Below are 55,428 nucleotides of genomic sequence, written 5' to 3'. Positions count from 1 at the left end.
ACACCCCGCCGGCCTCCCGGGTGATCTCCCGGACGAGCAGCAGGCCCCGGCCGCCGGTCTGGCCGAAGTCGGCCTCCAGCGCCTTGGGGCGGTAGGGGTGGTTGTCCTCGACGGCCACCCGTACCCACGCGCGGCCCACGGCCACCTCGACGGCGACCTCCGGGGAGAGCAGGGCGGCGTGCCGGACGGAGTTCGTCACCAGCTCGGAGACGATCAGCAGCAGGGAGTGGACCAGGTCCTGGTGGGCCGGCACCCCCTGCCGGCCGAGGAGGTCGCGGACCGCGCGGCGGGCCTGCGGAACGGATTCTTCAACCGCGGGCGCGGTGAACCTCCACACTCCCTCGTAAGCGAGAGGGTCCGCCGGAGCCTCCGGCTCACCTCCCCTGGCCTGCGGGACACTCCCGCTGTCGTCCATCTTCACGCCCCCGTCTTCACGCTCGATCGTCTCCACGGTTCAAGAGTGGACAACAGCCAGGTCCGGACCGCGTGGCTGACCAGAAGTCAGCGTCAATCGTGCACTTTCCGACCACTGGCGTATGACAGCGTCAGTTGTTCGACCGTTCCTGATCCACCGGCGCGCTGTTCCCGGCCGCCGTCCTGGCGGCCCCGCCCGTCCCGTCCGGCCCGCTGGTCGGGTCCCGCACCTGGTCCGCGCCCGCCCGGCCGAGGATCCGGCGGGCGGCCAGGCCGAGGGCGAGCAGTTCGACCCGCGCACCACCAGGGCACCGGCCAGTCGGCACAAGCCGCCGGTGAGGAGGCACCGATCACAGGTTCGGCCGGCCCGGATAGCATCCGGCGCATGGACGCAGCCCTCCTTCACACGGTGGCCGACGGGGTCGCCACCGTCGTCATCTCGCACCCGGCGAAGCGCAACGCCATGACCGCCGCCATGTGGCGGGCGCTGCCCGGGTTGCTGTCCGAGCTGGCGGACGACGTGTCCGTACGGGTGGTCGTGCTGACCGGGGCCGGGCCGACCTTCTGCGCGGGGGCGGACATCACGTCGTTGACCGGTGACGAGGACCCGCAGGCGCTGTCGGTGGCGGCGGAGGATGCCTTGGCGGCCTTCCCCAAGCCGACGATCGCCGCGATCCGCGGGTACTGCGTGGGCGGCGGGAGCCAACTGGCGGCGGCGTGCGACCTGCGCTTCGCGGAGGCGGGGGCGGAGTTCGGGGTGACCCCGGCGAAGCTGGGCATCGTCTACCCGGCGTCCTCGACACGGCGGTTGGCCGCGCTGGTCGGGCCGGCGACCGCCAAGTACCTGCTCTTCTCGGCGGAGTTGATCGATGCGGAGCACGCCTTGCGCGCGGGGTTCCTGAACGAGCTGCTGCCGGTCGGGGAACTCGACAAGCGGGTCGCGGAGTTCGCCCGGGCGCTGACCTCCCGCTCGCGGCTGACGCAGGCCGCGGCGAAGGAGTTCGCGGACGGCCGGACCGACCGGGACGCGTACTGGGCCGCCCAGGCCGCCGGGAGCGGCGACACCGCGGAGGGCGTCGCCGCGTTCCTGGAGCGGCGCGCGCCCGTGTTTACCTGGACTCCTCCGACGCACTGACGGCGCGCAGCCGCGCGACGAGTTCGGCGGGGGCCTTGGCGGGGGACCCGGCGTCGTAGGGCGGCTGCGGGTCGTACTCGGTCATCAGTTGCACGGCGCGGGCCACGTCGTCGCCGGCGGCGCGGCCGAGGAGCGTGAGGCCCATGTCGATGCCGGCCGACACTCCGGCCGCGGTGACGTACTTGCCGTCGAAGACCACGCGCTCGCCGGTCGGCTCGGCCCCGAAGGCGCGGAGCCGGTCCAGGAACAGCCAGTGGCTGGTGGCGCGGCGCCCGTCGAGCAGGCCGGCGGCGCCGAGCAGGAGCGAGCCGGTGCAGACGGAGGTGGTCCAGGTCGTGGTGGCGTCCACGGACCGCAGCCAGTCGAGGACGACGGGGTTGGCCATCTCGATCTCGGGGTGCGGGCCGCCGGGCACGATGACGATGTCGGGCCGGGTGACCTCGTCGAGCCCCTTGTCGGCGACGAGTGCGAGGCTCCCGGCGTCGGTCCGCACGGGCCCCGGCCGCTGGGAGACGAAGACGACCTCGGCGCCGGGGAGCCGTCCCAGGGTGTCGTAGGGACCGACGGCGTCGAGCGAGGTGAAGCGGTCGTAGAGCAGTACGGCGATCTGCATGGTTCCTCCGCAGTGGTGGTGGTTCTGGTGGTGGTGGTTTCTGGTGGTGGTCGCCCGGGTGGCTACGGGTGCGCCGGTGGGGCCCGGGGTCGGCGGCGCCGCCGGGTGCTCGGGGTTGGGGCAAAGCCTGCTGGTCGGGCGGAGCCCGGGGCGGGCGACGCGGCCGTGGGTCGGGCGGGGCCGGAGGACGGCGCCCGGCTCGGGCGCGGCCGGAGTCACGGCCGAGCCGGACGCCGCCCGCCGACCCCGGGTCCGCCGGTTGGCCGGGCCGGCCCAGCCCGTCGGACCGCGCCGCCGGAGTGCTCGTCGTCAGGGCAAGGGCCTGCTGGTCGGGGCGGAAGCCCGGGGCGGCAGGCATCCGGCGGCCTTTCGCGGGGAGCCGTTGGGCGGACGTGGCTGGTGGCGGCGCCCAGGGTGGGCGGCGGAAGGCTCGGGCGACGCGCCCGGCGGCTGGGGCGCGGGGCGCTTCCGGGCGCGCGGCCCGGGGGGGCGGAGGTCGGGGGCCGGGCGCGCGGCCCGAGGGGTCGCGGGTCGGGTCAGGGGCGGGCGGAGCCCGGTGACCCCGGCCCGGGGCGGGCGGAGCCCCGGTGACCCCGGCCCGGGTGCTCGGGGCCGGGCGAAGTCTGCCGGTGGGGCGGAGGCACGGGCGGGGGTCGGGCGGGGTCAGGGGCCGAAGCGGCGGCGGTATTCGGTCGGGGGTTGGCCGAGGGTGCGGAGGAAGGCGCGGCGGAGGGCCTCCGGGGTGCGGTAGCCGGAGGCGCGGGCGACCCCGGCCACGCCCTCGCCGCCCTCCTCCAGCAGCCGCCGCGCATGCTCCACCCGCACCCGCTCGACGTACCGCCCCGGCGTCACCCCCGTCTCCGCCCGGAACGCCCGCGCGAAGTGGCGCGGCGACAGCGCGGCCCGCGCCGCGAGCGCCTCCACGCCCAGGTCCTCGCCCGGGTGCTCGGTGATCCACTGCTGTACGTCCCGCAGCGGTTCCCGCCGCGCCGTCTGCGCCGCCAGCTGAGCGCTGAACTGCGCCTGGTTCCCCGGCCTGTGCAGGAACACCACCAGGTGCCGGGCGATCAGCAGCGCCGCCTCCCGCCCGACGTCCTCCTCCACCAACGCCAGGGCCAGGTCGATGCCGGCCGTGACCCCGGCCGAGGTCGCCACCCGCCCGTCCCGCACGTAGATCGGGTCGGGGTCGACCGTGACGGTCGGGTAGTCCCGCGCCATCCGCTCGCAGGCGTCCCAGTGCGTCGTGGCCCGGCGGCCGTCCAGGAGCCCCGCCTCCGCCAGGAGCAGTCCGCCCGTGCACACGGACACCACCCGCTCCGCGCGCCCCCCGTAAGCGCGGAGCCAGTCGGTGAGCCTCGGTTCGAAGGAGCCCGTGTACCGGCCGCCCGGCACCAGCAGGGTCGTCCCCGGCCCGGGCCGGGCGCTCTCCAGGTCACCGTCGGGGACCAGCGTCAATCCGCTGCCGGTGCGTACGGGAACGCCTCCTGGGGAGACCGTCCTGATCCGGTACCCGGGGTGCTCCGGGAACCGGCCGACCCCGGCGAACACCTCCACCGGGCCGGTCACATCCAGGCTCTGGACCCCGTCGTAGAGGAGGACGAGCACGTTTCGCGACGACATGCGTCCATCCTGTGACGCCGCCGCGATGGCCGCAATGACGTGCTTCCCACCTATCCGGCCACCGTCGGGGCGCCGCCGGCCGCGCGGATAGGATCGACAGATCATGACTGCCACTCTCGTCGCCAAGAACCTCACCGCCGCGCACGGTGAGCGCACGCTCTTCGCCGATCTCGACCTCGTCGTCGCGCCCGGCGACGTCATCGGACTCGTCGGCGTCAACGGCGCCGGGAAGTCCACCCTGCTGCGCCTGCTCGCCGGGCTGGACACCCCGGAGACCGGTGAGCTGCGCCTCTCCCCGCCCGGCGCCGCCGTCGGGCACCTCCCGCAGGAGCCCGAGCGCCGCCCCGGGGAGTCGGTCCGTGCGTTCCTCGCCCGCCGTACCGGCGTCGCGGCGGCGCAGGCCGAGCTCGACGCGGCCACGCAGGGCCTCGTCGACGGCACCCCCGGCGCCGACGACGCCTACGGAGAGGCCCTCGACCGCTGGCTGAACCTCGGCGGCGCGGACCTCGACGAGCGGGCCCAGGAGGTCGCCGACGACCTCGGTCTGTCCGTCGGCCTCGACCTTCCGATGACGGCCCTCTCCGGCGGTCAGGCGGCCCGCGCCGGCCTCGCCTCCCTCCTCCTGTCCCGGTACGACGTGTTCCTGCTGGACGAGCCGACCAACGACCTCGACCTCGACGGTCTGGAGCGGCTGGAGCGGTTCGTGCAGGGACTGCGCGCGGGCACGGTCGTCATCAGCCACGACCGCGAGTTCCTGGCGCGCACCGTGACCAAGGTCCTCGAACTCGACCTGGCGCAGCAGGAGATCAACCTCTACGGCGGCGGCTACGAGGCGTACCTGGAGGAGCGCGAGCGGTCCCGGGCGCACGCCCGCGAGGAGTACGACGAGTACGCGGACAAGCGCTCCGCGCTGGAAGGCCGGGCCGCGATGCAGCGCGGCTGGATGGACAAGGGCGTCAAGAACGCCCGTCGCAAGGCCACCGACAACGACAAGATCGGCAAGAAGTTCCGCAGCGAGGCGAGCGAGAAGCAGGCCGCCAAGGCCCGCCAGACGCAGCGCGCCATCGAGCGGCTCGACGTGGTCGACGAGCCCCGCAAGGAGTGGGAGCTGCGGATGGAGATCGCGGCGGCCCCGCGTTCGGGTTCGGTGGTGGCCACGCTGCGCGAGGCGTCCGTCACCCGGGGGGACTTCCGCTTCGGCCCGGCCAGTCTGCAGATCGACTGGGCGGACCGGGTCGCGATCACCGGTGCCAACGGGGCGGGTAAGTCCACCCTGTTGGCCGTGCTGCTCGGCCGCCTCGCGCCCGCTTCCGGTGCGGCCACCCTCGGTTCGGGCGTATTGGTCGGCGAGGTTGACCAGGCGCGGGGGCTGTTCCTCGGGGACGAGCCGCTGCTGGAGGCGTTCTGCGCCGCCGTTCCGGACACCGAGCCCGCCGAGGTACGCACGTTGTTGGCCAAGTTCGGGCTCAAGGCGGCCCACGTGTTGCGCCCGGCGGCCACCCTCTCGCCCGGCGAGCGCACCCGCGCGGCGCTGGCGCTGCTCCAGGGCCGCGGGGTCAACCTGCTGGTGCTGGACGAGCCCACCAACCACCTCGACCTGCCGGCGATCGAGCAGTTGGAGTCGGCGCTGGACGCGTACGAGGGCACGTTGCTGCTGGTCACCCACGACCGCCGGATGCTCGACGCCGTGCACGTGACCCGCCGCCTGGATGTCGCGGACGGCAAGGTCACGGAGCTCTAGAGGATCTCCGGCGCCCGCCGGGTGCGGGCCATCCGGCGGGCCACGAAGTCGCGCGGCAGGTGGCGGGCCGCGAGGGCGTACGCCTGGTAGCGGCGGCTGGTGATGCTGACGGGGCGGCGCCGGGCCAGGTCCTTGAGGGCTTTGGCCACCACCGCTTCGGGCTCCAGCCACACCGCGTCGCGCAGGGCGCTGACGTCCATGCCGGCCCGCCGCTGGAACTCGGTCCGGGTGAATCCGGGTGTCACCGCCAGCACGCGCACCCCGTACGGCTCCATGTCGATCCGTACGGATTCGCTGAAAGCGGTGACCCACGCCTTGGCGGCCCCGTAGGTCCCGGTCGGCAGCAGGCCGGCGACCGATGAGACGTTGAGCACGGCGCCCCGGCGGCGTTCGCGCAGGCCGGGCAGCACCGCGTGGGTGAGCCGCAGCGGGACCTTGACGAGCAGGTCGAGCATCCGCTCCTCGTCGTCGACCGGGCTGTACGGGAAGGGCGCGGGCAGTCCGAAGCCGGCGTTGTTGACCAGGACGTCGACGGGCCGCGCCGGGTCGGCGAGCCGCCCGGCGACCTTCTCGCACTGCGCGGGATCGAGCAGGTCCGCGGGCAGCACCTCGCAGGACGTCCCGAGGGCGCGGCCGAGTTCGTCGGCGAGGGCGGTGAGCCGCTCCTCGTCGCGGGCGACGAGGACGAGGTCGCAGCCCTTGGCGGCGAGGCCCCGGGCGAAGGCCGCGCCGAGGCCGGCACTGGCCCCGGTGATCAAGGCGGTGGTCACGAGGGTGTCACTCCTTCGGTGGTACGGGCGGGCGGCCGTGCTACGCCGGCCGCGCCGTGAACGCGGTGGTCGAGGGCGAGCCGTACGCCTCCGCGACGTGCACCAGGAAGCGGGCCTCCTCGTCCAGGTCGCCGCCTTCCGCGGAGGTCTGGAGCGCGGCGGGCAGCTCCAGGTCGGACGCCTCCCCCGCCTGTCGGACGGGCAGCCCGGCCAGTTTGGCCTGCCGGGCCTCCTTGAGCAGGCAGGCCAGTGCGGCCGCGGACCGCCGTTGCTCGGGCACCCCGGTTCCGGTGACGTGGCTGCGCGCCGACTCCGCGAGGCCCGGGGCGACGTACTCCCCCAGGATCAGGATCGCGTCGCGCGTCTCGATCACCTTGCGGTACACCAGCAGGTTGCGCGGCAGGGGCGGCCAGAGCAGTTCGACGACCCGCCCGGCGCGCGGCTTCGACAGGACGACGTGCGGTACGGCTTGGACCAGGTCTTGCCACAGCGGCCACAGGCGCCACGCGGTGGCGATGTCGGCCGTCGTACGGCGCAGGGTGAACAGGGTCGGGACGACGATCGCGGCGGCCCGCAGCAGCCCGTGCAGGTTCATCATCAGCGGCAGGGCGGGCATGGCCCAGGTACTGCCGAAGAGGGCCTTGAGCAGGTACACGAACCAGAACACCCCGGCGAGGGCGGTGCCGAGGCCGAACAGCCGCAGCCCGAAGGCCAGTCCGCGGCTTTCGGTGCGCCGGCTGTAGCGGGCGCACACGTACACGCAGGTGGTGTTGGCGACGAGGTGGGCCGAGATCAGCACCAGCCAGTAGGCGAGGGAGGGCACCGGTTCGCCCACGGGCGGCATGGTGTGCGTCCCGTGGGCGGGCGCGAGGGTGTCCAGCACGATCAGCGTCGTCAGCCAGAGCACCGTGCCGGTCCAGGAGGCCAGTTGGAGCCGGCGGCCCCGGGTCGCGGCGGCCACGAAGTAGAGCACGGCGCCGGCCGAGAGGACACCGATGAGGTTGCGGACCAGGCCGATCGCGTGCGCGTAGCCGGCGTCGCGGCTGGTCGCGTAGGCGACGACATCGGGCAGGTTCAGGGTCATCGCGGCGGCGGCGGTCGCCACCGCCAGCCACAGGCCGCGCTGTTGCGGGGAGCGCAGGGCGCCGGGTGCGCGCAGCAGGACCGCGATCCACAGGCACACCACGCTCGGGACGGCGAGCCAGTCGCCGAACGCCGTCAGGTCAGCCGCCATCGTGGGCGCCCCGTCCGTATCCCATCGCGGACTCCAGCCGGGCGAGGGCGCCGCGCGGGGCGGTCCGTATCTTCGCGCCGTTCCCGGCGGTCCGCATACGGATCATGCTCGCGAGCATCTCCGCCTCCTGCTCCTGACGGGTGGTGTAGTTGGTGCGTCCGAGGACGACGGGCGCCTTGCCGTCGGTCTCCTCACCCTCCAGCGAGTGGTGGCCGAACAGGATGTGGCCGATCTCGTGGAGCACGATGTGCTCGCGGTGCAGGGGGGTGGTCTGGGCCTCGTAGAAGACGTAGTCCACGCCGGCGGTGCCGACCCACAGTCCGCAGACGCCCGATTCGGCGGCCTCCTTGGGCAGCGGGTGGAGCCGGATGGGGCGTCCGCGCTGTTCGGCGATGTCCGTGCACAGGTGCTCGAGCGAGAACGGGCGGGTCAGGTCCAGATGGCCGAGAATCATCTCGCACCGTTTACGCAGGTTGAGATTCCGATAGGGCATGTGTTCCCTCTTCGGACCCTTTCTCGGGCAGCGTCGATAGGCGTGCGTGGGCATGGGTTACATCCTGTGCCTTGAGGCGGCCTTCGGAGTGCGGGCCCGAAGGGGAATGCGGACGCCCGTCCGCGTCAGGACGAACGGGCGTTCCACCCATGCCTACAGATCTTGTACGGGAGTTGGCAAGGCCGGGCGACCGGCCGGGGAACCTATTCGGCCAACCCGTACGGGACCACGCGCCCGGTCGCCCGGCGCGCGGCCTACCGCTTGCGGCGCTCCTCCTTGCCGGTGAGGCCGGCCCGGCGCAGGGCGTCCGCCATCGCGCTGTTGGCCGGGGCCGGGGCGTTGCCGCCACCCTGGCCGCCGGTCCGGCCCTGGGCGCCGCCACCGGTCCTGCCCTGGCGGTTCTGGGCGCCCTGAGTGCCTTGGCCGCCCTGCCCGCCCTGCCCGCCCTGCCCGCCTTGGCCCCCGGCGCCCCGCCGGTCGCCCTGGCCGCGCTGTTGCGGGGGACGGCCGCCGCCGCGCCGCTCCTCGCGCTGCCTCGGGGCGCCGGGGGCGCGGTCGCCCGTCGCCTCGTCGTCGATCCGCAGCGTCAGGGAGATCCGCTTGCGCGGGATGTCCACGTCCATGACCTTCACCCGGACGATGTCGCCGGGCTTGACCACGTCGCGCGGGTCCTTGACGAAGGTCTTCGACAGGGCGGAGACGTGCGCGAGGCCGTCCTGGTGGACGCCGATGTCGATGAAGGCGCCGAAGGCGGCGACGTTGGTGACCACGCCTTCGAGGATCATGCCGGGCGCGAGGTCGCCGATCTTCTCCACGCCCTCCTTGAAGGTGGCCGTCTTGAAGGCGGGGCGCGGGTCGCGGCCCGGCTTCTCCAACTCGCGCAGGATGTCGGTGACCGTCGGCAGGCCGAAGGCGTCGGTGACGAACTGCTCCGGCCGCAGCGAGCGCAGTACGCCGCCGTTGCCGATCAGGGCCGCCACCTCGCTGCCGACCGTCTTGGCCATGCCCCGCACCACCGGGTACGCCTCGGGGTGCACGCTGGAGGCGTCCAGCGGGTCGTCCCCGTCGCGGATCCGCAGGAAGCCGGCGCACTGCTCGTACGCCTTGGGACCGAGCCGGGCCACGTCCTTAAGCCCCTTGCGGCTGCGGAAGGGGCCGTTGGCGTCGCGGTGGGCGACGATGTTCTCGGCGAGGCCGCCGCTGATGCCCGAGACCCGCGAAAGCAGCGGTGCGGAGGCGGTGTTGACGTCGACGCCGACGCCGTTCACACAGTCTTCGACGACCGCGTCCAGCGAGCGGGAGAGCTTCACCTCGGACAGGTCGTGCTGGTACTGGCCCACCCCGATGGACTTGGGGTCGATCTTCACCAACTCGGCCAGCGGGTCCTGGAGGCGGCGGGCGATGGATACCGCGCCGCGCAACGAGACGTCCATGCCCGGCAGTTCCTGCGAGGCGAAGGCCGAGGCCGAGTACACCGAGGCGCCCGCCTCCGAGACCATCACCTTGGTCAGCCCGAGCTCCGGGTGGCGGGCGATGAGGTCGCCGGCGAGCTTGTCCGTCTCGCGGGAGGCCGTGCCGTTGCCGATCGCGACGAGTTCGACCGCGTGTTCCTTCGCCAGCCGGGCCAGCTTGGCGAGCGACTCGTCCCACTTGTTGGCGGGGACGTGGGGGTAGATCACGTCGGTGGCCACGACCTTTCCGGTGGCGTCGACGACGGCCACCTTCACGCCCGTGCGGAAGCCCGGGTCCAGACCGAGGGTGGCGCGGGTGCCGGCGGGCGCCGCGAGGAGCAGGTCGCGGAGGTTGGCGGCGAAGACCCGGACGGCCTCGTCCTCGGCGGCGGCGCGCAGCCGGGTCCGCAGGTCGATGCCGAGATGTACCTGGATCTTGGTGCGCCAGGCCCAACGGACGGTGTCCGCCAACCACTTGTCGCCGGGACGGTTCTGCCCCGAGGGGGCGGCCACGCCGAAGCGGCGGGCGATCATGCCCTCGTACGCGGACGGACCGGGCGCGGCGGTCTCCTCGTGCTCGGCGGGCTCGTCGGGCTGGAGGTCGAGGACGAGCACGTCCTCCTTCTCGCCGCGGAGCATCGCGAGGACGCGGTGCGAGGGCAACGCGGTGAAGGGCTCGGCGAAGTCGAAGTAGTCGGCGAACTTGGCGCCCGCCTCCTCCTTGCCCTCGCGCACCTTGGAGGCGAGCCGGCCGCGGCTCCACATCCGCTCGCGCAGTTCGCCGATCAGGTCGGCGTCCTCGGCGAACTTCTCGGTGAGGATGGCCCGGGCGCCCTCCAGGGCGGCCGCCGCGTCCGCGACGCCCTTGTCCGGGTCGACGAACGCGGCCGCGGCGGCGGCCGGTTCCACGGAGGGATCGGCCAACAGGCCCTCGGCGAGCGGTTCGAGACCCGCCTCGCGGGCGATCTGGGCCTTGGTGCGCCGCTTGGGCTTGAAGGGCAGGTAGATGTCCTCCAGGCGCGCCTTGGTGTCGGCCTCCCGGATGCGGGCCTCCAGCTCGGCGTCGAGCTTGCCCTGCTCGCGTACGGAGTCGAGGATCGCCACGCGCCGGTCCTCCAGTTCGCGCAGGTACCGCAGCCGCTCCTCCAGGGTGCGGAGCTGGGCGTCGTCGAGCATCTCGGTCGCTTCCTTGCGGTAGCGAGCGATGAACGGCACGGTGGAGCCGCCGTCGAGCAGCTCGACGGCGGCCTTGACCTGCCGTTCCCGTACGCCGAGCTCCTCGGCGATCCTGCCTTCGATGGACATCGTCACGGTGCGGTCCTGCCTGCCTTCGTACGTGTGCGTGGGATGCGCGGAAGGCTGCCAATTGTGGCAGGTGGCGGTGACGGACGTCCGCCAGACCCGGCTCAGCCCTTGCCGAAGAGGCCCTGGGGGAAGGCTCCGGCGCCGATGGCCCGGGCGACGAGGGCACCGCCGAGTTCGGCGAGGCGGGCCAGGCCGTCGGCCCCGAGGTGCTCGTAGGGGGCGGCGTCGAGGCGGTCGGTCTCCGTCTCCAGTCGCTCGCGGACGGCGGCGCCCTCCTCGGTGAGCGCGCCGGTCGCGTCGAGGATGCCGCGTGCGCGCAGCCGCTCGGTGGCGGCGTCGAGGTCGCTCTGCTCCCAGCCGCGGATCGTCTTGATCCACTCGGGGGCCATGCCGCGACCGGTCGCGGTGTGGCTGATCAGGGCTTCCACCGGGTCGAGCTCGGCGAGGAGGAGGGCGGCGAGATGGCCGTCGCCGCGGTGTTCGCGCAGCAGGGTGGTGGCGTGCCAGAGCCGCAGGTGCGGCTCCTCGGGTACGGGGAGGTCGGCGTGGGCGGCGTAGAGGGTGCGGGCGTGCCGGGTGCAGCCCTCGGTGGCCCGCATCGCGAGGTCGGCGGCTTCGGCGACCTCGGGCGAGGCGACGGTCTCGTCGCCGAGGAGGCGGCGCAGCGTGCTGTCGACGGCGCGCAGTCGGGCGGCGAGCGCCTGCTCGGGCGTCGTGGTCTGCCAGACGGCGGGGAGGTGTGCGGCGACCAGGTCGTGGCGGTAGTTGTAGAACGTGGCGGTCACCGCGCCCGCGCCGACGGCGCCCATGGCGGCGGAACGGGAGGCGAGGTTGACGGCGGCGCGGTGCGTGACGCCGAGGGCGGCGTACTCCTTGCCGAGGTCGGGCGAGAAGTAGACGGTGGCGTGCAGCGGGTTGATGGCACCATGCCAACAGCGGCGGGCGGCGCGCGGGGGAAGAGTCATGCGCGGCAGATTACCGACTGCTTAGTATGCGGACCAGACCCCGTCCGGCCCCGGGCTTCGGCGACCCGCCAGATCCGGCCGATCTTCGACCACCCGACACTCGGACCCGGCTGTTCGCGGCGCCGGGCCGCGCCCTGTGACGGCCGAATGGCGATCATGTGACAACAGGCGCCATGGACATGACGCGGGTCGTCACGGGTGAATACGGTCGCAACCACGCATCCGCGAAACGGAACTGTCTCCCCTACCCCTTGGAGCTCTTCGTGCACCGCAAAGTCCTCGCCCCGAGCGTGCTCGCCGCTTCCCTGCTGCTGGTGACCCCGGCGTCGGCGGCCGGTTCCGTCCCGGGCGCCCCGGGCATAGGCGACTCCTACTACCCGACCAGCGGCAACGGCGGATACGACGTCTCGCACTACGACCTGCGCCTGAAATACGAGCCGAAGACGGACCTGTTGGAGGGCACCGCCACCCTCCTGGCCACCGCCACCCAGGATCTGTCCCGCTTCAACCTGGACTTCGGCCTCAAGGTCAGCGAGATCCGCGTCAACGGCGCCAAGGCGACGTTCGCCACCTCCGGCGCCCACGAGCTGGAAGTGACCCCCGCGCGGGCCCTGGAGAAGGGCAAGTCGGCCTCGGTGGTCGTCAAGTACGCCGGAAAGCCCTCGGAGTTCAAGGTCGACGGGTGGTCGGCCTGGCAGCGCACCCCGGACGGCGGCATCGCGGCGCAGGAGCCGGACTCGGCCGCCTGGTGGTTCCCGAGCAACGACCACCCGCTCGACAAGGCCACCTTCGACATCTCGGTCAACGTGCCCGACGGCACCCAGGCGATCAGCAACGGCGTGCTGCTGTCGCAGAGCTCGAAGCTGGGCTGGACCCGTTACAACTGGCGCTCGAACAAGCCGCAGGCCACGTACCTCGCCACCCTGGCCGTCGGCAAGTTCGACATCACCACCGACAAGACGGCGAGCGGGCTGCCCATCCTCAACGCCTACAGCCCGGATCTGGGCGACAACGCCGGCGCGGCGCGCGCGAGCGTGGAACGGACCGGCGAGGTCGCGGAATGGCTGGAGAGCGTCTTCGGCCCGTACCCCTTCAACGCACTGGGCGGGTACGTGCCGAACGTACCGTCCGGCTTCGCCCTGGAGACCCAGACCCGGCCGTTCTACAGCCCGCGCCAGTTCGCGAACGGCGCGAACGTGTCGGTGGTCGTCCACGAGCTGGCGCACCAGTGGTACGGCGACAGCGTGTCCGTGAACAATTGGAAGGACATCTGGATCAACGAGGGCTTCGCCCGCTACAGCCAGTGGCTGTGGTCCGAGAAGGAGGGCGAGGGCACGGCGCAGGAGCTCGCCGACTGGGCGTACGCCACACGTCCGGCGGACGACCCGTTCTGGCAGGTCAAGCCGGGTGACCCGGGAGCGGACAACCAGTTCCACGGCGCCGTGTACGACCGGGGCGCGATCGCCATCCAGGCGCTGCGCAACGAGGTCGGCGACGAGAAGTTCTTCAAGATCCTCAAGGGCTGGCCGACCGAGCACGCCTACGGCAACGCCAAGGTCGGCGACTTCGTGCGGTACGCGGAGAAGGTCTCCGGGAAGCCGCTGGCCCAGCTCTTCGAGACCTGGCTCTACACCCCGGGCAAGCCCGCCTTCGCCCCGCCGACCGCGGGTCGGTCCGCCGCCGCGCGGTCCTCGAAGGCCCCGGCCGCCCAGCCGGTGGAGCCGAAGTCCTGGAAGAAGATCGCCGAGACGAACTCGATCCACGAGCACTGACGGGTCCCACCGTCAGCCCGCGCGCCGTCGCCCCTCAGCGGGCGGCGGCGCGCCGCCGTGCCCGCGCCGCCCGGGCGATGGGCAGGTAGCGCAGTCGCTCGGGCAGCAGCGGTACGAGGACCCGCACGACCGCGCTGAACCGCCGGAGCCGGCGCTCCTGCGCGGGGGTCCACTCCAATCCGATCGCGACGCGCGCCTCGGGCGGCATGTAGCCGACGGTGACGAAGGCCCGCAGCCGCAGGAACGCGGCCCGCAGCACCGGCCAGGTGAGCCGCAGCAACAGCCGCACCGGCGGTGAACCGCCCTCGGGTCGGGGCAGCGGCACATCGGTGGCGACCAGCTCGCGGGCGACCGGGGTGGGCTCGATCTCCTCGGCCAGCATCCGGCGGTAGTAGACCCAGTACTCCTCGATGCTCTGCGGCATGTCCCGGTCGTGGAGGCCGAGGATCCGGCCCACCTGGAGCCACTCCCGGTACAGCTGCCGTTCCTGGGCGGGGGTGAAGCGGCGCAGCAGGTACCGGCCCGCGTAGAGGTAGACCGGGAAGCCGGTGGCGTGGACCCAGGCGTAGCAGGCGGGGTCCAGGGAGTGGTAGCGGCGTCCGCGGGTGTCGACGCCCTGGATCTCCTTGTGCAGGCGGCGTACCCGGCGCCCCTCCTCGGCGGCCCGCTCACCGCCGTACACCCACAGCTGGACGGAGCGCAGCGAGCGCTCGCCGCGCCCCCAGGGGTCGGTGCGGAAGACGGAGTGCTCGTCGACGCCGGCGCCGATGGCGGGGTGCGCGACCTGCATGGTGAAGGCCGCGGGCAGCATCAGCAGGGCGCGGACGTCCCCGGCGATGGTCCACAGCACCCCGCCGGGCGGGGGCGGCTCGGGGTCGCGGCGGCGGGCGAGCGGCCGGGCGGCGGGCTCCGTGTTGCTCATGGTTCAAGTATGCGAGTCCATACGGTCGTGCTGCGGACAGAAAGTCTCCGCATGGGTGTTACCCAGAGGTAACCGCGGCTGCTTGGATGACGGCGTCGCTCTTCCCCCCGCAGGATGACGGAGTCCCCATGACGCACACTTCCAACCGCCGAGGACGCGCCGCCGCCACCACCGCCGTCGCGGCGATCGCCGCCGGCGCGTTGGCCCTGACCACCGCCCCGGTCGCCTCGGCCGCCCCGAGCGCGACCGCTCCGCGCCTCAGCGTCCTCACGTACAACACGTTCCTCATGTCCACGAACCTCTACCCCAACTGGGGCCAGGGGTACCGGGCTTCGGCGATCCCCAAGGCCCCCTTCTTCCAGGGGCACGACGTGGTGGTGCTGGAGGAGGCCTTCGACAACAGCGCCTCGGACGCCCTGAAGTCCAACGCCTCGGCGCAGTACCCGTACCAGACGCCGGTCGTCGGCCGTTCCACGAGCGGCTGGGACGCCACCGGGGGCTCGTACTCCGCCACCACCCCGGAGGACGGCGGGGTCACGGTCCTGAGCAAGTGGCCGATCCTCCGCAAGGAGCAGGTGATCTACAAGGACGCCTGCGGCTCGGACTGGTGGTCCAACAAGGGCTTCGCCTACGTGGTCCTGAACGTGAACGGCACCAAGGTGCACGTGGTCGGCACCCACTCCCAGTCCACCGACTCGGGCTGCGGCACGGGCGAGGCGGCGGACATGCGCGCCCGCCAGTTCCGCGCGATCGACGCCTTCCTGGACGCCAAGAACATCCCGGCGGGCGAAGAGGTCATCGTCGCGGGCGACATGAACGTCGACTCGCACGGCGCCGAGTACGCCTCGATGCTGACCAACGCCGACTTGGCCGCCGCCGACTCCCGTACGGGGCACACGTACTCCTTCGACACCGCCCTCAACTCCATCGCCCACTACCGCTACCCGACGGATCCCCGCGAGGACCTCGACTACGTCCTCTACCGCAACGGCAACGCCCGCCCGTCGGGCTGGGGGAACACGGTGGTCAAGGAGGAGTCCGCCCCCTGGACGGTCTCCAGCTGGGGCACCTCGTACACGTACACCAACCTCTCGGACCATTATCCTGTTGTGGGGGACGTCGCCCAATGACCGCCTAACGGACAAGGTCAGCCGGTCGTGGGCCCCTCAGACGAACTCTCCTCGGGAGCCCACACCGGCACCACTCGAACCTGTTTTTGCGCGCAGATCTCAACACGCCTGACAAGCGAGGCAAGGAGCGTCCGCTTCGACTGCACGCTGATCGTCTCCCACTCCTCCAGGAGACCCCGGACCACTTCACGGAACGGCTCGGGACTCAGGGGCGCGGCATCCGTCTTCGGCAGGGCGTTCAGCCCGCTGCAACTCCGCTGTCTCTGCGACGAGACCGTAGCGCCCGGTATGGCGTCGGATGACGGGAGTTGCCGAATTGCGACTCGCCCCCTCTCGGCCTTCGGGCTGGGAGGGGGCACATTCGTGCGTCCGGGGTCAGTCCAGCGGGAGCGCCTGGTGCGCGGCCACGATCGCGTCGATGCGGTGCGCCAGGTCGAAGTCGGCCCGGGTCAATCGGTTCCCGGCATCGTGCGTGGTGATCGAGGCGCGCAGGTGGTCGATGCGGAGGTCGAGATCGGCGTGGTGCTGAATCCGCCGGGACCGGTCCGCAATCGTGACGATCGCTGCCACCGCCGCGTGATACCGAATTGGATACGTGCGGGTGATTACGTCACCGTCCTGCTCCCACCCGGGCAGCCCGGACAGGTGTTCGGCGATTTCCTCATGCGTCATCGGCTTCGGCACGCCCATGTCAGTTCCCCTCCGTGACAGGCGCCAGGATCTCAGCAAGGTCCCGGCCTACGGGGGCATCGTGCCATGGCCGCATGGCCCGCTCCAGGGTGATCAGCTCACGGCGCATGCGCGCGGAACCAGTCTCGACGGCGATCTCGGCGGCAACCCGCGCGATCTCGACCGCCTGTTCCGGTTCACGGGCGCCTGCGGCGGCGGTCGCGTGCCGTGCGAGGTATACCCCGCGGTCCCGGCGCGCGGTGGTCGGTACCGCCTCAAGCACCTGCGACCACAGGGATTCCGCCTCTCTGCCGAGACCGAGCCGGCCGTAACAGGTGGCCCGCTGGACCTCCAGGTAGCCAGGAGTGCGCCGGCATGCGTTGCCCCATGGGAGGTCGTCATCGACGCGGGAGATCAGGCCGGCGGCGGTGTCGATGAGGCGGTCGACGGCGGTTCGGTCGCCGGTGAGGCTGGCGCCGTGGGCCTGCTGCTGCATCGCCATTACGCGGACCTTGGGGAAGACCCGGTCATCGTCCAGGGCGGCCTCGCATAGGTCGATGACGCCGTGCCCGTCACCGAGGTCGGTGCGGACCTGGGCGAGGTTGACGAGGGAGTACCCGATGAGGTGCGGGTCCCGGGAGCGGGCCGCGATCTCCTGTGTTATTCCTCGCCAGAACGCGGCGGCGCCGACGTCGCCGGCGTCCTGGTAGAGCCAGCCCACGAGGGCGGCGTAGGCGGCACCGACGCGGAGCAGGCCGCGCCGGGTCTCGCCCTTCGCGCTGCGGACGAGCTTGTCGATGAGCTGGTACTGGGCGGACACGGTGCCGATGAGGTCGTGTGGTCCGAGGAGCATGTCCGCGCGGTAGTGGCCTTCGAGTTGCTGCTGGAAGTAGTCGATGAGGGCGGGGGCGACGTGCTGCGTGGCGACGGGGCCGGGCATCAGCGCGGCTGCGGTGACGGAGACGAACGTCCTGCGTTTCACGTCTTCCTCTTGATGTGCCTCGGGTCTGATCCAGCCGGCGGGCGCCGTGAATCCCAGGTCTTCGGGCCACCTGCCGAGCGCGTCTTGAAGCACACGCCCGGTCTCCTCCGGCGGCCAGCCGGGGGAACTTCCCTCCCAGCGCCGCCAGGTGCGCGCGCTGACGGTGAAGTGCGGGTCGTCAAGGAACCGTTGCCCGTGCGTTTGGAGCGCGGCCGCAGCGGCCTCCATGGTGCGCCATCCGACACGGAGTCGGGCAGCTCTGAGCGCGTCGTTGCGGTGGCCCATGGCCCCAGTGTGAGGTGTCATCGCGTCTGTCCCCGGCCGTGGCCGCTACGTGGCCACCAATGGCCACGCGATGGCCTATCTGCCCATCTGCGTGCTCGCCCATCATCCTCCTATGACGACGACCAGCCCAGACGAAACGAGGCGCGAGCGCGGTGAGTTGCCCGCGCCTCCGGCCGGCCCGAGCCGTGAGCTCCTCGACCGCGCGGCGGCCGGTTGGGAACGGTTCACCCACACCTCCGCCGAGGACGACTCCGATGCCTGAGGCGTACGAGCACCTCCGGCACCCGCTGCTGCGGCGCCCGGTACGGGACATCGCCTCCGGCACCGAGGGCGAGCTGATGGCCGTGGTGTACGAGGAAGTCGGTCAGGTCTGCGGCGACCCGCAGTACAAGCCCATCGCCTACATCCGCATGCCGTCCGGGCGTGAGCTGTCGACAGCCGCCTCAAACGTCCAGGCCCTCGGGTGAACGAGCGCGCCCGCCAGGGTCTGTACGTCGTGATCGTGCTCGGCTTCCTCGCCGTGATCGTCGTCGGCACCCGTTGACTCCCCATCCCGGCCGGGATCGGGTTCATCAATCGATTGGAGTCCCATGCCCGTCACACCTTCTGCGCCTGTCGCCCCGTGGGGAAGCAGCCGCCTCGCCCCCTACGCCGCCACCGTGCAGCTCGCGCACGCCTCCGTCAGCGTCGACCCTGCCAGCCAGCTCGGCGTCTTCCGCGACCGGCATGGCCGGGTGGTCGAGATGGGCAAGCACGGCACCAGCAGCGGCACGGGCACCACGACCTCGACCAGCCCCGACGGGGCGCCTGGAACAACGGACCAGGGCAGCGACCAGGACAGCCAGCAGGACTAATGCCTATGACCGAGGAGAGGCCGGTTCTGGTGGCCACCGAGGCTGACGACGTCACCGCGGACATGGTCATCACCGAACTTAACCGGCGCGGTGTGCCGGTGGTGAGGTTCAACCCCGCTGAAATCGGCGACGGCCTGACGGTCTCGGCTCGGTACGGCATCCGCCCGGCCCACGCGGCCGGGCGGATGCTCACCCCGTCGAGAGCCGCCCATTTGGATGATGCGCGAGCCGTGTACTGGCGCCGGCCCACCTGGCCGGCTTTCCCACACCTGAGTCCGGACGACGCTCGGTTCGCCGCTGCTCAGACGCGGTACGGGCTGGGCGGGGTCTTGCACGCCCTCACCGGTCCGTTGTGGGTGAATCACCCCCTCCGGAACGCCGAGGCGGACTACAAACCGCACCAGTTGGCGCAGGCCGAACGCCTTGGCCTCGCAGTGCCCGCCACGCTCATCACCAACGATCCGGATGAGGCGCGCGAGTTCGTCGCGGCCCACCATGCCGTGATCCACAAGACGCTGCGCGCGACGTCCTATCAGCGAGACGGCGTCCCTGTGGTGTCGTGGGCGGAGCAGGTCACCGCAGAGGAGATCGATGACCGGGTCCGCGTCGTCCCGCACCTCTTCCAAGAGCGGATCGGCAAGACCTGTGATGTCCGTGTCCTCGTCGTGGGCCGCCAGGTCTTCGCCGTACGCATTGAGTCAGATCTCCTGGACTGGCGGCGGGACTACTCTGCCCTGGCGTACTCGGTCATCACCTTGCCCGCCGCGCTGGAAGCGGCTCTGCTCGCCTTCCTCGGTACCTTCGGCCTCATGTCCGGCTCCTTCGATCTCGCCGTCGACCACGCCGACACCTACTGGTTCCTGGAACTTAACCCCAACGGACAGTGGGGTTGGCTGGAGGAGCACACCGGCCTCCCCATGGCGGCCGCCTTTGCGGACCTGCTCACCCAAGGAGAATCCCGTTGATTGACACGACGTCTCAGCGGCAGGCCCTCGCCGACCGGCTCGAAGCCGCCGGCGCCGCCCGAACACCGGCCTGGCGGAAGGCCGTCGAAGCGGTCCCCCGCGAACTGTTCCTGCACCCCGGCGTCTTCCTGCCCACCGGTGACGGGCTCTGGCAGCCGATGACCGCCGCCGACACGGACCCCGCGGAGTGGACCAGGACCGCGTATGCCGACGAGTCCCTCGTCACGCAGCTCGACAATCAGCTCACAGCCGACCAGGCCCCCGGTCCGGTGCCGGGCATCCCCACCTCATCGTCCACGGTGCCACGGCTGGTGCTGGAGATGATCGAGGAGCTGGAGGTCGACGACGGGCACCGAGTGCTGGAGATCGGCACCGGGACCGGGTATTCCACCGCTCTGATGTGTCACCGCCTGGGCGAGGACAACGTCACCACGATCGAGGTCGATCCGGAAGTCGCCGCCCGAGCGGATGCGGCCCTGGAGAGCGCCGGGATCTCGACCTGGACCGTCACGGGGGACGGGCTGCTCGGTCTGCCTCGCCGTGCCCCGTACGACAGGGTGGTCGCCACTTGCGGAGTGCGCCGCATCCCCTACACGTGGGTGCGGCAGACTCGGCCCGGCGGCGTCATCCTCGCCACCATCGGATCACTGGCGACCGGGACCGGCCTCGCCAAGGTCACCGTGAACGACGACGGGACGGCCGAGGGGCGGTTCGTCGCCCACGCCAATTTCATGCAGGCGCGATCCCAGGCCGTCACTCCGATCGCTGGAGACCTCTCCTCCCGCGTGGCGTACCCCAACAGCGAGCGGCGGGCTCTCATCTCCCCGACCGACCTCGATGAGCCCATGCCGGCCTTCCTCGCCCAACTGACAGCGCCGACAGCCCAAGTCCTGCGGGCCCGGACCAGCGACGGCGCGGCCCTCGTCTACCTCTTCGATCCGGACCGCGAGTCATTCGCCGAACTCACGCAGAACGGCGGCGACTGGCTTGTACGCCAGGGCGGCCCCGTCGCCCTGTGGGACGACATCGAACGGGCGCTGTGCGGATGGCGCGACGCAGGCCAGCCCAGTATCACCGAGGTCCGACTCCGCGTGAGCGAGCGCTCCCATAGCTACTGGATCGGCGACTCCTCGGCTCTTCGGTGGCAGCATCCGCTTTGCTGACCGGTTAGTCCAGTGGCTCCCGGCCAGCATGCCCCCTCCAGCCGGGGGCGCTGGAGCGCCACTTGAGCCCAGCTCGACCATGCGGCGTGGCCGGTTTCCTATGGCCGATTCACGCCGTACGGTGTGCTCATGCCAAAGATGAGGCACAGTCTCCGCTTAGTGTGAGCCAATCGCGGACCAGATGCGCGAGCGGGCCGCCGATCGCGTCCGCGATGAGGATGAGCGTGTCGAGGAGCGGCGAGGACTGACCCCGTTCAGCGCGACGTATGTGGCTCGATCCATCCCGATGCGATTGGCGACCGCCTCTTGGGTGAGCCCCCGCGAGAGGCGCGGTTCGCGCATTTGTTCGCCGTTGCGCTGCCGTCTGGCGATGACATAGGCGGGCACAGCCGCAGCGCGGGAGGATCACACAACCACCATCCGGCATAAATCGAATGTCAGTTCCATTTCTCTTGAAACTCGCATGCGCACATGGTTCGGTTGACCCCGCAACCACAGCAAGCGCCGCTCGCCTCCGTCCGCAGCCGGGGAGTGAGCGGCGCCCGGCCGCCGCACCCCACCTCGGCCGGGCGAAGCAACGCCCCGACCCTCGTCTCCGCAAGACAGGTCCGGGCGTTGCCGTGTCCCCGTACCTGTTTTCCCATGGTCTCTCTCGGACCACTACCCGCTGATCGGACGCTGACCCGGCCCGGGGGCCCGCCGCGGGTGGTGCGGCGGGTCCCCGGGTTCCGTCAAGCCTCGTAGAGCCCCTCGATCAGGTCGGCGTACTTCTCGCGGACCACGCGGCGGCGGAGTTTGAGGGACGGCGTGAGTTCGCCCGACTCCGGGCCCCACTCCTCGCCCAGCAACCGGTACCGCTTGATCCGCTCCGTGCGGTTGAGGCGGGCGTTGGCCGCCTCCACCGCACGGGCGACCTCCTCCCGGACCGCCGGGTGGTCGGCGAGCGCGGCCGGCGAGGTGGTCTCGATGCCGCGGGCCGCGGCCCAGACCGGGGCCAGCTCCGGGTCCAGGACGAGCAGGGCGACGAGGTAGGAGTGCCCGTCGCCGTGGACGAACGCCTGGCCGATCAACGGGTGTTCCTTGACCGTGTTCTCCACCAGGGCGGGCGAGACGTTCTTGCCGTTCGAGGTGATGATCAGTTCTTTCTTGCGGTCGGTGATCCAGAGGAAGCCGTCGTCGTCGAGCCGGCCGATGTCCCCGGTGGGGAACCAGCCGTCCGCGTCGCTCGCGGACTCCACCGAGCCGTCGGGGCGCAGATAGCCGTCGAAGACGGTGGCGCCGCGGGTGAGGATCTCCCCGTCCGCGGCGATCTTGAGCTCGACGCCCTCGATCGGGCGGCCCACCGAGCCCAGCCGGAAGCCGTCCGGACTGTTGACGGTGCACACCCCGGCCGTTTCGGTCAGCCCCCAGGCGTCCATGATCGTGATGCCCCAGCCCGCCCAGAACCGCACCACGTCGATCGGCATCGGCGCGGTGGCACTGGCCGTCCACACCAACCGGTCCATCCCGGCCAGGCCGAGGAGCGGGTCCAGTGCCCGCTCCTTGGCCCGGGCGTACGAGGCTTCGAGCGCGGCCGGGACCGGCTCGCCGCGCTCGCGGTGCCCGGCCACGGCCCGTGCCACCCCGTTGGCCTCCTCGACGGCGGCCCGCTGCTCCTCGGGGAGCCCGGCCAGGACGGCCCGTACCGCCGCCGCCAGCTTCTCCCAGACCCGGGGCACGCCGAAGAACTGCACGGGACGCAGCTCGCGCACGGCGTGCGCGACGGCGGCGGGGTCGGCGACGAGGCGGACGTGCGCGGCCCGCAGCAACGGCAGGTAGATCCCGAGGATGCGCTCCGCGATGTGCGCGAACGGGAGGTAGCAGATGTGCTCGGCATGCTCGGGCAGGTCCGTGCGCCGGTCGAGGCGGACCGCCTGGAGCATGATGTTGCGGTGGGTGAGCCGGACGCCCTTGGGGTCGCCGGTGGTGCCGGAGGTGTAGACGACGGTCAGCGGGTCCTCGGGCAGCGTTTCCCGCCATGCCTTCTCGAACGCTTCGGCGCGCCGCGGCGGGATGCCGGTCGCGCGCACGGAGCCGTAGGCGCGGTGCGGGCCCGCATGGGCCTCCTCGGCGACGACGAGGCGTGCCAGGGGCACGCCGGGGTCGTCCAGCAAGGGCTCCCAGCGCGGGAGTTCGCGGGCGCCCTCGACGACGGCGAGCCGGGCCCCGCTGTGCCGCGCTATGTGGGCGATCTGCTCGGGCGCGGAGGTTCCGTACACGGTGACGGGGACGGCGCCGAGGTGGACGAGGGCGAGGTCGGTGAGCCAGTGCTCGGGGCGGTTGCCCATCATCAGCAGCACGTGTTCGCCGCGCTCGACGCCGAGGGCCGCGTACCCGGCGGCCAAGGACGCGACCTCGTGGCGGACCTCGCCCCACGAGAGGGTCCGCCAGCCGGCTCCCTCCCGCCAGGAGAGGGCGGGGAGGTCCCCGTGGTCCCTGGCGTTGCGGGCGAGCAGGTCGGGGAGGGTGAGCTCCTCGGGCGGTCCGGGCAGGGGGAGTGTCGTGGTCATGGGCAGCTCCTGGCCGTTTCACATCGTTGGTGCGACAGCAATACTGTTGAACCCAAGCTGTGGAGCAGAGAGCGAGGCGCAGACGATGGCCGACCAGGCACCCGAGCCGACGCTCACCGTCGACGAGCTGGCCGCCCGGGCGGGTGTCACCGTCCGCACCGTACGGTTCTACAGCACGCGCGGGCTTTTGCCCCCTCCCGTGATCGGCCCCCGCCGGGTGGGCCACTACGGTCCCGAGCACCTCTCCCGCCTCGCGCTGATCGAGGAGTTGCAGCACCAGGGGATGACGCTGTCGGCCATCGAGCGCTATCTGGACGCGCTGCCCGACGACCTGAGCGCGCACGACCTGGCGATCCACCGGGCGCTGGTGTCGTCGTGGGCGCCGGACTCGGCACTGGAGTCCTCGCGGGAGGAACTGGAGAAGCGGGCGGGGCGGGCGCTGACGGACACCGACGTGCGGCGGCTGACCGCGATGAACGTGGTCGCCGTCTCGGGGAACGGGTTCCGGGTGGACGTGGGCCTGCTGCGGCTGGGGGTCGCGCTGCTGGACGTGCCGATCGCGCACGAGACGATCCTCGCGGCCCGCCGGGTGCTGCTGGAACACACCCGCTCGGCGGCGCACGAGCTGACGGCGCTGTTCCGGGACGAGGTGTGGGGGCCGTTCACCGAGGGCGAGAGCGACCCGGAGCGGGTGGAATCGATGAAGGCGCTGTCCGCACACATGCAACCGATGGTGGTCCAGGCACTGGTGACGGCGTTTCAGCGCTCGCTACGGGAGGAACTGCGGGCGGCGTTCGCCCCCGAGGGGTAGGTTCACGAGCATGGCGATCATTCACAAGACCTCTATGACACCGGGCAAGCTGGAGCTGCTCGCACCTTGGCTTCCGACGCAACCGTGGTACGCGTCCACGGGACGCGCGCCCGAGCCGGCCCGCGCGGGCGGTTTCCGGCTCGACGACCCGCAGGGCGAGGTGGGCATCGAGTTCATGGTGCTCACCGACGATTCGGCTGACGGGGCCGTCGCCTACCACCTTCCGCTCACCTACCGCGGGGCGCCCCTGGAGGGCGCCGAGGCGGCCCTCATCGGCACGTCGGAGCACGGCGTTCTCGGCCGGCGCTGGGTGTACGACGGCACTCGCGACCCGGTGCTCGTCGGGCAGTTGCTGTCGTTGGTGCAGGGCCGGGCCGCGGCGCAGGAGCAGAGCCGGTCGGACACGCCGGACCCGTCGGTGACGACGGAGTTCGACGGGCGGGCCCTGTTGGTCCCGCTCCTCCCCCCGCTCCGGCCGGAGGTGGCGCACACCGCGCGGGACACGGAGATCGCCCTCGGCGACGGCCCGCGGCTCACCGTGACGCGCGTGCTGCGGCCGCACGAGGCGACCGGGGTCCCGGCCGGGGCGATCGGCGGGGTCACGGCGGGCTGGACCTCCCCGGACGGCACCGCCCACCGGGGCGTGTTCGCCGCGCTGTACCCGGCGTAGGCCGGGCGTACGGCTCCGGGGGCGGCGTACTCCCGGAGCCGTATCCGGCGGTCAGTCGGAGTACGTCGCGCCGCGCTCGGCCTTGGCCACCAGGGAGGCCGGCGGGGTGAAGCGCTCGCCGTACTGCGCGGCCAGCTCGCGGGCGCGGGCGACGAAGCCCGGCAGGCCGCCCTCGTAGCCGTTGATGTACTGGATGACGCCGCCGGTCCAGGCCGGGAAGCCGATGCCCATGATGGAGCCGATGTTGGCGTCGGCGATGGAGGTCAACACGCCCTCGTCCAGGCAGCGGACGGTGTCCAGTGCCTCGGAGAAGAGCATCCGCTCCTTCATGTCCTCGAAGGGGATCTCGGCGTCCGGCTTGGCGAAGTGCTCGCGCAGGCCCGGCCAGATGCGGGCGCGCCTGCCCGTCTCGTCGTACTCGTAGAACCCGGCGCCGCCGCTGCGGCCCGGGCGGTCGAAGTCGTCCACCATCCGGTCGATGACCGCGTCCGCCGGGTGCTCGGTCCACGGGCGGCCCTCGGCCTCGAATGCCTTGCGGGTCTCGTTGCGGATCTTGCGCGGCAGGGTCAGCGTCAGCTCGTCCATCAGGGACAGCACCTTCGCCGGGTAACCGGCCTGCGCCGCGGCCTGTTCGATCGAGGCGGGCTCGATGCCCTCGCCGACCATGGCCACGCCCTCGTTGATGAACTGGCCGATGACGCGCGAGGTGAAGAAGCCGCGCGAGTCGTTGACCACGATCGGGGTCTTGTTGATCTGCCGGACCAGGTCGAAGGCACGGGCGATCGCCTCGTCCCCGGTGCGCTCGCCCTTGATGATCTCCACCAGCGGCATCTTGTCGACGGGCGAGAAGAAGTGCAGCCCGATGAAGTCGGCGGGGCGCGAGACGCCCTCCGCGAGCCCGGTGATGGGCAGCGTGGAGGTGTTGGAGCAGAGCAGGGCGTCGGGGTCGACCACGTCCTGGATCTCCTGGAACACCTTGTGCTTGAGCGCGGTGTCCTCGAAGACGGCCTCGATGACGGCGTCACAGCCCGCCAGGTCGGCGGCCCGGGCGGTGGGCGTGATCCGGGCGAGCAGCTCGGCGCGCTGGGCCTCGGTGGTGCGACCGCGCGAGAGGGCCTTGTCCAGCAGCTTCTCGGAGTACGCCTTGCCCTTCGCCGCGGCCTCGGGGCTGACGTCCTTGAGCACCACCTCGATGCCCGCGCGGGCGCAGGAGTAGGCGATGCCCGCGCCCATCATCCCGGCGCCGAGCACCGCGACCTTGCGCACCCGGCGGGGCTCGATGCCCTGGGGGCGGCTGCGGCCGGCGTTGACGGCCTGGAGGTCGAAGAAGAACGCCTGGATCATGTTCTTCGCGGTCTGGCCGGTGACCAGCTCGGTGAAGTAGCGGGCCTCGATGGTCAGCGCGGTCTCGAAGTCCACCTGCGATCCCTCGACGGCGCAGGCCAGGATGTTGCGCGGCGCCGGGTACGGGGCCCCGTTCAGCTGCTTCTTGAGGTTGGCGGGGAAGGCCGGGAGGTTCGCGGCGAACCGCGGGTTGGACGGCGTGCCGCCCGGGATCTTGTAACCGGGGACGTCCCACGGCTGCTTCGACTCCGGGTTGGCGTCGATGAAGGCGCGGGCCTTGGCCAGCATCTCCTCGGGGGTGGCGGCCAGTTCGTGGACCAGGCCGTTGTCCAGGGCGCGCTGCGGGTTGTACTGGGTGCCCTGGAGCAGGACCTTCAGCAGCGCGTCCGCGATGCCCATCAGGCGCACGGTGCGGGTCACGCCACCGCCGGCCGGGAGCAGGCCGAGCGTGACCTCGGGCAGGCCGATCTTCGAGCCTGGCGCGTCGAGGGCGATGCGGTGGTGGGAGGCGAGGCAGATCTCGTAACCGCCGCCGAGGGCGGCTCCGTTGATGGCCGCCACGACGGGCTTGCCCAGCGTCTCGATGCGGCGCAGCGAACGCTTGATCGCGGTGCCGGTGTCGAACGCCACCCGCGCGTCCTCGGGGCGCAGCCGGATCATGTCCTTGAGGTCGCCGCCGGCGAAGAACGTCTTCTTCGCGGAGGTGTAGATGATGCCCCGGATGGAGTCCCGCTCGGCCTCGGCGCGGTCGGCGATCGCCGCGATGGAGTCCTTGAACGCCTGGTTCATCGTGTTGGCGGACTGGCCGGGGTCGTCGAGGACGAGGGTGACGACGCCGGTCTCGTCCTGTTCCCAGCGGATCGTGGTGGACTCGCTCATGTTCGCTACTTCCGTGTCGGAGGGTTCGGTGGTCACAGGACGATTCAGAGACGCTCGACGACGGTCGCGACGCCCATGCCGCCGCCGACGCAGAGCGTGACGAGCCCGAAGCGCTTGTCCTGGCGCTCCAGTTCGTCGATGACGGTGCCGAGGATCATCGCGCCGGTGGCGCCGAGCGGGTGGCCCAGCGCGATGGCGCCGCCGTTGACGTTGACCTTGTCGAGGGAGAGGCCCATGTCCTTGACGAAGCGCAGGACGACACCCGCGAACGCCTCGTTGATCTCGACCAGGTCGATGTCGTCGATGGTCAGACCGGCCTTGGCGAGGGCCTTGCGGGTGGCCGGGGCCGGGCCGGTGAGCATGATGGTGGGCTCGGAGCCGGAGACGGCGGCCGAGACGATCCGGGCGCGCGGCGTCAGGCCGTTGCGTTCCCCCGCCTCGCGGGAGCCGATGGCGACGAGCGAGGCGCCGTCGACGATGCCGGAGGAGTTGCCCGCGTGGTGGACGTGGTCGATCTTCTCGACCCAGTGGTACTTCTGCAGCGCGACCGCGTCGAAGCCGCCCAGGTCGCCGATGTCCGCGAAGGACGGCTTGAGCTTGGCGAGGGTGTCGGCGGTGGTGCCGGGGCGGATGAACTCGTCGTGGTCCAGGACCACCAGGCCGTTGCGGTCGGTGACGGGGACGACGGACTTCGCGAAGCGGCCGTCCTTGACGGCCGTCGCGGCGCGCTCCTGGGACAGGGCGGCGTACTCGTCCACGTCGCGCCGGGAGAAGCCCTCGATCGTGGCGATCAGGTCGGCGCCGATGCCCTGCGGGACGAACCCGGTGTCCCAGTTGGTCATCGGGTCTGCGAACCAGGCTCCGCCGTCGGAGGCCATCGGCACCCTCGACATGGACTCCACGCCGCCCGCGAGGACCAGGTCCTCCCAGCCGGAGCGGACCTTGGCGGCGGCCAGGTTGACGGCTTCCAGGCCGGAGGCACAGAAGCGGTTCTCCTGGACGCCGGCCACCGTGTCCGGGAGGCCGGCGGCGATGGCCGCGATGCGGGCGATGTCGGAGCCCTGGTCGCCGACCGGGCCGACGACGCCGAGCACGATGTCGTCGATGGTGGCCGGGTCGAGGCCGGGGTTGCGCTCGCGCAGGGCGTGGATGAGGCCGACGACCAGGTCGATCGGCTTGGTGCCGTGCAGGGCGCCGTTGGCCTTGCCGCGGCCGCGCGGCGTGCGGATCGCGTCGTATACGTACGCTTCGGTGCTCACTGGTCAAGCCTTTCGAGGGGAGGTTAGCCGAGCAGGGAACGGCCGATGATCTCTTTCATGATCTCGGTCGTGCCGCCGTAGATGGTCTGGATGCGTCCGTCGGTGAAGGCCCGCGCGACCGGGTACTCGCTCATGTACCCGTAGCCGCCGTGCAGTTGCAGGCAGCGGTCCGCGACCCGCTTTTGCAGTTCGGTGGCCCACCACTTGGCCATCGAGGCGTGGACGTGGTCCAGTTCGCCGTTGGAGTGGTCCACGATGCACCGGTCCAGGAACGCCCGGGTGACGGCGCACTCCGTGGCCATCTCCGCTATCTCGAACCGGATGTGCTGGAGCTTGGCGAGCGGCCGACCGAACGCCTCGCGTTCCTTCACGTACGCGGTCGTGATCTCCAACAGGTGTTCGGCGGCGGCGATGCCCGCCATCGCGATGCCCATCCGCTCCTGGGCGAGGTTGGTCATCAGGTGCAGGAAGGCGCCGTCCCGCTCGCCGAGCAGGTTCTCCTTGGGGACCCGTACGTCGTGGAAGAACAACTCGGCGGTGTCCTGCGCCTTCTGGCCGATCTTGTCGAGGTTGCGGCCGCGCTCGAAGCCCTCCGCGCCGCGCTCGACGACCAGCAGCGACAGGCCGTGCGCCCCGCCCTCGGGGGTCGTCTTCGCCACCACGATGACCAGGTCGGCCAGGATGCCGTTGGAGATGAAGGTCTTGGAGCCGTTGAGCAGCCAGTGGTCGCCCCGGTCCTCGGCGCTCGTGCGGATGCCCTGGAGGTCGGAGCCGGCGCCGGGTTCGGTCATCGCGATCGCCGTGATCGTCTCGCCCGAGCAGAACCCGGGGAGCCAGCGGCGTTTTTGCTCCTCGGTGGCCAGCGAGGTGAGGTAGGGCCCGATGATGTCGTTGTGCAGGCCGATCGCGAGCCCGGGCGCGCCCGCCCGGGTGAACTCCTCCGCGATCACCGCGGCGTAGCGGAAGTCGGCGTTCCCGCCGCCTCCGTACTCCTCGGGGACGGCGAGCCCCAGCAGGCCCTGCCGGCCGGCGGCCCGCCAGGCGTCGCGGCTGACGATGCCGTCCTTCTCCCACTGTTCGTAGTGCGGCAGCACCTCCTTGGCGAGGAAGGCGCGTACGGTCTCGCGGAACGCCTCGTGGTCGGCGTCGAAGATGCGGCGTTGCATCGGGGCTCCCTGAAGCCGGCTCTTGGCGGTTTCGATCAGGTGGGCCGGCCGGGCCGGCTCCAGCGCCGCCGCCTCGTCCGCCGCATGGCGCGGACCGCCCGCGTGGTCGGGCAGCACGGAGGGTTCCATCAGACGTCCTTCCCGAGCAGACCCGGTACGTGCCAGTCCCGGGCCACGGATTCCGTGTGCGCCCCCGGTCGCGCGGGCCCGCTCGTGACCGCGGCCGGGGTGGCGGAGAAGCGGGGCGCGGGGGCCGGCTGGGTGATTCCGCCGACGTCGGTGAAGGTGCCCCGGGCCGCGAGGTGGGGGTGGTGGGGCGCCTCGCCGAGGGAGAGTACGGGCGCCACACAGGCGTCGGAGCCCTCGAAGACCGCCGTCCACTCGGCGCGCGTCCGGGACTTGAAGCGGGCGGCGACGGCCGCGCGCAGCTCGCCCCAGCGGGCCGGGTCCTTGCGCGCGGGGGCCTGCTCCGTGATGCCGAGCAGGTCCGCGAAGGTGTCGTAGAACTGCTGCTCCAGGGCCCCGACCGCCATGTAACCGCCGTCGGAGGTCTCGTACGTGCCGTAGAAGGGACAGCCGCCGTCGAGCAGGTTGGCGCCGCGCCGGTCCTGCCAGCCGCCGGCCGCCATCATGCCGTGGATCATGGCGGTGAGGTGGGCCGTCCCGTCGACGATCGCGGCGTCCACGACCTGGCCGGCGCCGTCGGGGGTGCCGGCGTGTCGGAGGGCGGCCAGGACGCCGATGACGAGGTAGAGCGATCCGCCCGCGTAGTCGCCGACGAGGTTCGCGGGGACGGCGGGGGGCTCGCCCGGGTTGCCGATCATGCCGAGGGCGCCGGTGACGGCGATGTACGCGATGTCGTGCCCGGCGGTGTGCGCGAGCGGGCCGTCCTGGCCCCAGCCGGTCATCCGGCCGTAGACGAGCCTCGGGTTGCGGGCGTGGCAGTCGGCCGGGCCGACGCCGAGCCGTTCGGCCACGCCCGGCCGGAACCCCTCGATCAGTACGTCGGCCCGCTCGACGAGGTCCAGTACCCGGTCGGGGCCCCCGGGAGCCTTGAGGTCGATGAGCACGGAGCGCTTGTTGCGGTTGGTGACGTCGTACGCCGGGTCGACGGCGAGGCCGCCGCCCCCCGGACGGTCCACGCGGACCACGTCCGCGCCGAGGTCGGCGAGGAGCATCGCCGCGAACGGGCCCGGGCCGATCCCGGCCAGTTCGACGACGCGTACTCCGGCGAGCGGGCCGGTACCGGACACTGCCATCGAGCCCCCAGCGTTTCCCCGTGTGAGGTTGGGTGAAGTGTGTGACACAACTGATGTAACACCAGTGATGCTAGGAACGTGTTCCACTCAGCACAAGAGCGGGCGCTCAGCCGGCCGCCTCCCTCCGCGCGTCGAGCTCCCCGATGTGGCGTTTGAGTGCGACCGTGCGGTAGCTCTCCTCCACCCACTCGCACAGCACCTCGGCGGCCGGCGCCCCCTTCCCGTCCAGCGGCAGGGAAACCCAGCCGGCCCGGCCGAGGCCGTAGCCCGTCGGTTCGGCGCCCGGAAAGGTCATCGCGTGGCCGTGCGGCGCCTCGTCCTTGAGCTTCACGGAGAGACCGGGCGGCCGCGGGCCGTCGGTGTTGCCGAGGAAGACGAAGATCTTCTTGTTGACCTTGACCACGCAGTCCTCGGGTCCCCAGGGGAACTCCTCGACCGCCTCGGGCAGTCCCAGGGCGAACTCCCGCACCTTCTGCCACTTGCGCACCGCGGCCTTCATCGACGCCTCCACTTACCGCAGGTCACACCTGCTCGTACGGACAGTCGGCTCTCACGCTAACCTCAGCCACCGACACCAGCCGGGAGGAGCGTCATGAACGAGCGGGTACGCCGTGCGGAACGGCAACGCGCCTACGACCTCGTGCTTTTCGGCGCGACGGGATTCGTGGGGACCCTGACCGCCGAGTACCTCGCCGCCCACGCCCCGGCCGGCTGCCGCTGGGCCCTCGCGGGCCGGGACCGGGTCAAGCTGGAACGGCTGCGCGAGCGGCTGGCGGCCCTGGACCCGGCGTGCGCGACCCTGCCGCTGATCCGGACGGACGCCTCCGACGCGCGGGCCGTACGGGACCTCGCCGCCTCCACCCGGGTCCTGGCCACGACCGTCGGGCCGTACGTCTGGTACGGGGCGGAACTCGTCGCGGCATGCGCCGGGGCGGGCACCGACTACGTCGACCTCACGGGCGAGCCGGAGTTCGTGGACCGGATGTACGTCGCCCACGACGCGCGGGCCCGGGAGACCGGCGCACGGCTGGTGCACGCGTGCGGGTTCGACTCGATCCCGGCCGACCTCGGGGCGTACTTCACGGTGAACCGGCTGCCGGCCGGGGTGCCGCTGCGAGTCGACGGCTTCATGCGCTCCAACGCCCTGCTCTCCGGCGGGACCCTGGCCTCCGGCCTCACCGCGCTGAGCCGGGGCCCGCAGACCCTGGCCGCCGCCCGGGAACGCCGGCTGTACGAGCCGCGACTGCCGGGACGGCGGGTACGGGGTTCCGGGGGCGCGCCGCGCTTCAGCCGCGAGACCGGCGCGTGGGCGCTCCCGCTGCCGACGCTGGACCCGCGGGTCGTGGCCCGCTCGGCGGCCGCCCTGGAACGGTACGGCCCGGACTTCCGCTACCGGCACTACGCGGCCGTGCGGCACCTGCCGTTCGCGGTGGGCGCCACGACGGCGGTCGGGGCGACGGCCCTGCTGGCCCAGGTGCCCGCCGCCCGGCGGTGGTTGACGGGCCGTTGGGAGCCGGGACGCGGTCCGGACGCCGAGCGGCGGGCGCGCAGCTGGTTCACCGTGCGCTTCGTGGGCTCGGGCGGCGGCCGACGGGTCTTCACGGAGGTCTCGGGCGGCGACCCCGGCTACGGCGAGACGGCGAAGATGCTGGCGGAGTCGGCACTGTGCCTGGCCTACGACGCGCTCCCGGACACCTCCGGGCAGCTCACCACGGCCGTGGCCATGGGCGACGCGCTGCTGGACCGGCTCCAGAAGGCCGGCATCCGCTTCCGTGTGGCGGCCGACCAAGCCGCTCAGTGAGTGTCCGCGGCCTCGCGCAGGGCACGCCGGCACAGCGCGTCGGCGCGTCGGGTGGTCTCCGGGAGTCGATAGCGGGGGCTGAGCGCCAGGGTGTGGGCGCAGGCGTTGTCGAGCGAGACGCGGTGGCCGACGGAGACGTAGACCGGCTTGATCCCGTCCTGGGTGCGCAGCGCCCGCCCGACGACGGCGCCGTCCGCCGCGCGGAGCGGGGCGGCGTCACCGCGCCGGGCACCGGGCTCCTCGTAGGTGAAGGTGAACGGGTTCTTCGCGACTCCGATGCTCGCCAGTCCGGTCACCACGCCGAGGTGGCAGGCGAGGCCGAAGCCGCGGGGGTGGGCCAGCCCGTAGCCGTCGCAGACGACGAGGTCGGGCGTTACCGTCAGGGCGTCGAGCGCGGACAGCACGGTGGGCAGCTCCCGGAAGGCGAGCAGTCCCGGCACGTAGGGAAAGCTGACGCGGCCCACGGCGGTGCGTTCCTCGACCACCTCCAGGGTGGCCGCGTCGAGGACCACGGCCGCGGCGGCCACCAGGTCCCGTTCGTCGTCGTAGGCGACGTCCACGCCGGCGACGAACCCCGTCCCGGGCGGTGGGCCGGGCCGGTCCAGCACCACGCTCCGGCGCAGTTCGTCCTGTATGGCGCGGGCTTCGGTCTCGTCGGCGGGGGTCTTGGCAGTCGTCATGAGGTGCGAGGGTAGCCTGGCGATCATGTTCGTACTGGAGCTCACTTACACCGCGCCCATCGAAGCCGTGGACGAGCAGATGGAGGCGCACGTCGCCTGGCTCGACCGTTACTACGCGTCCGGCGTCTTCCTCGCCTCGGGACGCAAGGTACCGCGTGAAGGCGGCGTCATCCTGGCCGCGGGCGTCTCCCGCGCGGAGGCCGAGGAGATCACGGCCGGGGACCCGTTCGTCGTGGCCGGGGTCTGCGCCTACCGGATCACCGAGTTCGTTGCCACGAAGACGTCGGCGGACCTCGCGGCGGTACGGGAGACCCTGCCGGTGGCCTGACCCGGACCGCCGCGTCTGGGGCCGGAGCCCGGCGGGCCGGCTGGCCGGGGCTTCTGGTTCCGGCGACCCAGAGCCCGGTGATCCAGGGTCAGAGATCCGACTGTCCGGGGTCCGGTGGCCCCGTGTCCGGGGGCCGGGGTCCGGCGGTCCGGGGGCCGGAGCCCGGCCGGGTCGCGTCGCCTTCTTCGGGGACGCGGGGCCGCCGTCGTCACGACCGGTCGCGTTTCAGCGCCGTTCCAGCCTGCCCACCCGTCCCTTCTCCCCCGATGCCCAACAGCCGCCGTCCGGCGCGCAGTCGACGGTGTCGTACGAGCCCGCGTCCAGGGCACGCCAGGTCCGTCCCCCGTCCAGCGTCACGCCCGAACCCGTGGGACCCACGGCCAGCGCCGCGCCGCGCGAGCGTGGGAACCAGGCCGCGCCGGACCGGTAGGCGGGCGGCGGCGTGGCGGACGCCCGCCACGTGCGGCCCCCGTCCGAGGTCACGGCGGCGGCCCGCGGCGAAGCCTGGTCGGCGCGGTAGTCGCCGCCGACCGCCAGACCCGTCGCACGGTCGCGGAACGCGAGCGCGAAGACGCCCTTGGCCGGGTCCCCCGCCGGAACGGGCGAGGCGGCGGCGCTCCAGGTGCGACCCCGGTCGGCGGAGCGCAGCACCCGGGAGACCGCGCCCCCTCCGGTGGCGATCAGGACGTCGCGCGGCCCGGCGGCCACCAGGCACTGCCCGCTCGCGGCGAAGCCCGCCTCGCCCGGCAGCGCCTGCGGCATCCCGGCCGCCGGGAGGACCTGCCAGCTCCGCCCGCCGTCCTCCGTCGCGAGGAGCCGGAACCTGCCGTCCACCGGGTCGCTCAGGGCGAGCCCGTGGCGGGCGTCGAAGAACGTCAGACAGTCGTAGAAGGCCCGGGGGTCGGGGTTGCGGAAGCTCTCGGTCCAAGTGGCCCCGCCGTCCTCGGTCCGCAGGACCCGGGACGCCTCGCCCTCGCCGATGGACAGCGCGACCGCCCGGCGCTCGTCGAACGCCTCGATGTCGCGTAGCTCCAGCCCCTCCGCCACCGCTCCCGGCGGCGAGACGTCGCGCCAACTGCGGCCCCCGTCCGAGGTGCGCAGCACCGTCCCCTTGGACCCGGCCACCCAGGCCGCGGAGCGGCTGACCGCCGCGAGACCGCGGAAGCGGACCGCGTCCTTTCCCGTGGCCTTGAGCGCCCAGCCGGTACCGCGCGGGTCGCGCGGGGCGTCGCCCGGACCACCCGTGTCCGCCTGCGCGGGCGCGGCCGACAGGGTCACCGCCAGCGCCGCCACGCACATGCCAACTCCCAGAAGTCTCATGGCGCGGGAAGCTAACGCACACCGGATTCCCCGTCCAGGGTGCGTCGGCGCGCGCTCCTTCCTAGGCTGACGCCATGCCTCTTGAGGACGAGCATGCGCGGCGCACCGCGCAGGAGCCGAAGCCCTACGCGGGCCGGCACGTCACCGTCACCTACGAGAGCGCCCGCTGCCTGCACGCCGCCGAATGCGTCGGCGGTCTGCCCGAGGTCTTCGACTCCGGGCAACGCCCGTGGGTGCGACCCGACGGGGCCGCCCCGGAGCGGGTCGCGGAGGTCGTCCGCCGCTGCCCCTCGGGGGCGCTCCAATACCGGCTCGCCGACGGTCCGGCGGAGGAGGGCGACCGGCCGACGAGCGTCGAACGCTCTTCCGCCGGCCAGTTGGTGGTACGCGGCGAACTGAGCGTGACCGGGCCGGACGGCACCGTCCGCCGGGAGTCCAGGGCCGTGCTTTGCGCCTGTGGGGTGAGCGGTAATCAGCCGTATTGCGACCACTCCGGGGCGTGCGGCGACGACTGATCGCCGTGCCACAGCCGCGCCGTGCGGTCACTCTGTGCGATCGAACGGTAGCGATCAAGCCACTCGGTGACACAGCTCACTCGGATGCGCCTGCACGGATTTGCGCTTTCGGGCGTCTATCCGGTTGCCGGGCCACCCCAAGTCCGGCAGCAGATCCGCCGCAAGGGAGCGAGCCTTGATCACTGTCATCGAGCAGGCCGTGCAGGCCCGACTGGTCGCCACCTCACCGAAGGTCGAGACCGTACCCGTCACCCTCTGCTACGACCGTTCGGATCCCTTCGCCGTCCGGATGGCCTTCCCCGGCCCGGCGACGTTGGAGGGTGTCGAGGTCTCCTGGACCTTCGCGCGCGAGCTGCTGGAAGCCGGGCTGCGCCGTCCTGCCGGCTCGGGTGACGTGCGCGTACGCCCCTATGACGGCGAGCGGACCAGTATCGAGTTCCACGCGCCGGAGGGCGTGGCGATCGTGCTCATGGCAACCCCTGAGCTGAACCGGTTCCTGGATCGGGCCGCGACGGTCACGCCACCGGGACTGGAGCACCTCTACCTCGATCTCGACCACGGCTTGGCGGAGTTGCTGCGCGGCCCCCGCTGACGTCGATCCCCGCCCGGACGCCGCACTCGCCGTTAATGCGTTGCGGGCGGCTCGGGCCGCCCGTAGCTTCGTAGACGCCCCATTGCCGTCGAAACGGAGCAGGACATTGCTCTTCTGAGGTTCGAGACACCGACCACGATCACGTTTCACCACCCGTCGGCTGTCTCCCCACGTTGCCCGCACCACTTCACGCAACCTGGAGACCTCCATGAGCCATGCCCCCACTTTCATCACCTGCTCCGCGCTCTCCTTCGACTGGCCCGACGGAACGCCCGTCCTGGACGGCTTCCAGCTGACCGTCGGCCCCGGCCGAACCGGTCTGGTCGGCCTCAACGGGGCCGGTAAATCAACTCTGTTGAAGCTCATCGCGGGCGAACTGACCCCGTCCGACGGACAGATCTCCGTCGCCGGAACGGTCGGCCACCTCCCGCAGAACCTCATCCTCGACACCGCGTTGCGCGTGGACGAGGTGCTCGGCATCCGGGCCACCCGCGCCGCCTTGCACGCCATCGAGGCCGGCGAGGCCACCGAGGCGAACTTCACCGCGGTCGGCGACGACTGGGACGTGGAGGAACGCGCCTCGGCCTCGCTGGACATGCTCGGTCTCGCCCGGATCGGCCTCGACCGCACGGTCGGTGAGCTGTCGGGCGGCGAGTGCGTCCTGCTGCGGCTGGCCGCCCTGTTGCTCGCCCGCCCCGACGTCCTGCTCCTGGACGAGCCCACCAACAACCTGGACCTGCGGGCCCGGCGCCGGCTCTACGCGGCCGTCGAATCCTGGTCCGGAGTGCTGGTGGTGGTCAGTCACGACCGGGAGCTGCTGGAGCGGGTCGATCAGATCGCCGACCTGCGTGACGGCGAAGTCCACTGGTACGGAGGGAACTTCACCGCCTACGAGGAGGCGCTGGCCGCCGAGCAGGACGCGGCCGAGCGGATGGTCCGGGTCGCGGAGGCCGACGTACAGCGGCAGAAGCGCGAACTCGCGGACGCCCACATGAAACTGGCCCGGCGCAAGCGGTACGGCCAGAAGATGTGGGACACCAAGCGCGAGCCGAAGATCGTGATGGGGGCGCGGAAGCGCGCCGCCCAGGAGTCGGCCGGCAAGCACCGCATCATGCACACCGAGAAGCTGGCCGACGCCCGCGAGCGGCTCGACCAGGCGGTGGAGGCGGTGCGCGACGACGACGAGATCCGCATCGAGCTGCCCGCCACTCGGGTGCCGCCGGGGCGGCGGGTGTTGACGCTGGACGACCTGCGCCCGGCGCACGGCCCCGCGATCCCGGGCGGGTGGGAACTGCGCGGGCCGGAGCGGATCGCGCTGGTGGGACACAACGGCTCGGGCAAGACGACCCTGCTGCGGACGATCTCCGGCCTGCTCGCCCCGGTGTCGGGCGAGGCGACGACGCACGTGCCGACGCGGTTCCTGCCGCAGCGGCTGGACGCCGACGTACTGGACGACGACCGCTCGGTGGTGGAGAACGTGGCGCGGTTCGCCCCGCACGCCACCAACAACCTGATCCGGGCGCGGCTCGCGCACTTCCTGTTCCGGGGCGCCCGGGCGGACCGACCGGCCGGCACCCTGTCGGGCGGCGAGCGGTTCCGGGCGGCGCTGGCGGCGCTGCTCCTGGCGGAGCCGGCCCCGCAGCTGCTGATGTTGGACGAACCGACGAACAACCTGGACCTCGCGAGCGTGCGGCAGCTGACCGGCGCCCTGGAGTCGTACGAGGGGGCACTGCTGGTGGCCGGGCACGACGTGCCGTTCCTGGAGTCGCTGGGCATCACCCGCTGGCTGCTGCTGGACGCGGAGGCAGGGCTCCGGCCGACCACGGCGGAGGAGGTGCGCGAGTCGCTCTGGCACGGCTGAGCACCCACGCGGCCGGGCACGGAGGACGGCCGGGCGGGCGGGATGCCGCCCGCCCGGCCGTCAAGCCATGAGCCGAGGACCACCGGAGGGCGTTATTTCATTTCCGATTTGCCCGGTCGGGGGTGCTCCCACATGCCCTCAAACTGCGGATATAACCGGACGTAACCACTCATAGGTAGGGGTGGGGCTTGGCTGGTCCTTGATGCCGTGCTTAACCTACGACTCCGTAGGCTACGGAACCGTAGGTAATTCGCTTTCCCCCTGGAGTACCCGTGACGATCACCTCCCCCCACCTCGGCAGCTCGGAGGCGTGGACCGACGCCAAGTTGCTGTTCGCGCTGGAAGAGGTGGTCGAAAAGGAACTCAACCGCCATCTGACGGTCACCAAGGACTGGATGCCCCACGAGTACGTCCCGTGGAGCGACGGCCGCAACTTCCCCGGCTTCTTCGAGGACGGCGAGGCGTGGGACCCGAAGCAGTCCAAGGTCACCGACATCGGCAAGATCGCCCTCGTCGTCAACCTGCTGACCGAGGACAACCTGCCCAGCTACCACCACGAGATCGCGTCGCTCTTCGGGCGCAACGGCGCGTGGGGCACCTGGGTGCACCGCTGGACCGCCGAGGAGGGCCGCCACGGCATCGTGATGCGCGACTACCTGCTGGCCTCGCGCGCCGTGGACCCGGACAAGCTGGAAGCGTTCCGGATGCAGCACATGTCGGAGGGCTTCGAGTCCGACAACCGGCACTCGATGCTGCACTCGGTGGCGTACGTGGCGTTCCAGGAGCTGGCGACCCGCATCTCGCACCGCAACACCGGCCACCAGTCCGGTGACCCGGTCTGCGACCGGATGCTGGCCCGGATCGCGCAGGACGAGAACCTGCACATGATCTTCTACCGCAACCTGCTGGGCGCCGCCTTCGAGCTGGCCCCCGACCTGACGATGCAGGCCGTGCGGGACGTCGTGGTCAACTTCCGGATGCCCGGGCACGGCATGCCGGGCTTCGAGCGGATGGCCGCGCAGATGGCGATCGGCGGGGTCTACAACCTGCGGATCCACCACGACGACGTGCTGAGCCCCGTGATCCGGTTCCTGAAGATCATGGACATCGACGGTCTCGGCCCGGAGGGGCAGCAGGCCCAGGAGGAGCTCGGGCTGTTCATGGGCGGCCTGGACTCCGAGGCCCGCAAGTTCGACGAGCGGCTGGCCGCCCGCGCCGCACGCATCGCGGCACGCCAGGCCTGACCTTCACCGACGAGCCCCGGCAGGCCCCGCTTGCCGGGGCTTCGCCATGTCCCGCGCGGTCCCCGGCCCAGGGTGCGGTCCCCGGCTCAGGCGCGGGGGCGCAGGGCGAGGCGCTCGGACTCGGAGAGGCCGCCCCAGACGCCGAAGCGCTCGTCGTTGGCCAAGGCGTACTCCAGGCACGCCACCCTTCCCTCGCAGGCCCCGCACAGCCGCTTCGCGTCGCGCAGCGAGGAGCCGGGCTCCGGGAAGAAGAACGCGGGGCCGGTCTGGGCGCACAGGGCGAGGTCGTACCAGGCGGGTGCGGCGGTGGTCGTCGGGCGCTCGCTCGTGTTCATCGACATGACGGAGATCCTCACCGGCGCCGATGGACGTCCGATCAACGCCTCATCAACAACGCCCGCGCCGCGCCCCGGCCCGGACGGCTACCCCCGGCGGCGCAGCCAGTCCTCAAGGACGACGAAGTCAGCGTCGGTCAGGCCGGTGCGCGGGTCGACGCGGTACGGCAGCGCGGGCCCGGGGTGGTACGCGGCCACCCAGGCGCGATCCTCGGGCGTGATCTCGTCATCGACCCAGACGAAGGGACGCCCGGCCGCCCACGCGACGACGGGGCGGGTCTTCCAGTGCAGCCCACCCGCCCCGGTCCGGGCAGCGCCCGTCAGCTCGCGCAGATCAGGCAGGTCGGGCAGCTCGCGCAGGTCGGGCAGGTCGGGCAGGTCCAGCACCGGCAGGTCGGGCAGCCCCAGCCGCCGACCGACGAGCGGGTTGGCGTCCGCACCCCACGTCGTCGCCCACACCGGCTCGCACGGCAGTGCCGCGAGCCGTGGCCCGAGCGCGGGATCGAGCCGGTCCAGCAGCGGGTTGCCGCCGGTGCCGCCCGGGACCGGGTGGATCGGATAGCCGGCGCCGCCGAAGGGGATGAGCGGGCCGTCGATGTCGAGGAAGAGCTGCGGGTACCGGTCGGAGCGCGTCACCGTCGCACCCTACGCACCACGGGCCCCGCTCGACACGGGATGTCAGTGGTCCGCCGGCTTGGCGCGGCTCGGCTGGACGCGCTTGGGTTCGCCCGGCATCTTCGGGTAGTCCGGCGGGTACGGCATGTCGCCCAGGCCGTGCTCGTGCTCCTGGCGGTCCGCGAGCTCCAGGACGGTGTCCAGGGCGAAGGCGTGCTCGTCCATGTCGGCGTGGACGTCACCGAGTTCCGCGAAGCGCCCCGGCATCGTCACGATGTCGAAGTCCCGCGGCTCGGCGTCGTCCACTTCCTCCCAGCGCAGCGGCGCCGACACCGGGGCGTGCGGGCGGGGGCGCACGGAGTAGGCGGAGGCGATGGTCCGGTCGCGCGCCGTCTGGTTGTAGTCGACGAAGATCCGCTCGCCGCGCTCCTCCTTCCACCAGGCCGTGGTGACCTTGCCGGGCATCCGCCGTTCCAACTCCCGACCCAGGGCGATCGCACACCGCCGGACCTCCGTGAACGTCCACCGTGGGGCGATCGGCACGAACACGTGCAGTCCGCGCCCGCCCGAGGTCTTCGGCCAGCCGCGCAGTCCCACCTCGTCCAGCAGCGCCCGCAGTTCATGGGCGGCGGCGACCGCGTGGTGGTAGTCGGTGCCCGGCTGCGGGTCCAGGTCGATCCGCAGCTCGTCCGGCCGGTCGGTGTCCTCGCGGCGCACCGGCCACGGGTGGAAGGTGAGGCAGCCCAGATTGGCGGCCCACAGGACGGCGGCCGGCTCGGTCGGGCAGATCTCATCGGCCGTCCGCCCGCTGGGGAAGGCGATGTGCGCGGTCGGGATCCAGTCGGGCAGGTTCTTCGGGGCCCGCTTCTGGAAGAAGGACTCCCCCTCCACGCCCTCCGGGTACCGCTCCAACGTCGTCGGCCGGTCGTGCAGGGCGCGCACGATGCCGGGGGCGACCGCCAGGTAGTACTCGGCGACGTCCCTCTTGGTGAGGCCGCGCTCGGGGAAGTACACCTTGTCCGGGCTGGACAGCCGCACCGTCCGCCCGCCCGCGTCCAGCTCGATCGCATCACGCGCAGCAGCCATGTCCGCCACGGTAGGCGGCCCCCGCCCGGCCCGCACACCGGGCGGATCCGGCCGGGCGCGCACACCGCGCGGCTCGCGCCGGGCCGCCGCAGAATCGAAGGCATGGATCTGCCGGTGATGCCCCCCGTGAAACCGATGCTCGCGAAGTCCGTGACGGCCATTCCGCCGGGCATGCAGTACGAGGCCAAGTGGGACGGCTTCCGCGCCATCGTCCACCGCGACGGCGCCGAGATCGAGATCGGCAGCCGCACCGGCAAGCCGCTCAACCGGTACTTTCCCGAACTCGTGACGGCTTTCGAGGAGAATCTGCCCGACCGCTGCGTCGTGGACGGCGAGATCGTGATCGTCCACGACCGCCGGCTCGATTTCGACCGCCTCACGGAGCGGATCCACCCCGCCGCCTCGCGGGTGAAGATGCTCGCCGAGACGACCCCCGCCAGCTTCGTGGCCTTCGACCTGCTCGCGCTCGGCGACGAGTCGCTCCTCGACGCCCCGCTCGCCGACCGCCGCAGCGCCCTGACCCGTGCCCTTTCCACCGCTCGACCCCCCGTTCACCTCACGCCCGCCACCACCGACTCCGCACTCGCGCACGACTGGTTCGAGCGGTTCGAGGGCGCCGGACTGGACGGGGTGATCGCCAAGCCCCTGGATCTCCCCTACCGCCCCGATGCCCGCCTGATGTTCAAAATCAAGCACGAGCGTACGGCCGACGTCGTCGTCGCCGGTTTCCGTTTCCACAAGAGCGGTCCGATTGTCGGATCGCTCCTCCTGGGCCTGCACGACGCCCACGGCACCCTCCAGCACGTTGGCGTCTGCGCCGCCTTCCCCATGAAGCGCCGCGCCGAGTTGGTGGCGGAGCTGGAACCGCTGCGGATGCCCGACCCGCAAGGCCACCCCTGGGCCGCCTGGGCCGAGGAGGCGGCCCACGAGAGCGCCCGGCTGCCCGGCGCGCAGAGCCGCTGGACGGGCAAGAAGGACCTCTCCTGGGTCCCGCTGCGCCCCGAGCGGGTCTGCGAGGTCGCCTACGACCACATGGAGGGCGACCGCTTCCGCCACACCGCCCAGTTCCGCCGCTGGCGCCCCGACCGTCTGCCGGAGAGCTGTACGTACGCCCAACTGGAGGAGGTCGTCCGCTACGACCTCGCCGAGGTCCTCGGCGCGCCCGAGGGCTGACCGGGGGACGGGGACCGGGTGCGCGGGACGCGGACCCCATCGGCGGTGGTTGACAAACGCGCTTGCCGAAGCGGCAAATGGTGTCATGGCCACCCACGATCACGCGCGCCGCTTCGATCCGGTTCCGGACGGTGATCGGGAGCCCGGCGCGGACCTCGCCGATGTCATCACCGCCGTCGGCCCCCGGCTGCGCGCGCTGCGCCGCCGGCGCGGCACCACGCTGGCGCAGCTCAGCGAGGCCACCGGCATCTCGCTGTCAACGCTGTCCAGGTTGGAGTCGGGGCAGCGCCGGCCGACGCTGGAGCTGCTGCTTCCGCTGGCCAAGGCCCACCGGGTGGCGTTGGACGACCTCGTCGGGGCTCCGGACACCGGCGATCCCCGTGTCCGCCCGCGCCCCTTCGTCCGGCACGGCTGCACCTACGTACCGCTCTCGCGCGAGTTCGCCGGCGTGCACGCGTTCAAACAGATCCTGCCGCCCCGCGACCCGGCGCAGCCGGTGCCCGAGCCGAGGGTCCACGAGGGCTACGAGTGGCTCTACGTGCTCTCGGGCCGGGTACGACTGTTGCTGGGCGAGCACGACCTCGTCCTCACGGCCGGCGAGGCCGCCGAGTTCGACACGCACACGCCGCACGCCTTCTTCAACGCGGGTACACAACCGGCCGAGTTCCTGAGCCTGTTCGGCCCCCAGGGCGAGCGCATCCACGTCCGCGCCCGCCCCGCCGCCGCCTCCCCCTCCCCGGAAGGACGCCCATGAGCCCCGAACCCGCCGCCGAACGCCCCCAGCCCGCCCAGCCCGCCGAGCCCGCCGCAGGCGCCGAACGCGCCGAACGCCCCGAACGCGCCGCCCCCCGACCCAACGCGGTCGTCGGCGTCGGCCTCGTCGTGCTCGCCCCGGACGGCCGGGTGCTGCTCGGCCAGGCCCACGACGGCCGCTGGGAGCTGCCCGGCGGCAAGGTCGACCCCGGCGAGGGCTTCGAGCAGGCCGCCGCCCGGGAACTCGAAGAGGAAACGGCACTGCGGGCGGCCCCCCACGACATCGAGGTCCTGGGCGTCCAGCTCGACGCGCGCTCCGGCCTGACCCGCCTGACGGCCGCCGCCGTCACCCGCGCCGCCGAGGGCACCCCCGCCGTCACCGAGCCGCACAAGATCGCCCGCTGGTCCTGGTTCGCCCCGACGGACATCCCCTCCGCGCTCTACGCGCCCACGGCGACGGTCCTGCGCACCTGGCGCCCGGACCTCACCCCCGCCCTCCCCCACGTCCCCTCGCACGACTACCTCGCGACCCCGCGGGACGTCCCCGGGGCACCCTGAGGACGGCTCAGGCCGGCGCCGGGCGGGGGGCGAAGTTGCCCTCCGCCAGGTCCTCCGCCAGCAGGCGCTTGGCGATCGCGTCCGCCGCCGCCCGCAGGGCCGCGCTGCGGGGCCGGCCGCCGTCCCGCTCCAGCCGGTCGCCCAGCCAGTCGGCCCAGGCCTTGGAGATCACCGCGGCCTCCCGCTCCCCCGCCGGCGTGAGCGAGAAGAAGACGCCCTCCCGGCTCAGGTAGCCCTCCTCCACCATCCGGTCGAAGACGGGCAGCAGTACCTCGGGCGGCAGCGACCGGCGGGCCGCGACGAGACCGATGCTCGCGTGTCCGACCGTCCGGATCAGCAGGTCGACCTGCATGACCGTCCACGCGCCCGCGATGTCCAGTCGGGTGTCGGAGCCGTTCACGATCCCGCGCGCCGTCTCGGGGCCCATGCCCCGGACGAGTTTGCCGACCGCCAGCTCCAGCAGTTTCGCCGAGTCCCCCGAGGCGGTGACCGGTGAGGCGAAGCCCTCGCCCATGTCCGTCGAGGAGGCACGGGCACTGTCACGCAGCCGGACCTCCTTGAGGAACAGCGCGACGACGAAGCCCAGCCCGGCCACCGGCACGGTCCACAGGAACACCGTGTGCAGGGTCCGCGCGTAGGCGTCGATGATCGGCCCGGCGGCGGCCGGATCGAGCGCGTGCACCCCTTGCGGGCTCCGCGCGGCCAGGCCCAGCAATCTCGGGTCCCGGCCGGTGGCACGGGCCGCCTCCGCGACGCCCACCGCGAGCTGGGGTGCGAGGGTGTTCGCGTAGATCGTGCCGAAGACCGCGGTGCCGAAGGCGCTGCCGAGCGTACGGAAGAACGTCACACCGGACGTGGCCGTGCCGAGATCGGCGTAGTCGACGGTGTTCTGCACGGCGATCGTCAGGACCTGCATGCACAGTCCGATGCCGGCGCCGAGCACGAACATGTACAGCGATTCCGACCAGGCCGAGGTGCCCCGGCCCATCAGGGAGAGAAGGTACAGCCCGACGCCCATCACCGCGCAGCCCACGATGGGGAAGATCCGGTAGTGGCCGGTCTTGGAGGTGACGCTGCCGCTGAAGACGGAGGCGATCAGCAGGCCGACGACCAGCGGCAGCGTCCGGACGCCCGACACGGTGGCGGAATCGCCGTCGACGTACTGCAAGTACGTCGGCAGGAACGTCATCGCGCCGAGCATCGCGAAGCCGACGACGAAGCTGAGCACCGAGCACACGCTGAAGACCGGGTTGTGGAACAGTCGCATCGGCAGCATCGGTTCGGCGGCCCGCGTCTCGACCACGCAGAACAGGGCGAGGGCCGCGGCGCCGACCGCGAAGAGGCCGATGATCAGAGCGGAATTCCAGGCGTACTCGTTTCCGCCCCAACTGGTCGCGAGGATCAGCGCGCTCGCGCCGACGGCGACGAGCGCGATGCCCGGGTAGTCGATGACGGGCTTGCCCGTCGCCCGTACCGAGGGGATCGTCCGGGCGGCGGCGATCACCACCAGGATCGCGATCGGGACGTTGACGTAGAAGGCCCAGCGCCAGCTCAGGTGGTCGGTGAACAGCCCGCCGAGCAGCGGCCCGATGACGGTGGCGACGCCGAACACGGCGCCGATCGCCCCCTGGTACTTGCCGCGTTCGCGCAGCGGCACCACATCGGCGATCAGCGCCATGGAAGTGACCATCAGGCCGCCCGCGCCGACGCCCTGGAGTCCCCGCCACAGGATCAGCATGGTCATGTTGCCGGACAGTCCGCACAGGAACGAACCGGTGATGAAGACGATCGCCGAGACCTGGAAGACGAGTTTGCGCCCGAAGAGGTCGCCGAACTTGCCGACCAGGACCGTCGCCACGGTCTCCGCCAGCAGGTAGGAGGTGACCACCCACGACATGTGGGCCGCGCCGCCGAGGTCCGCCACGATCGTCGGCAGGGCGGTGCCCACGATGGTCTGGTCCAGTGCCGCCAGCAGGACGCCCAGCATGATCGTGCCGAAGACGACGTTGCGCCGCCGCCGGTCGAGCACGGGTGGCGCGGCGGCCATGGCGGGGGCTGTGGTCACATCTCGCACTCTCACAGCGCCCCCCGCCCGCCGCATGCGGCGCGGGCCGTACGGGTGACCGGGGGGCCGGCCGCACGGCGGATCAGCGCAGGTAGGCCAGGCCGGGGTGCTGCGCCGCGTACCCGTCGAGGAGCCGGCGGGCCACGGTCACCGAGTCCACGAGCGGGTGCAGGGCGAAGGCTTTGACCGCGTCCGCGCGCGAGCCGCTCGCCGCGGCGGCCAGGACCTCCCGCTCGACCGCCTTGACCGAGGTCACCAGGCCCACCGCGTGCAGCGGCAGCGGGTCGACGGACACCGGGTGGGCGCCGTTGGCGTCCACCAGGCAGGGCACCTCGATCACCGCCCGCGCGTCGAGCGCCGCGAGGGTGGAGCCGTTGGGCACGTTGAGGATCAGGGTGGCCCGCTCGTCCCGGGCGATGGCCCGCATGAGCGCGAGGGCGACCTTCTCGTAGCCGCCGGACTCCAGGTCGCTCTCCTCGCGCGCGCCGGCGCCCGCCGCCTCCCGGTTCTCGGCCATGTACGTGGCCTCCCGCTCGGCCCGCGTCCGGTCCCAGGCGGCCAGCGCCGACCCGGGCGGCTGTCCCTCGCGCCCGGCCCGGGCGTAGAACTCGCGCTGCTGGTCGCGCAGGAAGGCGCCGCGGGTCAGCGGGGCCTCCTGGTAGCCGCGCACGGTGTCGCGGTTGAAGTAGTAGTAGTGCAGGTACTCGTTGGGGATCGCGCCGAGCGAACGCAGCCACTGCGCGCCGAAGAGCCGGCCCTCCTCGAAGGACTCCAACGCCTTGGTGTCGGCCAGCAGCCGGGGCAGTTCGTCGCGGCCCGCCACGCGCAGCCCGCGGACCCAGCCCAGGTGGTTCAGGCCGACGTAGTCGATCCACGCCTCCTCGGGCCGGACCCCCAGCAGGCGCGCGATGCGCCGGCCGAGGCCCACCGGGGAGTCACAGATGCCGATGACCCGCTGGCCGAGGACCTCGGCCATGGCCTCGGTGACCAGACCGGCCGGGTTGGTGAAGTTGATGACCCATGCCTCGGGGGCGATACGGGCGATCCTGCGGGCGATCTCCCGGACCACCGGCACCGTGCGCAGGCCGTACGCGACCCCGCCCGCGCCCACCGTCTCCTGGCCCAGGACGCCCTCGGCGAGGGCGATCCGCTCGTCGGCGGCGCGTCCCTCCAGGCCGCCGACGCGGATGGCGGAGAAGACGAAGTCGGCTCCGCGCAGCGCCTCGTCGAGGTCGTCGGTGGCGGTGACGGCCGGGGCGTCGGCCACCCCCGCGGCCTGGTCGGCGAGGACCCGGGCCATGGCGGTGAGCCGGGCCGGGTCCTCGTCGTAGAGGGTCACGTGGGTCACCGGGCCCTCGGCGCGATCGCCGAGGAGTGCCCCGTAGACGAGCGGTACGCGGAAGCCGCCCCCGCCGAGGATGGTCAGCCGCACGTCCCTACCGCCCTTCGCCAGTGCCACGATCGGTGACACGGCGGCGGCGCGACCCGGCTGGGGCGCCCGGGCCGGGCCGACGCGGCGCGACACACGATCAAGGTCTCCAGTGTCCCCCGCCGAGGGCGCAGCGGGGGCGCCCTCGGCCGGAATCCACCGGAACCCGGCCGTCACGGCAGATCGGAGGGGCCTCCGACCCGGCCCGCCGACCCCGTCCCCCGATCGCCCGGGTCGGGCCGGGCGTCCCGACCCCGACCGCCCCGGCCGGTCCTCCCGATCGGCCCGACTCCTCGCACCGCGCGTCGTTCAGTCCCCGAGCGACGGCACCGCGCGCAACCGCGCGCCCTGCTGCTGCGCAAACCCCTGGCCGGGCCGCACCGGTCCGGCCGGCAGGCCCTGCGGCGCCGAGAGGATCAGGGTCATCCGGGTGAGCCCCATCGCCTCCAGCATCCGGCTGGATTCCGCCACCATCCGGCAACGCACCAGACCCCAGCCGGGATCGGGGTGGCGCACCGTCCGCACCGCCCCGTCCTGCTCGGCGGCGTCCGCGCCGTGGGTGCTGAGCCAGTGCGGGACGCCGTACCGGTAGGCGGCCTCCATGAACGGGTCCCGGGCCACTTCCTGCCGGATGCTCCGCAATCCCTCGTCGTCCGGGGCGCCGGCCAGCGCGGTCGCGAACCTGGCCAGCAGCGGGACGCACCAGGCCGGCTCGTGGTCCTCCAGCACCGCGGCGGCGTCCGGGTGAAACAGCACGAAGCGCAGGAAGTTGTCGTCCGGCAGGGCGGTGGGGTGCGGGCGCACCGACTGGAAGAGCTTGTCGAAGGCCGAGTTGGTCAGGGCCACGTCCCAGCGGTGGTCCACCAGGAAACTCGGGTAGGGCACGGCCTCCATGAGGGCCGCGTAGTCGCACAGGTAGTCGCGCTGGGCGGGGTCCTCGGGCAGCCGGTTCTCCTCGGCGGCCCGCCAGGTGGGCGGCGGGTCCCGGTCGACCATGACCCGGAACAGCCAGAAGCACTGCCGCTCGCTCATCTCCAGGGCCTCTGCCAGGGCGAGCAGTTTGCGGTCCGTCCATTCCTTGACGAGTCCGCGTTCCCAATTGCCGTACGCCCGCACACTGATGCGCAGCCGTGCGGCGAGGTCTTCCTGGCTCAGGCCCAGTTCCTCGCGGCGCTGGCGCAAAAGCTCCTTGCGTCGCTCCGACCGCACTGCGCCACGGGCCGAGTCATCGCCCGTCAGGCGTTCCTCGCCGGCTCGGGCGAGGCCATCGGACGGGCCCACCGCTGCGAGATGTGGCACCGAGAGCTCCCCCTCCTCACGGTCTGGATCTTCATTTCCGTGTGGCGATCCTGCTACCGACTTCATTCGAGTGTCAACTATTGTGGCAATTCCAGCCTGACGACAGCTCATTCGCGCCACAGCTGTGGCAAGTTCTGGCCCTCCGGGGGGAGACCGGATAGATTCCCTGGGGCCGACCCCGTGCCCGTATTGACCCCGCGCGATCTAGGAGAACCACTGGTGACAGACGGCTTCCCGGCTCCCGTCGCGGTGGCCAACGCGTCTCTGGCAGCCACCGTCACGCGGGTCGCCGAACTCGCGGGCAAGATGGGCCGCGACCTGAACCAGGTATTCGACCTCCGCCGACTCTCCGAAGCCTCGGGTGTCCCGACGGACGTGATCAAAACCCTGCTCGACGGTCGGCGCGCCGGCGAACCCGACCTGCAGACCCGCTTCCTCCAGCGTCTCGACCTGCTCCGGCGGACCAGGGTCAAGCCCAACGGTCGGCGCTACACGCAGCAGGAGATCGCGGACGGTGCCGGGATGTCCCGGCAGCAGGCCGGCGCCCTGATCAACGGCGACCGCCGGCCCACGATGGAGCACTGTGACGCCATCCAGCGCTTCTTCGGGGTACACGCCGGCTTCCTCACCGCCCACGACGCCGACGCCCTCACCGACGCCCTCCAGCGCACCGAGCAGCAGCTGCTCCAGGACTTCGCCGGTCGTGAGCGCGAAACCGTCCCCGCCGAGGCCGCATCAGCCGGCGATCCGCTGGCAAGACTCCTCCAGAACCACGGCGTACGGGGCATCGCCTGGCGCGCCGCCCAACTGCCCAGCGACAAGCACCGGGACAAGGTGACCGAATGGCTGGACATGCTCCTCGAAAGCGTCAAACCGAACGAATCATGACCCAGTCGAAAGTCTGGATCTGAATCCTTGAGTCCTGATCCGGATCCGCGCCGACGGGGAGAACGGTGAGCATAGGCAGAGAGCAGCGGCGGTTCTGCGGGGAACTGGTGGCCGGCATCAAGTTGACCGCCCCCGTGGAGCCTGTGGGCCTCTACGCCGCCCTCTGCGAGGGCATGAGCCGACAACGGGGCCGACCGGTGGAATTCCGGATGGCCGCGTTCCCCCAGGGGACGGCCAGCGGGCTGTGGCTCGACATGGCGGACCGCGATCTCATCGTCATCGAGGAACGCACGGCGCCCGACCACCAACTGGTGATCCTGGGTCACGAACTGTGGCACATGAAGGCCGGCCACTGCAGCCACCACGTCGACGGCGCCGCCGTCGCCGCCCGGCTGCTGGCCGGCGAGGCCGACATCGGCGAGACGGTCCGCCGAGTCGCCGCGCGCACCCGCGCCGACGTCCGGGAGGAGACGGAGGCGGAGACCTTCGGGCTGCTGCTCGGCAGCCGCTGCCGCAACTGGCTGGCGGGTTCGGGGGGTCACCGCGCCCCCGCGCAGCGCGACCAGCTCGCCGGCAGGATCGAAACGTCCCTCGGCTACCGGGGGCACAGGAACGAGCTTTGAACGGACAGGACTACTACATCCCCGCGGTGGCGATGGCGGTCTCCCTCGCTTTCAAGGTCCCGGCCCTGCGGGCCGACTGGCGCGACCCCCTGCTGCGGTCCGTGTGTGTCCTGCTGACCCTGGCCGGAGCGGTGTTCACGTTCGCCGCCCCGCCGACCATCGCGGCCGTCAACCGCTGGACGGGCGTCTCCAACGTCTCCGCCCCGCTGGTGTACTGCCTGATGACCGCGTTCAGCGCCTCCTGCCTGGTGCTCGTCTTCAACTGGCGCGGCGGCGAGCCCGAGGAGATCCGGCGCACCTCCCGCCGCTGGATCTCCGGCTACTCCGTGGTGATCGGCACGATCGTCGTCGTGTACGCGCTCGGTTCGGCCCCCGTGGAACGACTGCGCGACTTCGACACGTACTACGCCAACACCCCCTACATCCGGCTGATGATCGCCGCGTACCTGTTGGCGCACAACGTCGCCGCCATCACCATGACGGCCATGTGCTGGCGCTGGGCCCTCCAGGTCCGCGGCTGGCTGCGCACGGGCCTGTTCATCATCGTCGGCGGCTATTCCTTCAGCCTCGCCTACGACGCCGCCAAGATGTCGGCCGTCGTCGCCCGCTGGACCGGCCACGACCTGGACGACCTGAGCACCCTCGTCGCGCCGCCGCTCGCCTCCATGGGGGCCCTGGTCAGCGCCATCGGCTTCGTGCTGCCGCTGCTGTGCCAGCGGGTCTCCGACAGTTGGCGCACCTGGTCGACGTACCGGCGCCTGGGCACCCTCTGGCACGAGATGCAGAGCACCGCGCCGGCCGGCACCCCCTCGGTCCGGATGTCCTGGTGGTCCCCGGCGGAGATCAGGGTGATCCAGCGGGAGTCGGACATCCACGACGGCTTCCTGCGGCTGGGCCCGTGCCTCGACCCCCGCCGACGCGACCTCGCCTACGAGCAGGCCCGCGCGAACGGCGCCGACGAGGCCACCGCCCGCGCCGTGGCCGATGCCGCGATGGTGGCCGCGGCGGTGCGTACCAGCACCGTCGACCCGGAGGGGACCGGCGGCGCGGCCGGCCCGGACGACGGGGCGGAGCGGGTGCACGTCGCCGCCGACGGTCCGCGCGACCTCGTACGGATCTCCCACGCCCTGCGGCACTCCCCCTTGGTGGCGGCGGCACGACGACAGGCCGCCGCCCTGTCGGGCAGCGGCCTGTGAGAGCGTCCGCCGGACGCCAGGCCCTGTCGTCAAAGTCCCGCCTGGCGCGCGATGTCCGGCACCGCACCTCGCTGCGTTGTCGGAGCGCCCGAGTACGTCCAGTACACGGGCGCCCCTCCGCCTTGCGATGCACGGCACCGGACATCGCGGGCCTTAAACGGCGCTACTTTGACGACAGGACCTAGCGTGCCGCGGCGATCGTGACCGTCGGGAAGAGGTCCTGGAACGGTCCCGCCGAATCGGTGCCGTCCCGACCGTAGGGCGCGTCGAAGCTCCACACCATGAACAGCAGGAACACGATCAGCGCGCTGAACAGCCCCGCCAGCAACAACTCGCGGCCCGAGCGGCGGATCTGGAGCGTGAAGATCAGCCCGACCGTGACCACCTCGCCCACCAGCAGCCCGAACCACACCACGCCCGGCAGCGTCGACTCGTCGCTCTGCATCCGCGAGTGCCGGGCGTCGTCGGCGGCGGCGATGTGGTCCAGGAGCGGCTGGTACGCCTGCGCCTGGAGTTCGGTGGCCGGGCTCTGGTGGGTGACGTCGGTGCGCAGCTTGCCGAGCAGGTTCGCGCCCTCCGCGGAGGCGGCCTGGCCCGAGGTCAGTCGCGGCCAGTCCACGTTGACGGTGTGGGAGACGTAGGCGTCCACCTCCCCGCGGATGCGGTCGCGCACCGGTGTCGGGTAGACGTCGGCGCGCTGGGTGACCTCGTACAGCGACTGCGCCTCGCGCCGCACGCTGTCCTCCGCGGAGCCGCGCGCCTCCCAGACGCCCGCGATGGCCAGGCCGAGGACGATCGCGTAGACCACGCCGACCATCATCGTCATGTACTCGATGACGTCGGGGGTTTCGCTGGTGTCCTCGTCCGCCGCCACCCGGCGGTGCCGGAGCATGGTGCAGGCGAGGACGAGGGCGCAGACGAGCGCCATGGCGATGGCCAGGACCAGCCATTCGGACACGAGGGTTCTCCCGTTCGAGGTCGAAGAGTGGAGCGGCGGAAGGGCTAGCGGGCGCTCTTGGAGCGCGGGCGCAGCGCGGCGGCGGCGAGCACGGCCGGGGTGGTCACGACGACCATCAGCATCATGGTCGACATGCCGTTCGGGCGCCTGCGCTCCAGGGCCGACGGATGGTACGTCGGCACGTGGAAGGCGGTCACGGGCGCGGCGGCGGCCCTGCGCGGGGGCGGAGCGGAAGCCTTGGCCGCAGCCGCCTCCGGCCGTGGCCCGGCGGCCGCCCCGACCGGCGGCGGCTGCGCCTCCTCCCCCGGCGCCTCCTCCCCCGGCGCCTCCTCCCGGGCGGGGAGGCCGGGTGCCTGCCCGGGGTGGTGCACGGTCGGCCGCTCCCCGGGCGCGGTCACCCGCGGCGACGGCCGCGCCGGCGCCCGCACGCCGGGTGGGGTGACGGCCGGGAGCCACACGGTCGGCGGTCGCGGATGCCCGGCGGGTACGCAGACGCCGACCCGGGCGCCGTGGCCCGCGCCGTCATCGGCGACCGCCACATGACCGTGCAGCGGGCACAGCGCGCCCACCAGGCCGGCCCCGGCGACGTACTGCCAAGCGGTCACCACGCGACTGGTCCTCCCGATCGGATTCGGCAGCAGGGATGAGGGTTCCTGCTGAAGAAACGATCACGGCCCGGCTACGACACGCGCGGGAAGGTCAAGACCGGCCCACGTACGACGGCGGGTGCTCAGCCGATCGGGAGGGCCGCGCCGGTGACCGTGCGGCCGAGGTCCCTGCCGACGGCGCCCGTCCGGGACGACGAAGGGGCGCGACCCCGTGGGTCGCGCCCCTTCACCTGCCTTCTCACCCGGGCGTTACGCCTCCGGGGAGCCGCCGAAGCGTTCGCGGTAGGACTCCAGGTCCTCCTCGGTGATCTTCGCGAAGAGCACCGGCGGCACGGTGAACGGGGTGCCCGCGGGGACCGCGTCCAGGGACGCGGTTTGCTCGGGGGTGACCCAGGTCGCCGTGTCGTCGGCGAGCGTGAACGAGGAGCGCATGGCGTGCGCCGAGGCGGGGATGAAGGGCTCCGAGACCACCGAGTAGAGGTGGATCAGGTTCATCGCCGTGCGCAGGGTGAGCGCGGCGCCCTCCAGGTCGGTCTTGACCTCCAGCCAGGGGGCCTTCTCGTCGAGGTAGGCGTTGCCGGCGGACCACAGGGCGCGCAGGGCGGCCGCGGCCTTGCGGTACTGGAGGGACTCCATGTGGCCCTCGTACTCGGCCAGCAGTTCGGCGATCTGGGCGCCGAGCCTGGCCTCCGCCTCGCCCGCGGGGCTGCCGGCCGGGACCTCGTCGCCGAACTTCTTGCGGGAGAAGGTCAGTACCCGGTTGACGAAGTTGCCGAGGGTGCCGCCGAGGTCCTTGTTGACCGTGGCGGTGAAGTGCTCCCACGTGAAGGACGAGTCGTCGGACTCGGGCGCGTTGGCGATCAGGAAGTAGCGCCAGTAGTCGGCCGGCAGGATCTCCAGCGCGTGGTCGGTGAAGACGCCGCGCTTCTGCGAGGTGGAGAACTTGCCGCCGTAGTACGTCAACCAGTTGAACGCCTTGACGTAGTCGACCTTCTTCCACGGCTCACGGGTGCCGAGCTCCGTGGCGGGGAACATCACCGTGTGGAACGGGACGTTGTCCTTGGCCATAAACTGGGTGTAGCGCACGTCCTCGGCCTCGTACCACCAGGACTTGTAGTCGCGGTCGGCCGGGGCGGTGTCCTGCGCGGCGTCCGCCCACTCCTTGGTCGCGGCGATGTACTCGATCGGGGCGTCGAACCAGACGTAGAAGACCTTGCCGTCGGCGGCCAGCTCGGGCCAGGTGTCCGCCGGGACGGGGACGCCCCAGTCCAGGTCACGGGTGATCGCGCGGTCGTGCAGGCCCTCGGTCAGCCACTTGCGGGCGATGGAGGAGGCCAGCTGCGGCCACTCCTCCTCGTGCTCCGCGACCCAGCTCTCGACCTCGTGCTGGAGCTTGGACTGGAGGAGGAAGAGGTGCTTGGTCTCGCGGACCTCCAGGTCCGTGGAGCCGGAGATCGCCGAGCGCGGCTCGATCAGGTCCGTGGGGTCCAGGACCCGGGTGCAGTTCTCGCACTGGTCGCCGCGCGCCTTGTCGTAGCCGCAGTGCGGGCAGGTGCCCTCGACGTAGCGGTCGGGCAGGAAGCGTCCGTCGACCGGCGAGTACACCTGGCGGATCGCGCGCTCCTCGATGAAGCCGTTCTCCTGGAGGCGGCGCGCGAAGTGCTGCGTGATCTCGGCGTTCTGCCGCGAGGAGCTGCGGCCGAAGTAGTCGAAGGACAGCTGGAAGCCGTCGTAGACCGCCTTCTGGGCGTCGTGCGCCTGCGCGCAGAACTCGGCGACCGAGAGACCGGCCGCCTTCGCGGCGAGTTCGGCCGGCGTGCCGTGCTCGTCGGTGGCGCAGATGTAGAGGACGTCGTGGCCGCGCTGGCGGAGGTACCGGGAGTACACATCCGCCGGAAGCATCGACCCGACCATGTTGCCCAGGTGCTTGATCCCGTTGATATAGGGAAGCGCGCTGGTGATCAGGTGTCGAGCCATCCTCGGATGCTCCATTTCATCTGTGCGGTACGTGCGGTGACAACGGGCCGTGACGGATTGTGATGCTGTTCATCGTATCGAACCGTCGAAAGGCCCGGCGCCGCGTTTTCCGCGGGTGGACATACGCAAAAGCGAGGGCAGTGACCTCTCCGTCACGGCCCTCGCGCTCGGGTCATGCTACAGGCGCGACGGCGGGGACCCGACGCGTGACCGGAGCGTGGACGCGGTGCGGAGCGGGGGCCGGTCCCATCGCGGCGGCGCCGTATTGCCGGGTGGGAGGGCCTGCCGGGGGGCATATGCGTATGCGCTGGTTGAGCCGTCACCCGATCGAAGGAGATCACCAGCCGATCGTCACCGAACGCTTTGCTTCCAGGTTTCCTCTCTGCGCCCTTCGAATGCGCCCGCGCTGACAGGCTGACGGCGAGAACGCCGGGCAGACGGATGCCCGGTGCGCGAGGTCGCGGTGGACGAGGGCACGGCTCGACGACGAGGTTCTCGCAGGGCATCCGGCGGATCAGGGGACGAGGTGGAGCGGTGAGCGATGGCGGACCGGAGGAGTCCGGCGGTGCCGTGGGACTGCCGAGCCGGCGACGGCGGCCGACTCCCATGAGCCAGTGGAATCCGCCCGCACGTCTTTCCTATTGGGCTTTCCACGCCAATCGGCGGCCCGCGTACATGCGTTTCGCGTATCTTCAGCTCGGCTCCGACGCGGCCGCCGAGGACGCGGTGGACGCCACCTTCGACGCGATCATGAACGAGTGGCTCCGGATGCTTCACATGGACCGCCTCGACGCCTACGCCTGGACCGTCCTCAAGCAACGGATCGTCGACCGCCAGCACCGCCGCACCCCCTGCCCGCAGCCGATGGACATCAGCGCCTTCGAGGCGGCCCTCAAGGAGGTCCACACCGACCAGTACGAGGTCCTGACCGACACCATCCGCTTCTACTCGGCCGTCTCCCGGCTCGCCGAGCGGCAGCGGGACGCGGTGCTGCTGCGCTACGGGCTCCAGTGCAGCCCCGGCGAGGCCGCCGCCGTGATGGGCGTCGACGAGGCCACGGTCCGTTCGCAGCTCGGGCAGGCCCATCGTCGGCTCGCCCGCCTG

At 72.0% G+C, this 55,428-nt stretch carries 53 protein-coding genes (2 of these 53 running past the window's edge); 24 read left to right on the top strand and 29 right to left on the bottom strand.

What is annotated here, in order from left to right:
• Positions 1 to 451, bottom strand: the 5' portion of a protein-coding gene (locus tag ACFVXJ_RS12945) for an ATP-binding protein (protein WP_389661761.1). The gene continues 92 nt to the left of window position 1, outside the view; only the first 451 of its 543 coding nucleotides appear in the window; it begins with the start codon at positions 449 to 451; its stop codon lies beyond the left edge, outside the window.
• A gap of 94 nt (positions 452 to 545) precedes the next feature.
• Entirely contained in the window at positions 546 to 740 is a 195-nt protein-coding gene (locus ACFVXJ_RS12940) for a hypothetical protein (protein WP_389661760.1), read from the bottom strand.
• Between the two features lie 59 nt (positions 741 to 799).
• On the opposite strand from ACFVXJ_RS12940, the gene ACFVXJ_RS12935 reads away from it, so the two are divergent.
• The gene (locus ACFVXJ_RS12935; protein ID WP_389661759.1) at positions 800 to 1,549 is read left to right on the top strand and encodes an enoyl-CoA hydratase/isomerase family protein; all 750 of its coding nucleotides are present in this window, start codon (positions 800 to 802) and stop codon (positions 1,547 to 1,549) included.
• Here ACFVXJ_RS12935 and ACFVXJ_RS12930 read toward each other — a convergent pair.
• Both ACFVXJ_RS12930 and ACFVXJ_RS12925 read right to left on the bottom strand, forming a co-directional pair.
• The gene (locus ACFVXJ_RS12930; RefSeq protein ID WP_389661758.1) at positions 1,524 to 2,162 is read right to left on the bottom strand and encodes a DJ-1/PfpI family protein; all 639 of its coding nucleotides are present in this window, start codon (positions 2,160 to 2,162) and stop codon (positions 1,524 to 1,526) included. The genes ACFVXJ_RS12935 and ACFVXJ_RS12930 overlap by 26 nt on opposite strands.
• A 663-nt stretch (positions 2,163 to 2,825) precedes the next feature.
• Entirely contained in the window at positions 2,826 to 3,782 is a 957-nt protein-coding gene (locus ACFVXJ_RS12925) for a GlxA family transcriptional regulator (RefSeq protein WP_389661757.1), read from the bottom strand.
• A gap of 103 nt (positions 3,783 to 3,885) precedes the next feature.
• On the opposite strand from ACFVXJ_RS12925, the gene ACFVXJ_RS12920 reads away from it, so the two are divergent.
• On the top strand, positions 3,886 to 5,523 hold the full coding sequence (locus tag ACFVXJ_RS12920) for an ABC-F family ATP-binding cassette domain-containing protein (protein ID WP_389661756.1): 1,638 nt from the start codon (positions 3,886 to 3,888) through the stop codon (positions 5,521 to 5,523).
• Here ACFVXJ_RS12920 and ACFVXJ_RS12915 read toward each other — a convergent pair.
• From ACFVXJ_RS12915 to ACFVXJ_RS12895, 5 genes are all read right to left on the bottom strand, one after another.
• On the bottom strand, positions 5,520 to 6,293 hold the full coding sequence (locus ACFVXJ_RS12915) for an SDR family NAD(P)-dependent oxidoreductase (protein WP_389661755.1): 774 nt from the start codon (positions 6,291 to 6,293) through the stop codon (positions 5,520 to 5,522). The two genes, ACFVXJ_RS12920 and ACFVXJ_RS12915, sit on opposite strands and share 4 nt — an antisense overlap.
• A gap of 40 nt (positions 6,294 to 6,333) precedes the next feature.
• Positions 6,334 to 7,527 carry an MAB_1171c family putative transporter gene (locus ACFVXJ_RS12910; RefSeq protein ID WP_389661754.1) on the bottom strand — a complete coding sequence of 398 codons (1,194 nt, stop codon included), beginning with the start codon at positions 7,525 to 7,527 and terminating at the stop codon, positions 6,334 to 6,336.
• Positions 7,517 to 7,981, bottom strand: coding sequence for a hypothetical protein (locus ACFVXJ_RS12905; protein ID WP_389661753.1), 465 nt, complete (start codon positions 7,979 to 7,981; stop codon positions 7,517 to 7,519). Before ACFVXJ_RS12905 ends, ACFVXJ_RS12910 begins: the two co-directional genes overlap by 11 nt.
• A 293-nt stretch (positions 7,982 to 8,274) precedes the next feature.
• Positions 8,275 to 10,782: a Tex family protein gene (locus ACFVXJ_RS12900; RefSeq protein WP_389661752.1), complete on the bottom strand. Its 2,508-nt coding sequence runs from the start codon at positions 10,780 to 10,782 to the stop codon at positions 8,275 to 8,277.
• Between the two features lie 95 nt (positions 10,783 to 10,877).
• On the bottom strand, positions 10,878 to 11,741 hold the full coding sequence (locus ACFVXJ_RS12895; protein WP_389661751.1) for a hypothetical protein: 864 nt from the start codon (positions 11,739 to 11,741) through the stop codon (positions 10,878 to 10,880).
• Positions 11,742 to 12,004: 263 nt separating this feature from the next.
• On the opposite strand from ACFVXJ_RS12895, the gene ACFVXJ_RS12890 reads away from it, so the two are divergent.
• Positions 12,005 to 13,513 carry a M1 family metallopeptidase gene (locus tag ACFVXJ_RS12890; RefSeq protein ID WP_389661750.1) on the top strand — a complete coding sequence of 503 codons (1,509 nt, stop codon included), beginning with the start codon at positions 12,005 to 12,007 and terminating at the stop codon, positions 13,511 to 13,513.
• A gap of 34 nt (positions 13,514 to 13,547) precedes the next feature.
• Here ACFVXJ_RS12890 and ACFVXJ_RS12885 read toward each other — a convergent pair whose 3' ends face one another.
• Positions 13,548 to 14,435: an oxygenase MpaB family protein gene (locus ACFVXJ_RS12885; RefSeq protein WP_389661749.1), complete on the bottom strand. Its 888-nt coding sequence runs from the start codon at positions 14,433 to 14,435 to the stop codon at positions 13,548 to 13,550.
• Between the two features lie 128 nt (positions 14,436 to 14,563).
• Between ACFVXJ_RS12885 and sph the strand changes: the two genes are divergently transcribed.
• Complete coding sequence (gene sph / locus ACFVXJ_RS12880) at positions 14,564 to 15,565, top strand: sphingomyelin phosphodiesterase (protein WP_389661748.1); 1,002 nt, start codon at positions 14,564 to 14,566, stop codon at positions 15,563 to 15,565.
• Between the two features lie 375 nt (positions 15,566 to 15,940).
• On the opposite strand, the gene ACFVXJ_RS12875 is transcribed toward sph, so the two are convergent.
• Complete coding sequence (locus tag ACFVXJ_RS12875) at positions 15,941 to 16,255, bottom strand: 4a-hydroxytetrahydrobiopterin dehydratase (RefSeq protein ID WP_389661747.1); 315 nt, start codon at positions 16,253 to 16,255, stop codon at positions 15,941 to 15,943.
• Position 16,256: 1 nt separating this feature from the next.
• Positions 16,257 to 17,216 (bottom strand): Twin-arginine translocation pathway signal, encoded by a 960-nt coding sequence (locus ACFVXJ_RS12870; protein WP_389661746.1) that lies wholly within the window; start codon positions 17,214 to 17,216, stop codon positions 16,257 to 16,259.
• A gap of 397 nt (positions 17,217 to 17,613) precedes the next feature.
• Between ACFVXJ_RS12870 and ACFVXJ_RS12865 the strand changes: the two genes are divergently transcribed.
• From ACFVXJ_RS12865 to tgmC, 5 genes are all read left to right on the top strand, one after another.
• Entirely contained in the window at positions 17,614 to 17,763 is a 150-nt protein-coding gene (locus tag ACFVXJ_RS12865) for a hypothetical protein (protein ID WP_389661745.1), read from the top strand.
• Positions 17,756 to 17,968, top strand: coding sequence for a hypothetical protein (locus tag ACFVXJ_RS12860; RefSeq protein WP_389661744.1), 213 nt, complete (start codon positions 17,756 to 17,758; stop codon positions 17,966 to 17,968). Before ACFVXJ_RS12865 ends, ACFVXJ_RS12860 begins: the two co-directional genes overlap by 8 nt.
• A 123-nt stretch (positions 17,969 to 18,091) precedes the next feature.
• The gene (gene tgmA, locus ACFVXJ_RS12855) at positions 18,092 to 18,355 is read left to right on the top strand and encodes a putative ATP-grasp-modified RiPP (RefSeq protein ID WP_389661743.1); all 264 of its coding nucleotides are present in this window, start codon (positions 18,092 to 18,094) and stop codon (positions 18,353 to 18,355) included.
• Positions 18,356 to 18,360: 5 nt separating this feature from the next.
• Positions 18,361 to 19,320: an ATP-grasp ribosomal peptide maturase gene (tgmB, locus tag ACFVXJ_RS12850; protein WP_389661742.1), complete on the top strand. Its 960-nt coding sequence runs from the start codon at positions 18,361 to 18,363 to the stop codon at positions 19,318 to 19,320.
• Entirely contained in the window at positions 19,317 to 20,483 is a 1,167-nt protein-coding gene (gene tgmC / locus ACFVXJ_RS12845; RefSeq protein WP_389661741.1) for an ATP-grasp peptide maturase system methyltransferase, read from the top strand. Before tgmB ends, tgmC begins: the two co-directional genes overlap by 4 nt.
• Positions 20,484 to 21,214: 731 nt before the next feature.
• Here tgmC and ACFVXJ_RS12840 read toward each other — a convergent pair.
• Positions 21,215 to 23,032, bottom strand: coding sequence for an AMP-dependent synthetase/ligase (locus tag ACFVXJ_RS12840; RefSeq protein WP_389661740.1), 1,818 nt, complete (start codon positions 23,030 to 23,032; stop codon positions 21,215 to 21,217).
• 85 nt (positions 23,033 to 23,117) lie between these two features.
• Here ACFVXJ_RS12840 and ACFVXJ_RS12835 point away from each other — a divergent pair, with 85 nt between their 5' ends.
• Positions 23,118 to 23,843 carry a MerR family transcriptional regulator gene (locus tag ACFVXJ_RS12835; protein WP_389661739.1) on the top strand — a complete coding sequence of 242 codons (726 nt, stop codon included), beginning with the start codon at positions 23,118 to 23,120 and terminating at the stop codon, positions 23,841 to 23,843.
• Between the two features lie 10 nt (positions 23,844 to 23,853).
• Positions 23,854 to 24,513, top strand: a complete 660-nt coding sequence (locus ACFVXJ_RS12830; RefSeq protein WP_389661738.1) for a 1,4-alpha-glucan branching protein — start codon at positions 23,854 to 23,856, stop codon at positions 24,511 to 24,513.
• A gap of 51 nt (positions 24,514 to 24,564) precedes the next feature.
• Here the strand turns inward: ACFVXJ_RS12830 and ACFVXJ_RS12825 are convergent, their stop codons facing one another.
• The 5 genes from ACFVXJ_RS12825 to ACFVXJ_RS12805 form a co-directional block, all read right to left on the bottom strand.
• Positions 24,565 to 26,736: a 3-hydroxyacyl-CoA dehydrogenase NAD-binding domain-containing protein gene (locus ACFVXJ_RS12825; RefSeq protein WP_389661737.1), complete on the bottom strand. Its 2,172-nt coding sequence runs from the start codon at positions 26,734 to 26,736 to the stop codon at positions 24,565 to 24,567.
• 44 nt (positions 26,737 to 26,780) lie between these two features.
• Positions 26,781 to 27,995 (bottom strand): acetyl-CoA C-acetyltransferase, encoded by a 1,215-nt coding sequence (locus ACFVXJ_RS12820; RefSeq protein WP_389661736.1) that lies wholly within the window; start codon positions 27,993 to 27,995, stop codon positions 26,781 to 26,783.
• A 23-nt stretch (positions 27,996 to 28,018) separates the two neighbouring features.
• Positions 28,019 to 29,161 (bottom strand): acyl-CoA dehydrogenase family protein, encoded by a 1,143-nt coding sequence (locus tag ACFVXJ_RS12815; protein ID WP_389661910.1) that lies wholly within the window; start codon positions 29,159 to 29,161, stop codon positions 28,019 to 28,021.
• Between the two features lie 128 nt (positions 29,162 to 29,289).
• Positions 29,290 to 30,420 (bottom strand): CaiB/BaiF CoA transferase family protein, encoded by a 1,131-nt coding sequence (locus ACFVXJ_RS12810; protein WP_389661735.1) that lies wholly within the window; start codon positions 30,418 to 30,420, stop codon positions 29,290 to 29,292.
• A 106-nt stretch (positions 30,421 to 30,526) separates the two neighbouring features.
• Entirely contained in the window at positions 30,527 to 30,919 is a 393-nt protein-coding gene (locus ACFVXJ_RS12805; RefSeq protein ID WP_389661734.1) for an MmcQ/YjbR family DNA-binding protein, read from the bottom strand.
• A gap of 93 nt (positions 30,920 to 31,012) precedes the next feature.
• On the opposite strand from ACFVXJ_RS12805, the gene ACFVXJ_RS12800 reads away from it, so the two are divergent.
• Positions 31,013 to 32,221: a saccharopine dehydrogenase family protein gene (locus tag ACFVXJ_RS12800; RefSeq protein ID WP_389661733.1), complete on the top strand. Its 1,209-nt coding sequence runs from the start codon at positions 31,013 to 31,015 to the stop codon at positions 32,219 to 32,221.
• Here ACFVXJ_RS12800 and ACFVXJ_RS12795 read toward each other — a convergent pair.
• Positions 32,215 to 32,901: an endonuclease V gene (locus tag ACFVXJ_RS12795; RefSeq protein WP_389661732.1), complete on the bottom strand. Its 687-nt coding sequence runs from the start codon at positions 32,899 to 32,901 to the stop codon at positions 32,215 to 32,217. The genes ACFVXJ_RS12800 and ACFVXJ_RS12795 overlap by 7 nt on opposite strands.
• 25 nt (positions 32,902 to 32,926) lie before the next feature.
• Here ACFVXJ_RS12795 and ACFVXJ_RS12790 point away from each other — a divergent pair, with 25 nt between their 5' ends.
• The gene (locus ACFVXJ_RS12790; protein WP_389661731.1) at positions 32,927 to 33,229 is read left to right on the top strand and encodes a YciI family protein; all 303 of its coding nucleotides are present in this window, start codon (positions 32,927 to 32,929) and stop codon (positions 33,227 to 33,229) included.
• 225 nt (positions 33,230 to 33,454) lie between these two features.
• On the opposite strand, the gene ACFVXJ_RS12785 is transcribed toward ACFVXJ_RS12790, so the two are convergent.
• The gene (locus ACFVXJ_RS12785) at positions 33,455 to 34,549 is read right to left on the bottom strand and encodes a WD40/YVTN/BNR-like repeat-containing protein (RefSeq protein ID WP_389661730.1); all 1,095 of its coding nucleotides are present in this window, start codon (positions 34,547 to 34,549) and stop codon (positions 33,455 to 33,457) included.
• A 74-nt stretch (positions 34,550 to 34,623) separates the two neighbouring features.
• Between ACFVXJ_RS12785 and ACFVXJ_RS12780 the strand changes: the two genes are divergently transcribed.
• The 4 genes from ACFVXJ_RS12780 to ACFVXJ_RS12765 all read left to right on the top strand — a co-directional run bounded on the left by ACFVXJ_RS12780 (position 34,624) and on the right by ACFVXJ_RS12765 (position 38,761).
• Entirely contained in the window at positions 34,624 to 35,064 is a 441-nt protein-coding gene (locus ACFVXJ_RS12780; RefSeq protein WP_389661729.1) for a (4Fe-4S)-binding protein, read from the top strand.
• A gap of 175 nt (positions 35,065 to 35,239) precedes the next feature.
• A complete protein-coding gene (locus ACFVXJ_RS12775; protein ID WP_389661728.1) occupies positions 35,240 to 35,656 on the top strand; it encodes an SsgA family sporulation/cell division regulator in 417 nt (138 codons plus the stop codon).
• A 208-nt stretch (positions 35,657 to 35,864) separates the two neighbouring features.
• Positions 35,865 to 37,517 (top strand): ABC-F family ATP-binding cassette domain-containing protein, encoded by a 1,653-nt coding sequence (locus ACFVXJ_RS12770; protein WP_389661727.1) that lies wholly within the window; start codon positions 35,865 to 35,867, stop codon positions 37,515 to 37,517.
• Positions 37,518 to 37,789: 272 nt separating this feature from the next.
• On the top strand, positions 37,790 to 38,761 hold the full coding sequence (locus ACFVXJ_RS12765) for an acyl-ACP desaturase (protein WP_389661726.1): 972 nt from the start codon (positions 37,790 to 37,792) through the stop codon (positions 38,759 to 38,761).
• 86 nt (positions 38,762 to 38,847) lie between these two features.
• On the opposite strand, the gene ACFVXJ_RS12760 is transcribed toward ACFVXJ_RS12765, so the two are convergent.
• The 3 genes from ACFVXJ_RS12760 to ligD form a co-directional block, all read right to left on the bottom strand.
• Positions 38,848 to 39,102, bottom strand: coding sequence for a WhiB family transcriptional regulator (locus ACFVXJ_RS12760; RefSeq protein WP_361307890.1), 255 nt, complete (start codon positions 39,100 to 39,102; stop codon positions 38,848 to 38,850).
• Positions 39,103 to 39,183: 81 nt separating this feature from the next.
• Positions 39,184 to 39,732, bottom strand: a complete 549-nt coding sequence (locus ACFVXJ_RS12755; RefSeq protein WP_389661725.1) for a hypothetical protein — start codon at positions 39,730 to 39,732, stop codon at positions 39,184 to 39,186.
• Between the two features lie 42 nt (positions 39,733 to 39,774).
• The gene (ligD, locus tag ACFVXJ_RS12750) at positions 39,775 to 40,797 is read right to left on the bottom strand and encodes a non-homologous end-joining DNA ligase (protein ID WP_389661724.1); all 1,023 of its coding nucleotides are present in this window, start codon (positions 40,795 to 40,797) and stop codon (positions 39,775 to 39,777) included.
• Positions 40,798 to 40,899: 102 nt separating this feature from the next.
• On the opposite strand from ligD, the gene ACFVXJ_RS12745 reads away from it, so the two are divergent.
• The 3 genes from ACFVXJ_RS12745 to ACFVXJ_RS12735 all read left to right on the top strand — a co-directional run bounded on the left by ACFVXJ_RS12745 (position 40,900) and on the right by ACFVXJ_RS12735 (position 43,281).
• The gene (locus tag ACFVXJ_RS12745; RefSeq protein WP_389661723.1) at positions 40,900 to 41,970 is read left to right on the top strand and encodes an ATP-dependent DNA ligase; all 1,071 of its coding nucleotides are present in this window, start codon (positions 40,900 to 40,902) and stop codon (positions 41,968 to 41,970) included.
• Positions 41,971 to 42,055: 85 nt separating this feature from the next.
• The gene (locus ACFVXJ_RS12740) at positions 42,056 to 42,724 is read left to right on the top strand and encodes a helix-turn-helix domain-containing protein (RefSeq protein ID WP_389661722.1); all 669 of its coding nucleotides are present in this window, start codon (positions 42,056 to 42,058) and stop codon (positions 42,722 to 42,724) included.
• Positions 42,721 to 43,281: an NUDIX hydrolase gene (locus ACFVXJ_RS12735; RefSeq protein WP_389661721.1), complete on the top strand. Its 561-nt coding sequence runs from the start codon at positions 42,721 to 42,723 to the stop codon at positions 43,279 to 43,281. The genes ACFVXJ_RS12740 and ACFVXJ_RS12735 overlap by 4 nt, the downstream gene beginning before the upstream one ends.
• A 7-nt stretch (positions 43,282 to 43,288) precedes the next feature.
• Here ACFVXJ_RS12735 and ACFVXJ_RS12730 read toward each other — a convergent pair whose 3' ends face one another.
• The 3 genes from ACFVXJ_RS12730 to ACFVXJ_RS12720 all read right to left on the bottom strand — a co-directional run bounded on the left by ACFVXJ_RS12730 (position 43,289) and on the right by ACFVXJ_RS12720 (position 47,957).
• Positions 43,289 to 45,382 (bottom strand): MDR family MFS transporter, encoded by a 2,094-nt coding sequence (locus tag ACFVXJ_RS12730; RefSeq protein ID WP_389661720.1) that lies wholly within the window; start codon positions 45,380 to 45,382, stop codon positions 43,289 to 43,291.
• Positions 45,383 to 45,428: 46 nt separating this feature from the next.
• Entirely contained in the window at positions 45,429 to 46,778 is a 1,350-nt protein-coding gene (locus ACFVXJ_RS12725) for a 6-phospho-beta-glucosidase (RefSeq protein WP_389661909.1), read from the bottom strand.
• 306 nt (positions 46,779 to 47,084) lie between these two features.
• Positions 47,085 to 47,957 (bottom strand): helix-turn-helix domain-containing protein, encoded by an 873-nt coding sequence (locus ACFVXJ_RS12720; RefSeq protein ID WP_389661719.1) that lies wholly within the window; start codon positions 47,955 to 47,957, stop codon positions 47,085 to 47,087.
• Positions 47,958 to 48,293: 336 nt separating this feature from the next.
• On the opposite strand from ACFVXJ_RS12720, the gene ACFVXJ_RS12715 reads away from it, so the two are divergent.
• The 3 genes from ACFVXJ_RS12715 to ACFVXJ_RS12705 all read left to right on the top strand — a co-directional run bounded on the left by ACFVXJ_RS12715 (position 48,294) and on the right by ACFVXJ_RS12705 (position 50,781).
• Complete coding sequence (locus ACFVXJ_RS12715) at positions 48,294 to 48,962, top strand: helix-turn-helix transcriptional regulator (RefSeq protein ID WP_190185069.1); 669 nt, start codon at positions 48,294 to 48,296, stop codon at positions 48,960 to 48,962.
• Positions 48,963 to 49,027: 65 nt separating this feature from the next.
• The gene (locus tag ACFVXJ_RS12710; protein ID WP_361307904.1) at positions 49,028 to 49,585 is read left to right on the top strand and encodes a toxin-antitoxin system, toxin component; all 558 of its coding nucleotides are present in this window, start codon (positions 49,028 to 49,030) and stop codon (positions 49,583 to 49,585) included.
• On the top strand, positions 49,582 to 50,781 hold the full coding sequence (locus ACFVXJ_RS12705; protein ID WP_389661718.1) for an MAB_1171c family putative transporter: 1,200 nt from the start codon (positions 49,582 to 49,584) through the stop codon (positions 50,779 to 50,781). The genes ACFVXJ_RS12710 and ACFVXJ_RS12705 overlap by 4 nt, the downstream gene beginning before the upstream one ends.
• A gap of 181 nt (positions 50,782 to 50,962) precedes the next feature.
• Here the strand turns inward: ACFVXJ_RS12705 and ACFVXJ_RS12700 are convergent, their stop codons facing one another.
• The 3 genes from ACFVXJ_RS12700 to metG all read right to left on the bottom strand — a co-directional run bounded on the left by ACFVXJ_RS12700 (position 50,963) and on the right by metG (position 54,324).
• Positions 50,963 to 51,739, bottom strand: a complete 777-nt coding sequence (locus ACFVXJ_RS12700; protein ID WP_389661717.1) for a hypothetical protein — start codon at positions 51,737 to 51,739, stop codon at positions 50,963 to 50,965.
• Between the two features lie 44 nt (positions 51,740 to 51,783).
• Complete coding sequence (locus tag ACFVXJ_RS12695) at positions 51,784 to 52,347, bottom strand: hypothetical protein (protein ID WP_389661716.1); 564 nt, start codon at positions 52,345 to 52,347, stop codon at positions 51,784 to 51,786.
• Between the two features lie 249 nt (positions 52,348 to 52,596).
• On the bottom strand, positions 52,597 to 54,324 hold the full coding sequence (gene metG, locus ACFVXJ_RS12690) for a methionine--tRNA ligase (RefSeq protein WP_389661715.1): 1,728 nt from the start codon (positions 54,322 to 54,324) through the stop codon (positions 52,597 to 52,599).
• A 675-nt stretch (positions 54,325 to 54,999) separates the two neighbouring features.
• On the opposite strand from metG, the gene ACFVXJ_RS12685 reads away from it, so the two are divergent.
• On the top strand, positions 55,000 to 55,428 hold the 5' portion of the coding sequence (locus ACFVXJ_RS12685) for an RNA polymerase sigma factor (RefSeq protein WP_389661714.1). 24 nt of this gene lie beyond the right edge of the window; 429 of the gene's 453 nt are visible here — the first part of the coding sequence; its start codon is at positions 55,000 to 55,002; its stop codon lies beyond the right edge, outside the window.

Source organism: Streptomyces sp. NPDC058279, assembly GCF_042881255.1.
Taxonomy (GTDB): domain Bacteria; phylum Actinomycetota; class Actinomycetes; order Streptomycetales; family Streptomycetaceae; genus Streptomyces.
The sequence above is the reverse complement of the archived record's forward strand: the minus strand, read 5'-3'. Positions and strand labels throughout refer to the sequence as shown.

Coding starts and splice junctions, on each gene's coding strand:
- ACFVXJ_RS12865 (WP_389661745.1), top strand. CDS start 17,614: ATGACGACGACCAGCCCAGACGAAACGAGGCGCGAGCGCGGTGAGTTG.
- ACFVXJ_RS12780 (WP_389661729.1), top strand. CDS start 34,624: ATGCCTCTTGAGGACGAGCATGCGCGGCGCACCGCGCAGGAGCCGAAG.
- ACFVXJ_RS12925 (WP_389661757.1), bottom strand. CDS start 3,782: ATGTCGTCGCGAAACGTGCTCGTCCTCCTCTACGACGGGGTCCAGAGC.
- ACFVXJ_RS12760 (WP_361307890.1), bottom strand. CDS start 39,102: ATGTCGATGAACACGAGCGAGCGCCCGACGACCACCGCCGCACCCGCC.
- ACFVXJ_RS12805 (WP_389661734.1), bottom strand. CDS start 30,919: ATGAAGGCCGCGGTGCGCAAGTGGCAGAAGGTGCGGGAGTTCGCCCTG.
- ACFVXJ_RS12815 (WP_389661910.1), bottom strand. CDS start 29,161: ATGCAACGCCGCATCTTCGACGCCGACCACGAGGCGTTCCGCGAGACC.
- metG (WP_389661715.1), bottom strand. CDS start 54,324: ATGGCTCGACACCTGATCACCAGCGCGCTTCCCTATATCAACGGGATC.
- ACFVXJ_RS12745 (WP_389661723.1), top strand. CDS start 40,900: ATGGATCTGCCGGTGATGCCCCCCGTGAAACCGATGCTCGCGAAGTCC.
- ACFVXJ_RS12905 (WP_389661753.1), bottom strand. CDS start 7,981: ATGATTCTCGGCCATCTGGACCTGACCCGCCCGTTCTCGCTCGAGCAC.
- ACFVXJ_RS12825 (WP_389661737.1), bottom strand. CDS start 26,736: ATGAGCGAGTCCACCACGATCCGCTGGGAACAGGACGAGACCGGCGTC.
- ACFVXJ_RS12895 (WP_389661751.1), bottom strand. CDS start 11,741: ATGACTCTTCCCCCGCGCGCCGCCCGCCGCTGTTGGCATGGTGCCATC.
- ACFVXJ_RS12930 (WP_389661758.1), bottom strand. CDS start 2,162: ATGCAGATCGCCGTACTGCTCTACGACCGCTTCACCTCGCTCGACGCC.
- ACFVXJ_RS12875 (WP_389661747.1), bottom strand. CDS start 16,255: ATGGGCGTGCCGAAGCCGATGACGCATGAGGAAATCGCCGAACACCTG.
- ACFVXJ_RS12830 (WP_389661738.1), top strand. CDS start 23,854: ATGGCGATCATTCACAAGACCTCTATGACACCGGGCAAGCTGGAGCTG.
- ACFVXJ_RS12735 (WP_389661721.1), top strand. CDS start 42,721: ATGAGCCCCGAACCCGCCGCCGAACGCCCCCAGCCCGCCCAGCCCGCC.
- ACFVXJ_RS12860 (WP_389661744.1), top strand. CDS start 17,756: ATGCCTGAGGCGTACGAGCACCTCCGGCACCCGCTGCTGCGGCGCCCG.
- ACFVXJ_RS12730 (WP_389661720.1), bottom strand. CDS start 45,382: ATGCGGCGGGCGGGGGGCGCTGTGAGAGTGCGAGATGTGACCACAGCC.
- ACFVXJ_RS12810 (WP_389661735.1), bottom strand. CDS start 30,420: ATGGCAGTGTCCGGTACCGGCCCGCTCGCCGGAGTACGCGTCGTCGAA.
- ACFVXJ_RS12785 (WP_389661730.1), bottom strand. CDS start 34,549: ATGAGACTTCTGGGAGTTGGCATGTGCGTGGCGGCGCTGGCGGTGACC.
- ACFVXJ_RS12835 (WP_389661739.1), top strand. CDS start 23,118: ATGGCCGACCAGGCACCCGAGCCGACGCTCACCGTCGACGAGCTGGCC.
- ACFVXJ_RS12885 (WP_389661749.1), bottom strand. CDS start 14,435: ATGAGCAACACGGAGCCCGCCGCCCGGCCGCTCGCCCGCCGCCGCGAC.
- ACFVXJ_RS12910 (WP_389661754.1), bottom strand. CDS start 7,527: ATGGCGGCTGACCTGACGGCGTTCGGCGACTGGCTCGCCGTCCCGAGC.
- ligD (WP_389661724.1), bottom strand. CDS start 40,797: ATGGCTGCTGCGCGTGATGCGATCGAGCTGGACGCGGGCGGGCGGACG.
- ACFVXJ_RS12935 (WP_389661759.1), top strand. CDS start 800: ATGGACGCAGCCCTCCTTCACACGGTGGCCGACGGGGTCGCCACCGTC.
- ACFVXJ_RS12800 (WP_389661733.1), top strand. CDS start 31,013: ATGAACGAGCGGGTACGCCGTGCGGAACGGCAACGCGCCTACGACCTC.
- ACFVXJ_RS12740 (WP_389661722.1), top strand. CDS start 42,056: ATGGCCACCCACGATCACGCGCGCCGCTTCGATCCGGTTCCGGACGGT.
- ACFVXJ_RS12770 (WP_389661727.1), top strand. CDS start 35,865: ATGAGCCATGCCCCCACTTTCATCACCTGCTCCGCGCTCTCCTTCGAC.
- ACFVXJ_RS12795 (WP_389661732.1), bottom strand. CDS start 32,901: ATGACGACTGCCAAGACCCCCGCCGACGAGACCGAAGCCCGCGCCATA.
- ACFVXJ_RS12920 (WP_389661756.1), top strand. CDS start 3,886: ATGACTGCCACTCTCGTCGCCAAGAACCTCACCGCCGCGCACGGTGAG.
- sph (WP_389661748.1), top strand. CDS start 14,564: ATGACGCACACTTCCAACCGCCGAGGACGCGCCGCCGCCACCACCGCC.
- ACFVXJ_RS12840 (WP_389661740.1), bottom strand. CDS start 23,032: ATGACCACGACACTCCCCCTGCCCGGACCGCCCGAGGAGCTCACCCTC.
- tgmB (WP_389661742.1), top strand. CDS start 18,361: ATGACCGAGGAGAGGCCGGTTCTGGTGGCCACCGAGGCTGACGACGTC.
- ACFVXJ_RS12790 (WP_389661731.1), top strand. CDS start 32,927: ATGTTCGTACTGGAGCTCACTTACACCGCGCCCATCGAAGCCGTGGAC.
- tgmA (WP_389661743.1), top strand. CDS start 18,092: ATGCCCGTCACACCTTCTGCGCCTGTCGCCCCGTGGGGAAGCAGCCGC.